General features: G+C 66.9%; 37 protein-coding genes and 2 pseudogenes. 11 read left to right on the forward strand and 28 right to left on the reverse strand.

Features of this window, described 5'->3' with window-relative positions:
- From GS4_RS14990 to GS4_RS15000, 3 genes are all read right to left on the reverse strand, one after another.
- Positions 1 to 1,054: ATP-binding cassette domain-containing protein (locus GS4_RS14990; protein ID WP_007621947.1), on the reverse strand; the 1,054-nt coding region annotated here is incomplete at its 3' end.
- The gene (locus tag GS4_RS14995) at positions 1,051 to 2,418 is read right to left on the reverse strand and encodes a sugar ABC transporter substrate-binding protein (protein ID WP_007621949.1); all 1,368 of its coding nucleotides are present in this window, start codon (positions 2,416 to 2,418) and stop codon (positions 1,051 to 1,053) included. The genes GS4_RS14990 and GS4_RS14995, both read right to left, overlap by 4 nt.
- Before the next feature lie 36 nt (positions 2,419 to 2,454).
- On the reverse strand, positions 2,455 to 3,651 hold the full coding sequence (locus GS4_RS15000; RefSeq protein ID WP_007621952.1) for an acyl-CoA dehydrogenase family protein: 1,197 nt from the start codon (positions 3,649 to 3,651) through the stop codon (positions 2,455 to 2,457).
- A gap of 373 nt (positions 3,652 to 4,024) precedes the next feature.
- On the opposite strand from GS4_RS15000, the gene GS4_RS15005 reads away from it, so the two are divergent.
- Positions 4,025 to 4,849, forward strand: coding sequence for an alpha/beta fold hydrolase (locus tag GS4_RS15005; protein WP_040510654.1), 825 nt, complete (start codon positions 4,025 to 4,027; stop codon positions 4,847 to 4,849).
- Positions 4,846 to 6,135: a hypothetical protein gene (locus GS4_RS15010; protein ID WP_007621960.1), complete on the forward strand. Its 1,290-nt coding sequence runs from the start codon at positions 4,846 to 4,848 to the stop codon at positions 6,133 to 6,135. Before GS4_RS15005 ends, GS4_RS15010 begins: the two co-directional genes overlap by 4 nt.
- Before the next feature lie 77 nt (positions 6,136 to 6,212).
- Here the strand turns inward: GS4_RS15010 and GS4_RS26490 are convergent, their stop codons facing one another.
- Positions 6,213 to 6,419: a hypothetical protein gene (locus GS4_RS26490; RefSeq protein ID WP_007621964.1), complete on the reverse strand. Its 207-nt coding sequence runs from the start codon at positions 6,417 to 6,419 to the stop codon at positions 6,213 to 6,215.
- Between the two features lie 15 nt (positions 6,420 to 6,434).
- Positions 6,435 to 6,641, reverse strand: a pseudogene (locus tag GS4_RS26495) (transporter); the annotation flags it as partial.
- A gap of 294 nt (positions 6,642 to 6,935) precedes the next feature.
- Here GS4_RS26495 and GS4_RS15025 point away from each other — a divergent pair.
- Positions 6,936 to 7,673: an SDR family oxidoreductase gene (locus tag GS4_RS15025; RefSeq protein ID WP_007621968.1), complete on the forward strand. Its 738-nt coding sequence runs from the start codon at positions 6,936 to 6,938 to the stop codon at positions 7,671 to 7,673.
- Positions 7,674 to 7,709: 36 nt separating this feature from the next.
- Here GS4_RS15025 and GS4_RS15030 read toward each other — a convergent pair whose 3' ends face one another.
- Positions 7,710 to 8,306, reverse strand: coding sequence for a hypothetical protein (locus GS4_RS15030; protein WP_007621970.1), 597 nt, complete (start codon positions 8,304 to 8,306; stop codon positions 7,710 to 7,712).
- 202 nt (positions 8,307 to 8,508) lie between these two features.
- Positions 8,509 to 11,832 carry an ATP-binding protein gene (locus GS4_RS15035; protein WP_007621972.1) on the reverse strand — a complete coding sequence of 1,108 codons (3,324 nt, stop codon included), beginning with the start codon at positions 11,830 to 11,832 and terminating at the stop codon, positions 8,509 to 8,511.
- A 193-nt stretch (positions 11,833 to 12,025) separates the two neighbouring features.
- Here GS4_RS15035 and GS4_RS15040 point away from each other — a divergent pair, with 193 nt between their 5' ends.
- Both GS4_RS15040 and GS4_RS15045 read left to right on the forward strand, forming a co-directional pair.
- Complete coding sequence (locus GS4_RS15040; RefSeq protein WP_007621974.1) at positions 12,026 to 13,138, forward strand: ferredoxin reductase; 1,113 nt, start codon at positions 12,026 to 12,028, stop codon at positions 13,136 to 13,138.
- 9 nt (positions 13,139 to 13,147) lie between these two features.
- Positions 13,148 to 14,389 carry a fatty acid desaturase family protein gene (locus GS4_RS15045; protein WP_007621976.1) on the forward strand — a complete coding sequence of 414 codons (1,242 nt, stop codon included), beginning with the start codon at positions 13,148 to 13,150 and terminating at the stop codon, positions 14,387 to 14,389.
- Here GS4_RS15045 and GS4_RS15050 read toward each other — a convergent pair.
- Both GS4_RS15050 and GS4_RS15055 read right to left on the reverse strand, forming a co-directional pair.
- Entirely contained in the window at positions 14,386 to 14,949 is a 564-nt protein-coding gene (locus GS4_RS15050; RefSeq protein WP_007621978.1) for a hypothetical protein, read from the reverse strand. The two genes, GS4_RS15045 and GS4_RS15050, sit on opposite strands and share 4 nt — an antisense overlap.
- Positions 14,950 to 14,990: 41 nt before the next feature.
- Positions 14,991 to 15,242 (reverse strand): DUF6480 family protein, encoded by a 252-nt coding sequence (locus tag GS4_RS15055; RefSeq protein ID WP_007621979.1) that lies wholly within the window; start codon positions 15,240 to 15,242, stop codon positions 14,991 to 14,993.
- Positions 15,243 to 15,343: 101 nt separating this feature from the next.
- Between GS4_RS15055 and GS4_RS15060 the strand changes: the two genes are divergently transcribed.
- Positions 15,344 to 16,720: an MFS transporter gene (locus GS4_RS15060; RefSeq protein ID WP_040510659.1), complete on the forward strand. Its 1,377-nt coding sequence runs from the start codon at positions 15,344 to 15,346 to the stop codon at positions 16,718 to 16,720.
- A gap of 246 nt (positions 16,721 to 16,966) precedes the next feature.
- On the opposite strand, the gene GS4_RS15065 is transcribed toward GS4_RS15060, so the two are convergent.
- The gene (locus tag GS4_RS15065; RefSeq protein WP_007621988.1) at positions 16,967 to 18,043 is read right to left on the reverse strand and encodes a class I SAM-dependent methyltransferase; all 1,077 of its coding nucleotides are present in this window, start codon (positions 18,041 to 18,043) and stop codon (positions 16,967 to 16,969) included.
- 55 nt (positions 18,044 to 18,098) lie between these two features.
- Between GS4_RS15065 and GS4_RS15070 the strand changes: the two genes are divergently transcribed.
- Positions 18,099 to 18,674, forward strand: coding sequence for a dTDP-4-dehydrorhamnose 3,5-epimerase family protein (locus tag GS4_RS15070; RefSeq protein ID WP_007621990.1), 576 nt, complete (start codon positions 18,099 to 18,101; stop codon positions 18,672 to 18,674).
- A 9-nt stretch (positions 18,675 to 18,683) separates the two neighbouring features.
- Here GS4_RS15070 and GS4_RS15075 read toward each other — a convergent pair whose 3' ends face one another.
- From GS4_RS15075 to GS4_RS15125, 12 genes and pseudogenes are all read right to left on the reverse strand, one after another.
- The gene (locus tag GS4_RS15075; protein ID WP_007621991.1) at positions 18,684 to 19,718 is read right to left on the reverse strand and encodes an NAD-dependent epimerase/dehydratase family protein; all 1,035 of its coding nucleotides are present in this window, start codon (positions 19,716 to 19,718) and stop codon (positions 18,684 to 18,686) included.
- A 30-nt stretch (positions 19,719 to 19,748) separates the two neighbouring features.
- Positions 19,749 to 20,390 carry a PIG-L deacetylase family protein gene (locus GS4_RS15080; protein ID WP_007621992.1) on the reverse strand — a complete coding sequence of 214 codons (642 nt, stop codon included), beginning with the start codon at positions 20,388 to 20,390 and terminating at the stop codon, positions 19,749 to 19,751.
- On the reverse strand, positions 20,390 to 21,163 hold the full coding sequence (locus GS4_RS15085) for a sugar phosphate nucleotidyltransferase (protein WP_007621993.1): 774 nt from the start codon (positions 21,161 to 21,163) through the stop codon (positions 20,390 to 20,392). Before GS4_RS15085 ends, GS4_RS15080 begins: the two co-directional genes overlap by 1 nt.
- A 40-nt stretch (positions 21,164 to 21,203) precedes the next feature.
- The gene (locus GS4_RS15090; protein ID WP_007621994.1) at positions 21,204 to 22,448 is read right to left on the reverse strand and encodes a class I SAM-dependent methyltransferase; all 1,245 of its coding nucleotides are present in this window, start codon (positions 22,446 to 22,448) and stop codon (positions 21,204 to 21,206) included.
- Positions 22,445 to 23,890 (reverse strand): glutamate-1-semialdehyde 2,1-aminomutase, encoded by a 1,446-nt coding sequence (locus GS4_RS26220; RefSeq protein ID WP_281169212.1) that lies wholly within the window; start codon positions 23,888 to 23,890, stop codon positions 22,445 to 22,447. The genes GS4_RS15090 and GS4_RS26220 overlap by 4 nt, the downstream gene beginning before the upstream one ends.
- A gap of 63 nt (positions 23,891 to 23,953) precedes the next feature.
- Positions 23,954 to 24,574 (reverse strand): annotated as a pseudogene (locus GS4_RS26225) (GNAT family N-acetyltransferase); the annotation flags it as partial.
- Complete coding sequence (locus GS4_RS15100; RefSeq protein ID WP_007621996.1) at positions 24,525 to 25,964, reverse strand: O-antigen ligase family protein; 1,440 nt, start codon at positions 25,962 to 25,964, stop codon at positions 24,525 to 24,527. The pseudogene GS4_RS26225 and the gene GS4_RS15100, both read right to left, overlap by 50 nt.
- 20 nt (positions 25,965 to 25,984) lie before the next feature.
- Positions 25,985 to 27,568, reverse strand: a complete 1,584-nt coding sequence (locus GS4_RS15105) for a hypothetical protein (protein ID WP_157226633.1) — start codon at positions 27,566 to 27,568, stop codon at positions 25,985 to 25,987.
- A gap of 219 nt (positions 27,569 to 27,787) precedes the next feature.
- Positions 27,788 to 28,855, reverse strand: coding sequence for a glycosyltransferase family 4 protein (locus tag GS4_RS15110; RefSeq protein WP_007621998.1), 1,068 nt, complete (start codon positions 28,853 to 28,855; stop codon positions 27,788 to 27,790).
- Positions 28,856 to 28,963: 108 nt separating this feature from the next.
- Positions 28,964 to 29,977, reverse strand: a complete 1,014-nt coding sequence (locus GS4_RS15115; protein WP_007621999.1) for a glycoside hydrolase family 6 protein — start codon at positions 29,975 to 29,977, stop codon at positions 28,964 to 28,966.
- Positions 29,978 to 30,442: 465 nt separating this feature from the next.
- Positions 30,443 to 31,285 carry an ABC transporter permease gene (locus GS4_RS15120; RefSeq protein WP_007622000.1) on the reverse strand — a complete coding sequence of 281 codons (843 nt, stop codon included), beginning with the start codon at positions 31,283 to 31,285 and terminating at the stop codon, positions 30,443 to 30,445.
- Positions 31,282 to 32,253, reverse strand: a complete 972-nt coding sequence (locus tag GS4_RS15125; protein WP_007622002.1) for a daunorubicin resistance protein DrrA family ABC transporter ATP-binding protein — start codon at positions 32,251 to 32,253, stop codon at positions 31,282 to 31,284. The genes GS4_RS15120 and GS4_RS15125 overlap by 4 nt, the downstream gene beginning before the upstream one ends.
- 102 nt (positions 32,254 to 32,355) lie before the next feature.
- Here GS4_RS15125 and GS4_RS15130 point away from each other — a divergent pair, with 102 nt between their 5' ends.
- Positions 32,356 to 33,159 (forward strand): TetR/AcrR family transcriptional regulator, encoded by an 804-nt coding sequence (locus tag GS4_RS15130; RefSeq protein ID WP_217997686.1) that lies wholly within the window; start codon positions 32,356 to 32,358, stop codon positions 33,157 to 33,159.
- A gap of 1,192 nt (positions 33,160 to 34,351) precedes the next feature.
- On the opposite strand, the gene GS4_RS15135 is transcribed toward GS4_RS15130, so the two are convergent.
- The gene (locus tag GS4_RS15135) at positions 34,352 to 34,714 is read right to left on the reverse strand and encodes a DoxX family protein (RefSeq protein ID WP_007622005.1); all 363 of its coding nucleotides are present in this window, start codon (positions 34,712 to 34,714) and stop codon (positions 34,352 to 34,354) included.
- 131 nt (positions 34,715 to 34,845) lie between these two features.
- Here GS4_RS15135 and GS4_RS15140 point away from each other — a divergent pair, with 131 nt between their 5' ends.
- Both GS4_RS15140 and GS4_RS15145 read left to right on the forward strand, forming a co-directional pair.
- Positions 34,846 to 35,730, forward strand: coding sequence for a sigma-70 family RNA polymerase sigma factor (locus GS4_RS15140; protein ID WP_157226634.1), 885 nt, complete (start codon positions 34,846 to 34,848; stop codon positions 35,728 to 35,730).
- 45 nt (positions 35,731 to 35,775) lie between these two features.
- Positions 35,776 to 36,729: an epimerase gene (locus tag GS4_RS15145; protein WP_007622009.1), complete on the forward strand. Its 954-nt coding sequence runs from the start codon at positions 35,776 to 35,778 to the stop codon at positions 36,727 to 36,729.
- 443 nt (positions 36,730 to 37,172) lie between these two features.
- Here the strand turns inward: GS4_RS15145 and GS4_RS15150 are convergent, their stop codons facing one another.
- The 5 genes from GS4_RS15150 to GS4_RS15170 all read right to left on the reverse strand — a co-directional run bounded on the left by GS4_RS15150 (position 37,173) and on the right by GS4_RS15170 (position 41,179).
- Positions 37,173 to 37,874: a PH domain-containing protein gene (locus tag GS4_RS15150; protein ID WP_007622011.1), complete on the reverse strand. Its 702-nt coding sequence runs from the start codon at positions 37,872 to 37,874 to the stop codon at positions 37,173 to 37,175.
- 66 nt (positions 37,875 to 37,940) lie between these two features.
- The gene (locus GS4_RS26340) at positions 37,941 to 38,582 is read right to left on the reverse strand and encodes a hypothetical protein (RefSeq protein WP_007622013.1); all 642 of its coding nucleotides are present in this window, start codon (positions 38,580 to 38,582) and stop codon (positions 37,941 to 37,943) included.
- 174 nt (positions 38,583 to 38,756) lie between these two features.
- Positions 38,757 to 39,338, reverse strand: a complete 582-nt coding sequence (locus GS4_RS15160; RefSeq protein WP_007622015.1) for a TetR/AcrR family transcriptional regulator — start codon at positions 39,336 to 39,338, stop codon at positions 38,757 to 38,759.
- Between the two features lie 56 nt (positions 39,339 to 39,394).
- Entirely contained in the window at positions 39,395 to 39,592 is a 198-nt protein-coding gene (locus tag GS4_RS25630) for a hypothetical protein (RefSeq protein ID WP_157226635.1), read from the reverse strand.
- A gap of 405 nt (positions 39,593 to 39,997) precedes the next feature.
- The gene (locus GS4_RS15170; protein ID WP_007622023.1) at positions 39,998 to 41,179 is read right to left on the reverse strand and encodes a TY-Chap domain-containing protein; all 1,182 of its coding nucleotides are present in this window, start codon (positions 41,177 to 41,179) and stop codon (positions 39,998 to 40,000) included.
- A 103-nt stretch (positions 41,180 to 41,282) separates the two neighbouring features.
- Here GS4_RS15170 and GS4_RS15175 point away from each other — a divergent pair, with 103 nt between their 5' ends.
- A complete protein-coding gene (locus tag GS4_RS15175; RefSeq protein WP_157226636.1) occupies positions 41,283 to 41,714 on the forward strand; it encodes a hypothetical protein in 432 nt (143 codons plus the stop codon).
- The last annotated feature ends 140 nt before the right edge of the window (positions 41,715 to 41,854 follow it).

Below are 41,854 nucleotides of genomic sequence, written 5' to 3' on the forward strand. Positions count from 1 at the left end.
CCGGCGGCACGTAGGCGATCCCGGCCTCGACATGGTCGGCGATGCCGCCGACCACCTCGCCACCGTTCACGGTCACCGACCCACCGGTGCGCGGGACGGCGCCGGCGATGATCTCGCCGAGAACACGTTTGCCCGACCCCTCGGTGCCGGCCAGACCCACGATCTCGCCGGGACGGACCTCGAAGGACGCGTCGCGCAGGATGCCCGCACCCGACAACCCCGACACGACGATCCGTGGCGGGAGCTCGTCGCCGACGACGGTCTGTGCGGCCTCGCGGTAGTAGTTCTCGGTGCGGACACGACCCACCATGAGCCGATGCAGCTCGGTCTCGTCGGTGCCCGCTGTCGGACGATCCGCGATGGACTCGCCGTCCTTGAACACCGTTATGCGATCGGTGGTCTCGAGGATCTCGGCCAACCGGTGAGAGACGAAGACGACCGCGGCCACCCCGTGCAGCCTGTGCAGCAGGTGGAGGAAGTTGTCCTCGTGCTCGTGGTCGAGTGCCGTGGTCGGCTCGTCGAACAACACCACCGGGCGCTCGATCTCCAGCCGCGCGGCCAACGCACCGACGCGCGCGATGTCCAGGCTCTGCTTCTGTCCGGGGGTGAGACGACCGGTAGGGGTGCCCGGATCGACGCCGTGCACGCCCGCCTCCGCCAGCGCCTCCTCGGTCGCCGTGATCAGCGCCCGACGGTTGAGGAATCCCCTCGACCGGAAGAGGTCTTCCCATCCGAAGAAGGTGTTCTCGTAGACGGTCAGCGAGTCGATCAGGTTGGCCTCCTGGAACACTCGGAAGATTCCGAGCCGGTTGGCCTCCTGATATGTCTTCGGTGCGATGTCCACGCCATCGAGCCGGAGCGTTCCCGAGTCGTGCGGCAACACACCGGACAGGATGTTGAGGACGGTGCTCTTGCCTGCGCCGTTCTCGCCGATGAGCCCGACCACCTCGCCGTCGCCGACCGTCAGGTCGACTCCCTTGAGTGCGCGGTTGGCGCCGAAGGACTTGACGATGCCGTGCGCCTCGAGTCGCGGCTCAGCGTTCTGTGCGGTCATGCCTGTGCCTTCCGATACGGTGACGGCCCGAGGACCGGCGACCGGTAGTGGTCCTTGTACAGCGCACGGACACGGTCGAATTCACCGCTGCGCTGTGCCTCGAGGTAGGCCTCCGGATAGACGAAGTCCTTCGGCTTCGGCACGCCGGGCCACACACCCTCGAGATCTTCGATCGGGTATCCGTCGAACTGCAGGTCGAAGTCGTCGGGATGCTCGGTGCGCGACAGCAGTTTCACGTCGAAGGACTCACCGATCGGACCGTCGACGTAGCGGGCTTTGAACGGCGCTGCGTTGGCCTTGGTGATGATCTCGGCGTGCCATCCGTAGGTGCGTTCGGCCGCAGTCGGTTTCCACCCGCGAAGCCGGTCGTGGAACTGGGCGACGGTGAAGAACGAGGGGTAGGCAGGAACGTTGCCGGTGGTCACCAGTTGCCTTCCGTCGAGGACCCGTTCGATCCCCGCGGTCGACCCGTTGGCGCCGACGACGAACACGTCCTTGCCTGGGACCTTGCCCGCCGCCTCGATACCGGCGACCACCCCGGTCGCCGCGTCGTCGTTGACGGCGACGATCCCGACAGTGTCCGGGAACCGGGCGAGCAGCGATGCCGCGGCCCGTTGGGATAGGTCCGCGTCGTACTTCGCGTGCAACTCTCCCGCGAACTTGATCTTCGGGTACTTCTTCAGGGTGTCGTGTACGGCCAGCCGTCGCTGCACCTCGGCACCGTCGATGGACGGGTAGTACCCGCCGACGCGCACGATCGTGCCCTGTTCACCGACATGCTTGGCCAGGACGTCGACCGCCTTGCTGACCGCGACGTACTCGTCGGGCATCAGGAAGGTGTTGAAGTTCTGACCGTCTGCGTCGCTGTGCCACGGCGTGTACCAGGACGGCGAGTTCCACGCCGCCTGGAACAGCACACCGCTGCGGTTGGAGTCCTGGGCCAGCGTCGGCAGCGCCCCGGGGTCGTTCAGGCCACAGAAGATCGCGGTCGTCTTCTGGGTGAGCAACTGGTTGAACTGATTTGACTGCACGGCGGCGTCGGTCTTGCCGTCCAACACCACCGACTTGTACCCGAGCTGGTCGGATGCGGCGCGGAAGGCGTTCGCCCACTGCACCTGATAGTCGCCGGTCGACGACCAGTTCAGCAGGGCGAACTTGCCATCGGTGTAGGCGACCGCGCCAGAACGGGCTGCCTCGCTACGTCCGACCGCCGCGAGTGTGCCACCCGCGGCCAGCACCGCTGCGCTGCCGGCGAGGAGCTTCACGAACTGTCGACGCCCCAGTCCGTAGGTGTCGAGTTTCTCGAGGACGGAGTCGATGGCCCGGCGGTTGTCCGGGTCACGTTCGTCGATCTCATGTGCCATGGTCGTTGCCTGTCGTGATCTCTGGTGACCGATTGATCAGAAGTAGCCGTTGGTGGGCAGCTGATGACCGAGCAGGATGTTGGCACCGACGGCCTGCGCCTTGAGCCGGGCCGGGTTGTGCAGGGTCGCGGTACGGATGTTCCGCCAGTGGCGGTCGAGCGCCTTGCTCCGGCCCGATGCGGAGGCGCCGCCTGCTTCGAACAAGACGGTGGCCGCCCGGGTGCCGAGATCGTCGAGGACGACCTTGACCTTCGATGCGGCGAGCGCGGCCGCCTGCGCGAGCTCCGGGTCCTGGACCCCGTTCACCGTCGAATCGGCTGCGGCATCCAGACTCTCGGCTGCGACGAGGACAGCGCTCTCGGCGACGAAGGCATAGGAGGCCAGCTCGCCGACCACCTGCTGCAGGAACGGATCCTCGGCCGGCACCGGCGACTGCGCGTGCGAGAAGCTGCGGACCCGGCCCTCGATGAGGCCCTTGGCGTCCTCGACCACCCGCCGCAGGATGCCCGCGACGATGGCGTGGAGGTAGAGCTGGACGAAGGCGAACTGCGATGACGGCGGATTCGCGGCGTCTAGTTCCACCTCGTGGAGGATCTCGTCGGCCTCGACGCGTGCGTCGGTGAACCGGGTGGTGCCCGAGCCTGTGCGGCGCTGGCCGAATCCCTCCCAGTCGTCGATGATCTCGACGCCCTCGCGATCGGTCGGGATGATCAGCTGGGACAGGGTGGTGCCCTTGAGCGCCTGCACGCCGACGTAGTCGGTGAACAAGGTGCCGGTGGTGTAGTACTTCTCGCCGTTGAGGCGGAAGTGGTCGTCCTGGGCGGCGAGGGTGGTGGTGAACTCGAAGTCGCCGGCTGCCTTCGTCGTTCGCTCGCTGGTGGCGTTGCCGAACAGCTTGCCCGCGGACGCCTCGTCGAGCAGCCGGGTGGCCAGCGGGGAGTCGGTGACGAGCAAGTCCTCGATGTACCAGTAGTGCGTGCGCAGGATGTGCGCCACGATCGGGTCGGCGGCGGCGAGGTCGATGACCGCACCGAAGAGCTGCCGCAGGGTGTATCCCTGGCCGCCCTTGTCCACGGGCAGACGCAGCTTGCCGTAACCGGAGTCGGCGACCAACCGCACCTGGTCGAAGGGATTCACGTTGTCGAGTTCGCGCTGGACGACGCCGTCGGCGACCTGCGCGAGCAGGGCGGTGAAATCGGTACCGGTTGCGGCCTGGGTGTTCGTATCGCTCATGGGTTTCTGGAGACTCTCTCATCGGGGTGTGGTGTGCGCCGGATGCGGGCAGCATCGATCGGACGTCGACTCGGACGACGTCAGGTTGTTCTTACGCACAACGGGTTACGGGAAGAAGCGGTACGGCACGGGGGAATGCCGAAGTGTTCCGCTGCAACCCGCTGAAAGCTACGGCGTCGGACCCGCAACGGGAATGAATCGGTTCAGACAGCGCAAAAGCACGCGCCCGTCATCGAATCCGGGTGCGTCATACGGTGGACGGCAGCGGTCGGTTCGCCGATGCTGATGGCACATCACACACGCGCGGAGGACAGCGTATCCCGCTAGCGGACTAATGGGCATCGTTGACAACCGACAGACGAGACGAGGTCCGATGCCGTTCTTCGACGGAGCCGGTGGTCGAGTGTATTTCCGCCACTTCGATACCCGAGACGAGCCGATTGCGGGTGTGATCTTCCTGCACGGGTTCGGCGAGCACAGCGGTCTCTACCATCGCTACGCCGCAGAACTCGCCGCCCACGGGGTGGCGGTCTGGGCACTCGACCAGATCGGCCACGGGCTGTCGGACGGTGAGCGGGGAGACTTCGGCAGTTTTGCGACGGTCGTCGACAACGCGGCCCGGCTGACCGCGCAGGCACACGCACAGTTCCCCGACCTGCCTTTGGTCATCGCCGGGCACTCGGTGGGCAGCGTCGGCGCGGTGCTCGCGGGCATCGACGCACCGGACCGCTACCGGGCGGTGGTGATCAGTGGTGCGCCGTTGTCGCCGCTGCCCTGGCTGCCGACCGGGGAGCGGCAGGGCGAGGCGGGTGAGGCCTTCGAACTGGATCCGGCGACGCTGTCGGCCGATCCGTTCTACCTCGACCAGCTGGAGAACGATCCGCTCGCGTTCACCGGTGCCGACGTCGAGCGATTGCTGGCCACCGCGTTCCCACCTGCGTGGGAGCGGCTCGACGCCGACCTCGCGGGGATCCGTCTGCCGATTCTCGCGGTCCACGGGCGCGACGATCAGGTGGCGCCACTGGACGGTGTGATCGCCTGGCAGGACCGAGTCTCCGGACTGCGCATCGAGGTGGTGGACGACGCCGGCCACGACGTGCTGAACGAGGTGGCGCACGCGCGGGTCGCCGACCTCATCGGGGAGTTCATCGCCGGCACGGTAGGTGCCCGGCCGGAGTCGTCGGAGGTGTCGGCGTGAGCTCGCTGACCGTCACCGACAGTGAGCGCGCGGCCATCGCCGAGCTCGCCCGGTTCCCGTTGCTGAACGCCATCAATGGTCGCCGCTCACGGCGTTTCCCCGTCGGCGGTTCGATCCCCACGGGCGAACTCGCGTTCACCAGTGAGCGACCGGTGCAACCGCTCAGTGAACTCGAGCGCGCGCTGGTGCTCGCGACCATCACCGGGGTCACCGGGCACAACTTCGGGATAACCCATCATCCGGGATATGCACCAGCACTACCGAACTACTCGGGCTCTGCGGGTGGGCGTGCCTTTCCGTCCGCGGCCGGTTTCCACACCACCGACTTCTTCTTCACCGACGATTCGGGCACCTACTTCCTGTCCAGCCGGGACGCCGCGCCCTCCGGTGAGGTGAGCGACGGGGAAACCGACGTCGATGCGTGGCTCGAGGCGACGGTGTCGCGGTATCGCAAGCTCTCCGACGACCGCATCCACCTGCCACGCTCGGAGCCCTACCTCGAAGGACACAACACCTGGATCGCGAACCATCCGGGATCCCTGCTGGTCGTACCCATCGCCGATCTCGCACAGCACTTCATCGCGAATCTGGCGTTCTTCCTCCAGAACGGCTACGGCGTCTACGACGACGTCAACGGTCGGGACATCCCGGGTGGCGACGACGCCTCGCTACGGCATGCGGGCGAACCGTTCCCGCTGTCCTTCGTCGAGCAATACACACTCGCCGAGGCCAGCGCCGAGTTGATCACCGCCGCGTACAACGGACATCTTCTGCTGGGTGCACTGGGACTGGGCGGGTGGACCTTCGACGGAATCGACCGGCTGTCGATCCTCGGTGCATCCGGAGAAGCCGACGTCCCCGGACTGGGATTCCACGTGCAGACCGATGATCGCTGGGCGCTGCCGAACCCGACCGGCCTCGACGGCGTGTTCGAGACGCTGTCGAGGCCGCACGTCGTCGACGCCGCAGAAGCCGTGCAGCGCTTCGCCGATCGCAAGTTCGGGCCCGGCGGGCCCTTCCATCCCGACACCCCTGGCCCATGGAGTGACTCGCCCGGAGTCCGGGGGTCGGCCGCTCCGTACGACGAGCGGTTCCTGCGTCTGCTCACCCAGCAGGTCGCCTACGTCGACGACACCTTCGGCAAGATCCCCGGCACCGTCCCGACCGTGCACATCCTCAACTACCTGCAGGCCCAGCACATCGACACCGACTTCTACGATCACCACTTCGCGCCCGGTGCCTACCTCGAGACGCATCGCCGGCACCAGGAGACCTGGCACGGTTGACCGCGCCGCGAGCCGGGCTCAGCGGTGGACGAGCAGCCGTCGCGTCGCGTAGGCCGCCGCGCCGACAGCGGTGACCGCTACACCGGCCACCACCGATTGCCGGGCAGGGTGAATGACATTGTGAGACAGCCGATGACGCCGACAACGGGGACCGCTCGCGCGGGACGGCCTTCGCTCACCGACAGCGTCCACGCCGAGGCATTCGCGATCGCGTAGTAGATCAGCACGCCGAACGACGAGAAGCCGATGACTCCGCGGAGGTCGGCGGAGACGGTGGCGATCACGACGACGAATGCTCAACCGGCGCAGTGGCCCCACAACTCGCCGAGGCGTTCGCGGCCGTAGACGTAGGTGCCGCCGGCGGTCGGATACTGCGCTGCCAATGCCGCCGACGACCGCGCGTTGCAGTAGGCGACGACCGCCGTCACGGCAAGCCCGATCACCAGTCCCGAACCCGCGGCCGCCGCGGCCGGCCCCAGCGACGCGAAGATGCCGGCGCCGATCATCGCACCCAACCCGACGACGACCGCATCGGTCGTGCCGAGTGTGCGATGTAGCAGGACGGGTTGATCCCCGGCGAAAGAAGGGGCGCCGCGGGGACGATTCACCGACGCTCCGGAATCCACGACCTCACCGTATCCGCGCGACGCCCACTTCTCCTGTCGCGGACCGCACACGATGATCGCCGAGGACCACGACTTCTCCTCACCCTGAACACAACCCGGTGACCTGCGTCGGTGCCGCGGGCGTGGCGTCGACCGTCGGGGACTTCCCGTGCAGCCGCCCTACGCTGTGTGCCCGTGACCTCGTATCTCTCCGACTCCGCATTCGCCGATCGCACCGTCGTGGTGATCGGCGGTGGCACCGGCATCGGTCTCGCCGTTGCGCGACACGTCGTCGGGGCCGGCGGATCGGTGGTGCTCGGTGGCCGGACCCATCAGACCCTGCGCGATGCCGCCGACGGCTTGGGGGCTCGTGCCCGATGGGCGACCGTCGACACCACCGACGACGCGAGTGTCGCGGCCTTCTTCGCAGATGTCGACGTGGTCCACGGACTGTTCACGACGGCGGCGTCCTATGTCACCGGGCCGATCGCCGATCTGTCCATCGCCGACGCCGCAACAGCTTTCGACACCAAGTTCTGGGGTCAGTACCGCGTGGTCAAGACAGCGCTGTCGTCGTTGGCCGACGATGCGTCGGTGGTGCTGATGTCCGGTGCCGCGGGGGCTCGTCCGGCAGGACCGGCTCCCGCCTACAGCGCGGCCAATTCGGCTGTCGAAGGCCTGGCCCGGGGTCTGGCTGTCGAGTTGGCACCGATCCGCGTCAACGCCGTCGCGCCGGGCACCGTCGACGGAAACCTCTGGCAGCAGCGTGATCCCGCGGTGCGGCGGCAGGCCTTCGATTCGTATTCGGCGGCCACGTTGCTCGGTCGGGTCAGCACCGAGGACGAGATCGCGACCGCGGTGCTGCACCTGTTCCTCAACACGACGACCACCGGGACGACGGTCTTCCCGGACGGTGGTTACACCTTGCGCTGACACCCATCGGCGACGCACAGACCAGTCGGCGACCGGTCAGAAGACCGACCCGAAGTTGGTGATCCCGATATCGATCGACCCGGTGGTCGACCGGCAGCCGGTGACGACCAGCTTCTGCGGTGTCGGCAGGCGGTCGGCGGTCTGCGGGCCGGTACGCAGGCGGAACCAGATGGTCTTGGTCCCGTTGGTCGGCGCGGGCGCGCCGACGGCTGTCTTCAGGTCGAGGGTCTTGGTGGTCGTGAAGCCCTCGGGTTGTGCACCGGTGCGGTAGGGGACTCCCGGGGTTCCCCAGACCGGTACGCCGTCGGCGACCCCGGATCGGAGTGCCGGATCGCCGACCCACCGTGCGATCGGCCACGGGATGCCGTTCACCTCACGCCACGGGGAGGGCATCGTCGCCGGGATCGTGGTGGCGTTGACCATCGCCGGATCGTTCTCCTGGTCGAACCACCAGTCGGGGACGTAATTGGTTGAGTTCGTGTGGTTGACCAGCGTGATCGTCGCCGTGCAGTTCGGCCTGGCCGCCCCGCTCAGTTCCAGTCCGGTGGTCGCGGCGGTTGCGGTGCCCGCGCCCATCGATACGAGCGCCATACCGACCGCGGCGGCGAGAGCGAAGAGTCCGGATCGGTTCATGGTCGTGCCTCCTGGAGAGCGTCGCGGCTGGTCAGGAGCACCGACCGCGTACGCGGTACAGACTAGGACGCGCAGCCGTACAGATGAGCGGTTTCGGTGATTAGGTCTGACCTGCTGAGATCGGCCCCCTGCGAACCCGCCGAGGGAAATATGCCCTCGGCACACGGCCAGGGGGCTGATCTCAGCAGCGCCGGCAGCGCCCTCAGCCGCCCGCGGCCATCGCGTCGACTGCGGCCAACCCCACCCGGACCCGTTCCTCCACCGCTCGCCCCGACGCTCGATGCCGCTCGGCGACTCCGGCGTTCCCGAGGAGATCGGCGAGCTCGGCCAGCACGACGTCGATCGGACTGAACGCCAGCGACCCCGAGTCGAGTCCCGCCACCCGTCCCGACCACGGCAGGAGCTCGTCGTACAGACCTTGTGCTCGCTCGACGAGCCCGAGTCGCACGACGGCACGGGCGTGGAACATCGCCATCGCCGACCAGTAGTAGTCCCGCGAGTCCGGGGGATCGACGGTCGCGACGAAGCGGGCCTCGTCCTCCCGCCCGGCGTCGAGGAGCGAGACGACGTAGACCCAGGCGATGGCGTGCGGTGACCGTTCGTAGACGGCGGCCACCTCGTCGACCATGTGTGCCAGCGACCCGCGGGCCCAGCCGATGACCACCTTGCCGACCACTCCCAGCTCGGCACCGCTCGGTGCGCCGACGGCCGTGAGCTGCCGCGCGAGCTCGGCGTACGCGAACTCGGCGGCCTCCAGGTTGCCTCGCAGGACGTCGAGTACGGCACCGAACGCCGACAACACGACCATCAGTTCACCGACCCGGCCGCTCGACGCGCACTGCAGACTTCGCTGGACCTCGGTGATCGCCCCAGGAAGGTCGATGTCGGCGGTGTGCACCAGGAACTGGAAGAAGTGCGCAGCTGCCTGGTACGCGAGCACGCCCGACTCGTCCACGGCACGGGAGAACTCCGCCACCGACTCGGCATACGTGCTGCGATGGTCGGGCCCCAGGGACACGTATACGAGCGCATTGAGTGCGGCGCAGCGCAACTCGATGTCGTCGGTGTCGAGCGTCGAGAGCAGGCCGACCGCCTCGAAGGCGCACTTCCGCGACAGCGGATCGTCGTTGCCCTCGAACTCGAAGGTCGCCGTCACCAGCAGTCGGATGCGATCCGGACCCACGGCGTCCGCGAGCTCTCGCAGGACCGCCGTCGTCATCACCGGGTCGGAGACGCCCTTCGACCGCGTCGTCCAGGTGACCGGGGTGCGCCAGCAGGTCAGCACCGAGCGCACCACCGCGCGGTTCCCGACGGCCTCGGCGAGCATCAGCGCCTCGTTACGACGCCGCCGGGCGACCTCGAAGTCACCCCGGTGGGCCAGCGCCGTCACCGACGCGCGCAGCGCGTCGATGAGTGCGATCCGATCGGTGACGTCCGCGGTCGGCTGATCGTGGCCGGCCATCCGGTGCAGGTCGATCGCGAACTGCCACAACTGGACGGAGTCGGCCTTGAAGTCGGTGGCGAACCGGGCGCGCGCAGCCGCCTCGACCAATTCGAGAGCTTCGGAGGCTGTGGCGGCTCCGGCTCCCAGAGCAGCGTGATGCGCCAGCTCGTCGGCGTCGGTATCAGGCCGCGAACGTAGGTGGCCGACCGCTTGCCAGTGCATGCGCCGACGTCGGAGCGCGGGGATTCCCTCGTACACGCTGTCGCGCACGAGCACATGGTTGAACCGAACCCGGTCGACGTCGGCGCTCAGCAGCCCGGCCACGACGGCGGTGTCCACCGAGTCGAGTACGGCATCCTCCACCGACTCGTCGTCTGCCCCGTCGGACAGCGCGACGATGGTGTCGATGTCGGCCTCGCGGCCCACCACCGCGAGCACGCGGAGCATCGACGCCACCGCCGGAGGCAGTCGATCGATCCGACGCAGCAAGACATCTCGGATTCCGGTGGGCACCGTGGTGTCGGCACCTCGTGGACCTCGGGACGCGACGAGTTTGGCCAACTCCCGCACGAACAGCGGGTTCCCGTCGGTCCGTGTCCGTAGCAGATCCAGGGTCGGCGCATCCAGCGGCTCGAGCCCGACAGATGCCGCCAGCTCGCGAATCCCCTCGTCGGACAGCCCCGACAGCGCGAGGAAGTCGGCGGTGATCGACACCAGCGACGCCCCCGACGCCATCAACTCGGTCCCGGCCTCCGACGGCCGGTACGTGGCGACGACGAGGACCGGACGTCCGGCGAGCCAGGTGACCACCTGACGCAACACCTGCAACGTCGCGCTGTCGGCGCGATGCACGTCGTCGAGTACCAGCAGCAGACCCGCACCCGACCGCTCGGAGCACTCCGCGGTCACCTCGCGGGCGACCTGGAACGGGTCGCCGACGTCGCCGGTCCCTCCCAGCGCGGTCAGGATCTCGCGCCAGGCCCAGGCCGCAGGTGCACCGTCCACCTCGGGGCAGTGTCCGACCGCGGCCGTCCATCCGAGACGCTGAAGGCGCTGCACCAACGACTGCGCGAGCGTCGACTTCCCGCCCCCGGCCTCGGCGGTGATCCAAACGATCCGCAACCCGGCCGACGACGCGGATTCGGCATGCGCGCTGAGCTTCTCGAGCTCTGCCTCGCGACCGGCGGGCTCGTCCACCACGCTGTCGCCGACGCGATCGGGCGCATCGGTGACCTGTGGTGGGACCACGGGTGCGGCGGCTGCCGTCGGGTGGGCCACCACCGGATCGGCGACGTGGCTCAACGCGGGGTCCTGGTTCAGGATCGCGGTCTCGGTCTCCCGGAGCGCCGGCCCGGGATCGACCCCGAGCTCGTCGGCGAGGTGATCGCGCAACCTTCGCAGCGTCTGCAGTGCGTCGGCCTGCCGTCCGAGTCGGTAGTACGCCACGGCCAGCAGACGGAACAGCTCCTCGCGGGTGGGATGTTCCTCGCATAGAGCAGGCAGGGCTGCGACGACCTCGCCCGCGCGTCCCAACTGCAGAGCAGCGTCGGCCCGGACCTCGGAAGCGGCCAGGTGTAGCTCGCGTAACCGCGCGACATCCGACTCGGCCCATCGTTCTCCCGCATGGGGGCCGTACGGTTCGCCGCGCCAGAGCGTCAGCGCTGAGCCGGTCCGCTCGTATCGGGTTGCGGGGTCAGAGCCGGGCTCGGTGACGAGGTCTTCGAAAAGCCACACGTCCACCGACTCGCGCAGCAGTCGCAGCGCATAGCCGGGCGGTTCACTGACCAGGAGCCGAGCCGGTGTGCGTGGTGGACGATCGGGTTCGAGGATGCGGCGCAGGTTCGACACGTGGACCTGCAGTCCGCCGAGCGCCTTGGGTGGGGGTTCGCCGTTCCAGAGGTCGTCGATGAGTCGGTCGGTCGACACGACGCGGCCGCCGGCGGCGGCCAGACGGGCGAGCACCGCCCTCTGTCGTCGGGCCCCCAACTCGACCGGCACCGAATCCTGTTCCAGCGCGATGGATCCCAACACCGTCAGCCAGAGTGAGCCGCCGGCGGCGTGGTCATCGGGACGTCCCGTCACCGCGCTCTCCCCTCAGTTCTCGACGGTCGCGGTCAGAATAACCAGGTACTGGTCGATCTGCGACGGGGAAGCCACATCCGGCAGTACTGTCGGCTACGAACGCATCTGTGACCGGCCTCACCAAGTATGTGTACAGTCGTTCACCGAGGGGTAGTACCCGTCGGTAACCCCGAGTCCGAGGGGAGGATCCAGCGTGAATCTTCTGAAGTGGAGCAAGCGTCCCGCCGCCGGCGTGGAGGCGAAGAACCCTGAGGTCAACATCTTGCGGGGGCTCGTGGCGCGTGCCACCACGCCATTGCTCCCCGACGATTACCTGCATCTGATCAACCCGCTCTGGTCCGCACGCGAACTCCGCGGTCAGATCGTGGACGTGGTCAAGGAGACCGAGGACACCGCCACGGTCACCATCCGGACCGGGTGGGGTTTCCCCGACTCGTACAAGCCCGGACAGTATGTCGGCATCGGCATCCAGATCGGCGGTCGCTGGCACTGGCGGTCGTACTCGCTGACCTCCATCGGCGCCACCCAGGACAAGGTCATCACCATCACGGTGAAGGCGAACCCGGACGGTTTCCTCTCGACCCACCTGGTCGACGGCCTGGAGCCGGGCACCATCATCCGGCTGCAGTCACCGAAGGGCGACTTCCACCTGCCGGAGCCGGTGCCGGGCAAGATCCTGTTCGTCACCGCCGGCAGCGGCATCACGCCGGTGATGGCGATGCTCCGACAGCTGAGTTCACACGGTCAGACACCCGACGTCGTGCACATCCACTCCGCGCCCACGCGTGACGACGTCATCTTCCTCGATGAACTCGAGGCGTTGTCCGGCGAGGAGAACCAGTACGACCTGAACCTCCAGCTGACCCAGGAGATGGGCAAGTTCGACATCGCCCGCATCGACGAATGGGCCCCGGACTGGCGCGAGCGCGAGTGCTGGGCATGTGGCCCGGTCGCACTGCTCGACAGCATGGAGAATCATTACGAGGACGGCGGTCTGCGTGATCGCCTCCACATCGAACGCTTCACCATCGCCCGCACCGATCACGGTGGCGAGGGCGGCACGGTGACGTTTTCGATCTCCGACAAGACGGCGGAGATCGATGGAGCCACAACGCTTCTCGAAGCAGGCGAGGAGCTCGGCGTACAGATGCCGTTCGGTTGCCGGATGGGTATCTGTCAGACCTGTGTCGTCCCACTGGCCGGGGGGTACGTGCGCGATCTGCGCACCGGTGAGGAGCGGCGAGAAGGAGAACGCATCCAGACATGCATCAGCAGCGTGTCGGGTGAATGCACGATCGACTTGTAGGAGGTCACCATGGCCATCACCGACATAGACGAATACGCACATCTCACCGAGAGTGACATCGAGACGCTCGGTGCCGAACTCGACGCCATCCGGCGTGACATCGAGGAGTCGCGCGGCGAGAAGGACGCGAAGTACATCCGACGCGCGATCACCCTGCAGCGCAGCCTCGCTGCGGGCGGTCGGTTGGCGTTGATGTTCAGCAACCGCAAGACGGCGTGGGCCGCCGGTACCGCGATGCTCTCGCTGGCGAAGATCATCGAGAACATGGAACTCGGCCACAACGTGATGCACGGGCAGTGGGACTGGATGAACGATCCGGAGGTCCACTCGTCGGCGTGGGAGTGGGACACCACGTGTCCCAGCGTGCAGTGGAAGCACTCGCACAACTTCGTTCATCACAAGTACACCAACGTCGTCGGGATGGATGACGATGTGGGCTACGGGATCCTACGCGTCACCCGCGACCAGCCGTGGGAGTGGTGGAACGTGGGAAACCCGTTCTACAACTTCACCCTCGGTACCTTCTTCGAGATCGGGGTGGCGCTGCACCACCTCGAGACCGAGAAGCTGCGCAACGGGGAGAAGACCTACCGGCAGGCGGCGAAGGATCTTCAGATCATCGGAACCAAGGTCGGCAAGCAGGCAGCCAAGGACTACATCATCTTCCCGGCGCTCGCGGGCCCGAACTGGAAGACGACGCTGACCGCGAACTTCACCTCGAACATCGTCCGCAACTACTGGGCGTACATGGTCATCTTCTGCGGTCACTTCCCCGACGGTGCCGAGAAGTTCACCGTCAAGGAGTTCGAGGAAGAAGATCAGCCGCGCTGGTACCTCCGACAGATGTTGGGATCGGCCAACTTCCGTGCCGGGCCGTTGATGCGCTTCATGAGCGGCAACCTCAGTCACCAGATCGAGCACCACCTGTTCCCGGACCTGCCGAGCAATCGGTACGAGGAGATCGGCGTACGTGTCCGTGAGCTGTGCGACAAGTACGACCTGCCGTACACGACCGGCTCGATCGTCCACCAGTACTGGCAGTCGTTCCGGACCATCGCCAAGCTGGCGCTGCCCAACGCAATGCTCAAGGCGACATCCGACGATGCCCCGGAGACGGCGTCGGAGTTGCGGTTCGCCATCCGCGAGGGTGCCAAGGAACATTTCGGTGTCGACCCCGAGACGGGCAAGCGTCGGGGACTGCGAACAGCGTTGCGGGAGCTGAAGAACTCACCGATCCGAGCCGCGAGCTAATGGTCGTCCCGGCCACCCGGCGCCTGCTGGGTGGCCAGGACGTACCGCGGCAGTTCGAGATTCAGGATCACTCCGGCCACGGCGATCATCAGCCCGAGGTCGAGGTAGTGGCAGTAGAGCGCGCCGAGATACGTCGGTCCGCCCCATGCGTTCGCGGTGAAGTGTGGGTCGAGTCCGCCGATGATCTGCTGCCCACCGCGAAACGTCGCGAACGCGATCACGAGCAGCATCATCGCGACGATGGCCATCCGCGCGGCATCGGTGCGCAGCGGTAGCCCGGCCAGAAGACGTATCCGGATGCCGATGGGTACGCCGACTGGATTGACCGGAGTCAGCCACCGCTGCCGTCCGCGCGTCGCGACACCCACCGCAATCCACGCGAGGGCCAGCACCGTGAGCACGATGTGTACCGGCCACGCGCTGGTCGACGGTTCATGCACCACCGGACCTTGATCGCGACCGGTGAACGTGACGACGCCCACCACCAGGCCGAGTGTGAAGACGACTCCGAGGCCGATGGCGACGGGACGAGCACGGAGCGTTGTCGATCGAGTGGGCACGGCACCCAGTGTGGTCTCGGCGGCGTACCGCTGTCGATGGGTCAGAACAGGTTGATCGCGCGACCGAACATGCCGATGGCCACGATCAGGATCACCAGAGCGCACACGCCGACGACGATGTATCCGCCGGCCCGGCTGCGGATCGGTGGTTCGTGATTCGGACCCCCGACATTGGTCGAGACGGGCGGCACGTCGCCCGGCTGGACACCGCCACCACGTTCGAGACCTGCGGTGTCGTCCGGTTCGGGGTTCTGCGGCTCGTACGCGGACGCGCTCCGATTCGGATCAGTCATGAGTGTCGGGTACCCGATCGACCGGAGCCCAACCGAGTGGCGACGGACACGGCGATCATCGAATGTCCGCGCCGGGGCGTTCCGTGCCGCACAGTGAAGGCATGAACGCCGTCGCTGGAGACTCCCGGGACCCGAACGTGGCCGCCTCGACGCCGGCCGCCACCCGCCGCGCCATCCTCAACACGATTCGAGGATCGTCGGGGAACCTGGTCGAGTGGTACGACGTCTACGTCTACACAGTGTTCGCGACCTACTTCGAGAACCAGTTCTTCGACTCCGCCGACAAGAACTCCACCGTGTACGTGTACGCGATCTTCGCGGTGACATTCGTGATGCGACCCGTCGGGTCGTGGTTCTTCGGCAGGTACGCGGACCGTCGGGGACGCCGCGCTGCTCTCACCTTCAGCGTCTCCTTGATGGCTGCGTGCTCGCTCGTGGTCGCATTGACGCCGGGGCGGGAGAGCATCGGTGTGTGGGCGGCGGTCGTCCTCGTGCTGGCCCGGCTGGTGCAGGGCTTCGCGACGGGTGGCGAGTACGGGACGTCGGCGACGTACATGTCGGAAGCAGCGACCAGGGAGCGCCGCGGCTTCTTCTCGTCGTTCCAGTACGTCACGCTGATCGGCGGCCACGTGCTGGCGCAGTTGACGCTGCTGGTGATGCAGTCCTTCCTCGACAAGGAACAGATCGCCGACTTCGGTTGGCGCATCGCCTTCTTCATCGGCGGTGTCGCCGCGGTGGTGGTGTTCTGGTTACGTCGCAGCATGGACGAGTCGCTGACTAGCGAACAACTCGAGGCGGTCCGTAGCGGCGAGGACCGCTCGTCGGGATCGCTGCGCGAACTGCTGGTGAACTACTGGCGGCCGCTGCTCGTGTGCTTCCTCGTGACCATCGGAGGCACGATCGCCTTCTACACCTACAGCGTCAACGCGCCGGCCATCGTCAAGACGGCCTACGAGGACCACGGCAAGACCGGAACGTGGATCAACCTGGTGGGACTCGTGTTCCTTATGCTGCTGCAACCACTAGGTGGACTGATCAGCGACAAGGTCGGGCGCAAACCGGTGCTGATCTTCTTCGGTGTCGGCGGCGTGATCTACACGTACTTCTTGATCACCTATCTGCCGAAGACGACGTCGATAGCTGCGTCGCTGACCCTCGTCTGCATCGGCTATGTGATCCTCACCGGCTACACGTCGATCAACGCGATCGTGAAGGCCGAACTCTTCCCGTCGCACATCCGCGCGCTGGGGGTCGGGATCGGTTATGCCGTCGCCAACTCGGCCTTCGGCGGCACCGCGCCTGTGATCTACCAGGCGGCAAAGAACGGTGGGCACGTCCCGCTGTTCATCGCGTACGTCACGGCTGTGATCGCGGTGTCGTTGCTGGTGTACATCTTTGTGCTGCGCAACAAGTCGGAGACCGCCCTCGACCGCGAGCAGGGTCGGGCCTACGCGGTGCAGGGAGGGCCGCGGGACTGATCGCTCGTGCCGGGATCTGACCCGCGTTGTCCCGAAAATCTGTACGTGGGAGGTCGGCTGTTGACGTTGTGTCGATGGCGGGGTTGGGGTGTACAGATTTTGTGGGTTCTGCGGGTGTGTTCCCCGGCGTGAAATCGAGACGAGTGCGGTCGGTCGGCGGTGATATGTCAGTGACACCGCGTCCAGGTGCAGATTTCGTACCGGGAACGGACGAGACCGGGAACCGACCAGATCGGAGCCACCCGATCAGTCCAGAACCACGAACCGATCCGCCAGCGTCGGATACGCCGCTGACACCTCGCTTCGGAGGTCGGGGAGCGTCAGCCACACCGACTCCGGGTCCGCGTCGACCAACTCCGATGGGGCGATGATCGGGATGTCGGTGCCTGGCATCCGCCTGCCCTGCTTGCCCGACGACGAGTCGGCTACGGCGGTGATGTCTTCGGCGGTCAGTCCGGCCAGCGTGAACACCGCCACCGCCCTCGACGCGGCGCCGTATGCATAGAGCCGACCACCGCGATCGCGGACCGCGTCGACCTGCGCGCGCACCCGATCGACCATCGCTCCCACCGACGCCTGCAATGCCTGCAGTCCGGAAGGCCCGTCGACACCGGCGGCGTGCTCGTCGTCCAGGATCCGACTGACCGTCGCCGACGGCTCGTGCCATCCATGTCGGGCCGCCACCAGGACGGTGCCGCCGTACAGATCGAATTCCCACGCCTCGACGACCGACATGCCGGCATCGGCCAGCAGTCGCCGCAGCGCCGACAACGAGTAGTACGCGTAATGACCGTGCCGCAACGACATCCATTGGTCGAGCCGCACGATGGTGGCCAACGAATGGAAGTGCAGGAAGAGTGTCCCGCCGGGCGCGGTCGCGGCCGCACGAGCGGTGAACGCGGCCCGTTGGTCGTGGTCGTGCATCACTCCGAGACTGTCGAGAACAGCGTCCGCGGGCGCCCCATCGGACGAGATGAGGCCGCGGTCGACGGCCACCGGCGTCCACGATCCACCGTGCGGACTGGTGAACTCGGCAACGGACTGTCCGGCGCGGATCCATCCACCGTCGACCAGCCGACCGATGGCATCCTCGGCGTGATCGCGCAGGGCCTGCGGTTCGACGCCCAGCGGCTGTTCGGTCGTGGTGTCGTCGGTGAGCAGTTGCGCCAGAGCGCAGTCGGCGCAGCATCCCATCACCAGGTCGTGCCCGGTCTCCGACGCCTCGACGGCCGACTCGGCGGGCGGGAACAGGTCGGCCGGTGCCACCCGACCGAGGTCGAGCACCACCGGGACATTCTCGGAATCACAGGCGCGGCAACGCATGCTGAACTCTCCCGCCGCGCCGACGACGCGTGACGACGTTTGTCATACTGGCCAGATGCAGGTCACGACCACCGAACTCGCCGGCGTCCTCGTCTTCACCCCGACGCCTCATCACGACGATCGCGGCTTCTTCACCAGGACCTTCGACGCCGAGATCTTCGATGCCACCATCGCCGACCTCGGGACGGCTGCCACCGCAGGCATCGACATCACGGGGCTCACCGCCGCCGACTTCCTGCAGGACTCCCAATCCCGTTCGGGCGCAGGCGTGGTGCGTGGCATGCACGGACGCTCGGGAGCCGGAGAGGCGAAGCTGGTGCGGTGTGCCCACGGCGCCGTCGACGACGTCATCGTCGACATCCGCCCCGACTCGCCGACCCGCGGTCAGCACATCCACGTCCGTCTCGACGACGTCGACTTTCGCCACGTCCTGATCCCGCCGGGCTTCCTGCACGGCTTCCAGGCGCTGACCGACGCCGACGTCTGCTACCGCATCAACCGGCCGCACGACCCGACCGAGGACATCGGTGTCTCGTACCTGGACGCCGACCTCGCCATCGAGTGGTCGCTGCCGGCGACGGTCGTGAGTCCCCGCGATGCCGCGGCCGGGCCGCTGAGCGCGATCTGGTGACGGCACCGCTCAGGCCGCGCCGCCGCCGAGGGGCCGCATGACATCGTCGATCCGGCCGGCCGACTGCAACGACTTCAGCCACGGCAGACGGGTGAATCGCTGCGCGAACGCTTCAGCGGTCAGCCCGCTGTCGACGTAGCCCCGATACAGTTCCTCGGCACCGCGCCGGACGTCCCACGCCACCTCGAGGTCGGGGAGCGCCTTGCGGATTCGGCTGAAGTCGACACGGTACGAACGCGGGTCGCCACCGAACTCACCGGTGATGCGCACCGTGGCACTCGGCACCACGTCGGCGACGATGTCGGCGATCTCGGCGACCGTGACGTTGTTCTCCTCGCTGCCGACGTTGAATGCCGCGTTGTGCACGACCTCCTGCGGCGCCTCGAGAACCGCCAAGAACGCGTTGGCGATGTCCTCGGCGTGCACCAGCGGTCGCCACGGCGTGCCGTCGGAGAGCACCAGCACCTCACCGGTGAGGACGGCGCTGCCCACCAGGTTGTTGACCACGATGTCGGCGCGCAGCCGCGGCGAGAAGCCGAAAGCCGTTGCGTTGCGTAGGAATGTCGGGCTGAACGACTCGTCGGCCAGCGCGGCCACGTCGGATTCCACCTGGACCTTCGACACCGCGTACGGCGTGAGCGGGTTGAGCACGGCTTCCTCGGTGACCAGCGACTCGCCTGCTGCACCGTAGACGGAACAGGTGGAGGCGTACAGGAATCGGCTGACCCCGGCCTCTTTCGCGAGTCGGGCGAGGCGCACCGACGCGTGATGGTTGATGTCGTGGGTGATCTCCGGGGCGAGCGCGCCGAGCGGGTCGTTCGACAGCGCGGCGAGGTGGATCACCGCGTCGAAACCGCGGAGCTGCTCGACGGTCACGTCCCGCAGGTCGACGGCGAGCGTCGGCGCATCGGTGGGTTGTGGTCCCAGAACGCATTCGGCGAACAGACCGCTGTCGAGGCCGTGGACATCGTGGCCCGCGGCGGTGACGATCGGCGACATCACGGTGCCGAGATATCCCTGGTTACCGGTGATCAGGACTTTCATGACGAACGCAGCTACTTCCGTTGGGGTCGGTCAGAGATCGATGGTGACGGCGGACGAGACGAAGGCCTCGGCGTACCGACTCTTTGACTGGATGCCGCGGATGCGGAGCAGGCCCAGGAAGGCCTCACGGTCGAACCAGTCGTGGTCGTGCTGAGACGGATAGTGCTCGAACAGTGCGTCGAGCTTGGCGTCGACCGCGGCTGGTGCGGCCGGCACATAGGCCGTCGGGGTCGGGAGGTCGTTCTCCCACTTGACGATCTCGTACCCGAGGGTGAGGTGGTCGCGGAACTCGGTGGGGATGATCTCGGCGAGCAGCCGATGGTCCTGATGGGCGTCGGCACGTTGTGGTCCGAAGACGAGATCGGCGTCGACACCCCTGGCGAACTCGCGGACGGTGGACTTCACGTCCAGCCACTGATCCGGCGTCCGACCATCGGGATGTCCGGCAACGGTGACCGTCAGGTCGGCTCCCGGCGTCAATGCCGACAACGCCTTGTGTTCTTCTGCCTCCCGATCCGTGCCGCCACCGGTCAGGACCAGCGCGTGCACACGGAGACCAGGGTTGGCGGTACTGAGACCGAAGAGCGTGGCGCCCATGCCGATCGCGATGTCGTCGCAGTGGGCGCCGAGTACCGCGATCCCGGTGGCGCCTGCCGTCTGCAATCCGAACATCAGTTGTCCCACACCATCCAGGGGCGATCACCCTTCGCGTAGCCGGCGTCCAGTTCCGCACGTTCCTTGAAGGTGTCCGCCGGCTTCCAGAAGCCCTCGTAGCGGTAGCCGAGGAGCTTGCCCTCCTTGAGGAGCGCCTCGCAGGCGTCGCCGACGAGGTCGCCACCTTCGGGAAGATGATCGAACACCTCGTCGGTGAGCACGAAGTAGCCGCCGTTCTCCCAGACCGGCCACTCGCTGACCGGCGTGATCGACTTGACGGTGCCGTCGTCCTCGACATCCACACAGTGGAAGGACGACTGCGGCGGGACGATCATCATCGACGCCGCGGCACCCGACTCCTGGAAGGTCAGGATCATCTTGTCCAGCGGCACATCCGAGAGCACATCAGCGTAGTTGGCCAGGAAGGGCTCACCCGGCGTCAGGTGATGGCGGACGAGGCGCAGGCGCTCACCGATCGCCGACTCGGTGCCGGTGTCGACGAAGGTGATCTGCCAGTCGCTGATGTCGGACGACAGCAACTCGACCTTCCCGCCACTCAGGACGAAGTCGTTCGAGTCCTCCTCGGAGTAGTTGAGGAAGAACTCCTTGATCCGGTTGGCGCCGTAGCCGAGGCACAGGATGAACTCGGTGTGACCGAAGTGCGCGTAGTAGCGCATGATGTGCCAGATCAACGGCCGTGGCCCGACCATCTGCAGCGGCTTCGGGATGGGATCGGAATCGGTGGAACGCATCCGCATCCCGTATCCCCCGCAGAACAATACGACCTTCATGGTGTCACTCCCCCCGCCACCGATCAGGTGGCGATCATGCCTACGCCGTTGCTGTCGACGTCGACGTCGATGGCTCCACCGATTCGATCGGCAGATATAGCTCGGCCCCCCACGCGGCCGTGTCGGCGAGTTGCGCCGTGATCTCGGTGGCCAGGTTCCACGGCAGGATCACGATCACGTCCGGCCGGTCGGCGTCGATGCGCTCCGGCTCGTGGATCGGGATACGTGTGCCCGGCGTGTACCGTCCGTGCTTGTACGGATTGCGATCGACGGTGTACTCCAACAGATCCGGCCGGATGCCGCAGTAGTTCAGCAGCGTGTTGCCCTTGCCGGGTGCCCCGTAGCCCACCACGCGTTTGCCAGCGGCCTGCGCATCGAGCAGGAACCGCAACAGCCGGGCCCGGACCTCGCGCGTGCGTTGTTCGACCTCGGCGTAGCCCTCCACCTCGTGGAGCCCGGTCGCGCGTTCGATCTCGAGGACCTCGGCGACCCTGGCCGACGGCTGGTCGACCACGCCATCGGGCCGTGCCCAGATCCGGATCGAGCCGCCGTGGGTGTCCAGCAGCTCCACATCCGCGATCGTGAGACCCGCAGTTGCCAAGGCATTCTGGGCACTGAGTACCGTGTAGTACTGGAAGTGCTCGTGATAGATCGTGTCGAACTGCGCGTGCCGCACCAGGTTCAGCGCGTGGTGCACCTCGATGCTCACCCATCCGTCGTCGGCGACCAGGCCGCGGAGGGCGGCGGTGAAACCGAGCAGATCGGGGATGTGGGCGTAGACGTTGTTGGCGACCACCAGCGACGCCGGGCCGTGCTCCGACCGCACCTGAGCGGCGAGCTCCTCGTCGAGGAATGCCGTGACGGTGGGCACGCCCTTCTCGCGCGCGGCCGCACCCACGTTCACCGACGGCTCGATGCCGACGCTCGGGATGCCGCGGGCGACGGCGTGTTGCAGTAGGTAACCGTCGTTGCTGGCCACCTCGACCACCAGCGAATCGCCTCGCAGGCCGAGGTTCTCGATCGCTTCGCTCACGAACTTCTCCGCGTGCGCGACCCAACTGTCGGAGTACGACGAGAAGTAGGCGTACTCGGTGAAGGTGTCTTCCGGCGTGATGAGCGCGGGGATCTGCAGCAGCATGCACTGGGGGCAGAGCCGCAGGTGCAGCGGAAAGGTTGGCTCCGGGTCGTCGAGCTGGTCGGCGCGCAGGAACAACTCGCACGGCGGTGTGGCGCCGAGGTCGACGACGCTGATGAGGTCGTCGTGGCCACAGAGTCGGCAGCTCATGATGCTCGTCCTTCGGGATGGTCGGTGTCGGGCGCGGCGCGGAACCGCAGATCGCGATCGGTGTTCAGGGTCAGGGCTGGCCGCGGGGCGGCGGTGGCACGCAACGCCGGAGCGACCGGGCGTCCGCGGAGGAGGCCGTTCGTCGATCCGTCCTCGATCGCGCGCCGGTAGATCGGCATGAGGTCGGCGAAGGCCTCGATGGTGCGGGTCACGTCGCGGGAGTCGTGCGCGGCGCTGTTCACCAGCGACTGTCCGAGCACCCCCCGCGCGATGAGTTCCTGCATCGCCAGGGTTCGGTACGACTGCGACGGTCGGCCGTCGGCGTCCTTGGTCACGAACACCAGGCACGACGGGCGGCCTGCGGCGTAAAAGTGGTCTACGACGCCGTGCTCCGCGGCCGCGGCGTTGATGCCGTCGGCAAGGGCCTGCCCGTGGGACTCCATCCGGCCCACCGGGTCCGCAAGTCCGTAGTGGTCGATCACCGCACGCATCGCGGCGAGCGATGTCGACTCGGGGCCGTGCGTCGTCGAGAGCAGGAACACCCGGTCGCCGCCGGCCCGCAGACCGCCGGCCTCCATCAGATCGCGCCGACCGGCCAGCGCCGAGATCGGGAACCCGTTGCCGAGCGCCTTGCCCCAGCACGATAGGTCCGGGGTGATGCCGTAGACCGACTGCGCTCCACCGGCTGCCCAGCGGAAGCCGGTGATCATCTCGTCGAAGACCAGCACGGTCCCGGTGGCGGTGCACAGGTCGCGGACCGCTTGCAGGAAACCGGGTTCCGGCTCGGCCATCGCGGTGGCGGCCTCCAGGAAGACCGCTGCCACGGAGCGGTCGGCGAGCACCGCTCGAAGCGAGTTGATGTCGTTGTAGCGGAAGCCGACGGTGTCGACGGCACGGGTGCCGCCGTTCATCGCGGTGGTTCCGATGAACCAGTCGTCGACCGAGAAGAACGGCTGGTCGCAGACGGCGATGGTGGTGCGCCCGGTCACCGAGCGTGCGAGGCGCACCGCGGCGGTGGTCGCGTCGGAGCCGTTCTTGGCGAACTTCACCATCTCGGCGGTCGGCACGCAGCGCAGGAAGTCCTCGGCCGCGGCCAGTTCGAGGCTCGTCGGCCGCGAGAAGTTGTTGCCCGTCCCGAGCACGGCGGCCACCGCGTCGGTGACCGGCGCGAATGCGTGACCGAGGGTGACCGATCGGAGCCCCGCGCCGTACTCGACGAACTCGTGTCCGTCGACATCCCAGACGTGGGAGCCCTTGCCACGAACCAGGATCGGAGCCATTCCGTCGGGGTACTGGTCTTCTCCGCGCGCGTAGGTGTGGGCGCCGCCGGGCACCAGGTCGTGCAGGCGCTGTTGGGCCGCGGTCGATGCCGGGAAGGCTCGAGGATCGGGGGCGGCTGCCGCGGCGTCGGCCCGACGTCGCGAGTGTTCGTCCCGGGTCAGAGCCCAGAGGTCGTGATCGGCACGGCCATCGGTGGTCGGGGCGTACCCGATCATCCGACCCTCGATGCGATAGCCGGACACAGCGGCCAACTGGTTGGCCGCCTCGTTCGCGGTGGCGATGGGGGCGGTGAGGCGCTGGAGTCCCAACACGTCGAAGGCGAAGTCGGTGATGTGTCGCCCGGCTTCTGTCGCGACGCCGTCCCGTGCGTGGGTGGTGTCGAGCCACACCCCGAACTCGGCTGTGCCGGTGGGCGGATGGATCCATTCGAGATTGAACTCGCCCGCCACGATGCCGTTGACGGTGAGGACGTTCAGCAGTGCGGTGCCGCGCCGTCGGCCTCGACGTGCTCGACGCACGACGTCGATCCAGTCGCCGCGCTGGTGCCGACTGTCCCAATCACGCTCCTGCCCTTCCCAGAACGGCTGGATCGCAGGCTGGCTGCGCAACCGTGCGGTGCGCCAGGAGTCGAAGTCGCCGTGCCGTGGCGTCCGCATCTGCCAGATGTCGGAGCCGTGTCGCCACTGCGCGACGACATCCGGGATCCCGGCGTCGGAGCGCAGACCACGGATGCGGTCGCGGGTCCGACGTGAGTGGTAGCGCGCCAGTCCGGCCGCGACGGCGAGAGAGCTGCGATCAGCGGACATGGCCGCCTCCCGGGATCGTGTTCGGCGCGAACGCGACATCGCCGACAGGCGTGATCTCGGGCGCTTCGGACGCGATACGCGCGAGACATACCGACAGCGGGACCAGCAGGGTGAGCATCGTCGAGATCTGGGCGAATCCGCCGATGTCGAGGACGATCGCGATGACGCCGATCGCGGCCACGGCACCGGCCACGCCGGCGCAGAGGTCGGTGAAGCCACGATCGTGTCCGCGCCGCGCGGTGAAGGTGGCACGCTGGCTGGCGACGACGCCGACCGCGATGAAGGTGATGAAGCCGAGTAGGCCGAGCACGCCGACCTCCATCAGGCGGGAGAGGTACTCGTTGTCCAGCACGGGTTGCTTGTTCAGGTCGTACGTCCCGGGTCCCTGACCGAGCCAGAAGAACTGGACGTAGTGTTCCGACACCCAGTTGGCCCCGAAGGAGCGCGACCCCAACGAGTTGTCGTTGGAGCCGGAGGTGAAGACCTCGTTGAGTCGGGTGAACAGCGGGAGCTGGACCACCCAGGCCCCGCCCACGACCACCCCGATGCTGGTGATGCCGACAACCGCGCGACGGATCGGCGAGTACAGCGCGAGAACGACTGCGGCGACGGCCATACCGACGATCGCCGAGCGCGAGACGGTGGTGAGAGCCCCGACTGCGAGGATCGTGCCCATCACCGCCCACGGCCACCATCGCTCTCGGCGGGAGTGGGCCTCGGAGGTGATGCCGACGGCGATCGGAACCAGCGCGGACAGCACGGCGCTGAGTTCCAGCGGATGACCGGCCGCACCCTGCGGCCGGACGGAACCGGCTCGCATCAGCCCTGATACGAGCGTCGACACATCGGCCTTGAGCAGCACCGGGATTCGCATGTGCGGCGCGATGTCGAAGCCGATCGCGGTCTGCAGCAGTGCGTACAGGGCGCTCAGCGTGCCGCCGATGACCAGACCGCGCAGGATCCAGATGACCGCGGTCCGGGTCCGGATCACGGTGACGAGCAGGAAGAATGCGCCGCAGCTGAGGACCTGCGTCGTCAGCGAGCGGTCGGCGCCGGCCTGCTGGGCCGCCGTCATACCGCGCGCAGCGGCCGCCGCGTACGACATCAGCACGATCATCAGGACGCCGATGACGAGCAGCGAAGGGATCAGTGGCGGTGCGGGTACGCGCTGACCGCCGAACACGATGCCCGCGATCAACAGCACCACGCCGAGCAGGATGGTCGCCTGCATCGGGGTGAGGCCTCGACTGCCGCGCAAGAGGAAGCTCTGGCGCATCGCGAGCAGCGCAACCGACATCACCGCCAGCGTCCCGGCCCACAGTCGGGGATCGCGATACCACCGAATCCACGCAGGCGTCGGACGTGCAGCCGAACCGGCCGGCCCTGCCTGGTCGGGCTGGGTCGGAGCCGGGGGGCGCAACGTCGTCATCGGGTCACCGCATCGTCGGGTCAGCGGGTCGATCGGCCGCTGGCGGGTACCGCGTGGTCGTGCTCGGAGCCGTCGTCCTCGACACCGTCGAACGATCCGTCGGCATCGTCGTCGGAGTCTTCCTCGGCGTCGTCGTGCTGGGAGTCGGGGTCCTGGGCGTCACCGTCCGCGACCTTGTCGTCCGCGACCTCGCCGGCACCGGACTCGTACTCGCCGGAGTCGAACTCGTCGGTGTCGCCGGACTCGTCGTCAGCTGACTCGACGACCTCGACATCCACCGGGTCATCGGACTCGTCGGACGACTCGTCATCGGTCACATCGGTCACCGGCTCGGCGACATCCGATTCGTCGGCTGCGGTGTCGGCGTCATCGAGATCGTCGGCGCCGATGTGGATCTCTTCCTCGACGAACGGCTCGTGGTAGGTGTCCGCTGCGTAGGTGAGCGTCGAGCGGATGTCGGTGGCCGACCAGCCCGGTGGCAGCAGGGTGGGCGGTGCGGGCGTCGTGGTCGAGCCGGTGCCGAACGCGCCGAATCCGGCGGCGTGCTCAGCGGCGCTGGCCAGCCAGCTGACCGGGATCTCGACGGTGGCCGGGTCGGCAGGCTTGGAGTCCCTGGCAGGAGACCAGCGCGCCGGACTCTCGGTGGTGCCGTTCCACTTCGGACGGTCCGCCCAGTCGGCTCGGCGCGTCACGTTGCTCGTGCGCGCGGGCTCAGGTGTCGGTGCGGCGGGTGGCGCCCCAGCGGGCGGCGTGCCGGGGTCACCGTGATGGGGACCCCAGTGCCCGCTGCCGTTGTAACCGCTGCCGTTGTAGCCGCTGCCGTTGTACCCGAAACCATTGTGTCCGTTGACGGTCGGCGGAAGGGTGTCGACGTCGATCGGTGGGTGTGCACCGGGGCGAGCGGCATTCGATGGCGGTGGTGGCGACATCGGGGCGGGGCCCGGGAGTGGGATGGCAGGCCGGAACGTGCTGGGCGTGACGCGCGGTCCGCGAGTGTGCGACGATCCGCGCCGGACCAGGGCGACCAGCGCGAGGAGCGCGAGGATGACCAGGGCGGTGGCGGCGAAGAACAGCGCCGCGTGCGCGGCCGCGGATCGGAGCGCAGATGCGGTGATCGGGACGGGCGCCGACGACGGCGACACGACCGCGCGGTCGGCGAAGGTCGCACCGCGGACGCCGGCCGACTCCTGGATTCGACGCAGGACAGTCGCGGAATAGTCCATGAGTCGCTGCACCGTCTGCGCGGCGATCGGGCCGTTGCTGCCGGTGACGGTGAACCGGACCTGCGGGGTGTCGCCGGTGCCGGGCGTGGCCAGCGAGGTCTTCACGGTCTCGATGTCGATCTGGGTCACCGACGGATCGGGCTGTCCCAGGTCGATCTCGGTCTGTGGCGAGTTAAGTGCCGTCGCCAGCGTCAGTGCCAGCTGGACCATGTTGTTGTCCAGGTTGACGAACGGATTGAGCTTGGCGTCGACATTGCCCGCGCCAGGCGGGATCACGACAACCACGCCGCTCGACTCATACAGAGTCTGGGCGCGTGCCTTGCCGACCAAGCCTCCTGCCAGCGCAGATGCCAGCAGGACAACGATGATGAAAGCCGCCACGATCGGATGACGGCGAATGTGCGCAGCGTTCAACGCGATCATTCCCCCCCAGGAACACTTCCGGACGCACCTCGTCCGAACAACTCACTTCCCCCGCACTCATGAGTCTGCCTGGCATTACATCCCAGTGCACCCTGGTAAAGCAAGAATGTGGCCGTCTGTGACCAATTCAATTCGCCGACGTGGGCCGACGCCGCGAGAACGCGGAGGCGGTGAGAGTCAGATCACCGAGCGGATGAGTTCGGCGAAGCGGCCGGCCATCGCGGCAGAGGTGAATCGTCGACGAGCTTCCGCGGCCGCCCGCGCGCCGATCTCGCGGGCACGATCGGGATCGTCGACCAGCGATCCGATCGCATCGGCGAACGATTCCGGATCACCTGGTCGTACCAGGATGCCGGTCTCGCCGTCGGTCACGTACTCGTCGATGCCCGGATTGGCGGTGACCACGATCGGACGACCGCTGGCCATCGCCTCGAGGACGACGGTGAGGCCGGAACCGGTGGCCGTCGGGGTGAGCGCGACCGCGACGACGCTGGCCTTCCGATAGAGGTCACGCATCCGGCCGTCGAGGCGCTCGGTGTAGAGCCGGCCCCATTCGGCTGGAAGGTCCACGGGCAGTCCGGTCGCCAGTTCGAGACGCAGATCGCGATGCCGGTCGCGGACCCGCCGCACCGCGTCGATCAGCAGCGCATGATCGCGAAACCGATCCTCACCTGCACTGACAACTGTCGGCGAAGCGTCTGTCGGCCAGGGCTGTTCGGCGTAGAAGTCGGTGTCGATGCCCAGCGGCACGTAGTGCATCCGGCCGGTCGGGACGCGCCACTCGTTGGAGATGATCGTTGCCATCGGCGCGCACTGGGTGAACAGCGCGGCCGCTCGGGGGAGTGCCCAGGCGGCCGCGAGACCGTGCAGCCGGGGAGCGTCGGATCGACGCTCGAGCCATGCGACGCCACTGACGACCGGGGCGGTTCCCGGGGTGATCGCGGCGGGGAATCCGGTCCGCTCGTCGTAGGAGAACACGGCGTCGGTGGCGTCGGGCCGGAGACGTGACCGGTGCTCGCCGACATGGACGAACTCGAGACCGTCCGTGCGGTGGTAGATCGATCCGGCGACTCGTGTGCGCAGTGGCGACCGCTCGGCGGGCGTCGAGAACTGCACGTCGATGCCGTGGTCGTTGAGGTGATGCAAGCCGTACGGCGTGGTGTCGGGAACCTCGTCGGCGGCATGGCGTCGCGACCAGTCGGAGACACGCAGCCCCTGGGTCAGGGCGACGTAGGCGCGCGGCATCGGACTCCCCCTCGCGGTCGACGGCACCACATGGCGTTGCCAGGACTGTAACCGGTCGTTCGTACGGGAGTCCCGTCGGCGGTCCGATCGGTCGGTCGGTTGCGGGTGTCAGCGACCGCCCGACCGTGCGATCATTCCGGCGGCGACGTCGGGGAGGAACTGTCCGCCGACGCTGAACGGTGCGGTGCCGCAGGGGCCGTCGGAGTCACCGGGACCCTTGACCCAGAGGTTGTAGTCACGCCCCGATGCTCCGCCGACAACTCTTGGTAGAGAACCGATCTGGCGCCCAGCAGGGTTGCACCAGGTGTAGTCCCAGCGCGGGTTGCCGTTTCGGCTCGTGTCGACCAGGTACCGCGGATTCGCGATGCGATGAGAGGTGCGCAACGCGTTGCGGATGCCCTGCGCGTAGTTCTCGATCTGCGTCGGCGGCCCGAACGAGCTGACGTTGACCGCGAACCCGACGTCGGCAGAGGCGCCCGCCGCGGCAAGCAGCTCGGCCATCCGCTTCGGAGTCACCGATCCGGAACTCGTCCCGGCCTCGATGTAGACGCGGGTGCGGTTCTGATGGCTCAGCCGATCGGTCACGTACTTGATGAGGTCGAGGCGTTCGGTTCGGCCACGCGGATCGCGCTTGTACTGGCGGTCGACGAACCAGAGGGCATCGGGCTCGACGACGACGATCGCCCGTCGGTTGCCGAGTTCGGCCGAGATGCGGTTGACCCACGACCGGTAGCCGGCGGCGACCACCGCGCGGTTCGGTGGTGCGATGGCGTCGTTGCGGCCTGGCAGGTTGTAGAGGACCAGCTGGATGGTGCCGTTCGTGCGGTCGGCGATCTGCGCCGCGGTGCGCAGGTGGTTGACATCGGCGTCGGTGTTACCGGTCAGCCAGAGCGCGGCCGGATGGTCGGCGATGGCGCGTCGGATCGCGGGCGTACGCGGATCGCGCGGGTTGCGGTCGGTCCAGATCCGCGCCGGACCCGGATAGTTGACCAGCCCGCCGGGGCCGAGGTCGGCCGCGGCGAACCCCGGGATGGACGGTGCCGCGGGGGCCCCGCACGCGACGATGGTGCTCCCGATGAGGGAGGTGACCAGCACGAGCAGCATGAGCAGTAGGCGACGCACGCTTTCAATCTAGCCAGAACCCGCTGGTCGGTGCGCGGTCGTTGGGTTCGGTATGCGGCTCGTCCTCCGCATCCGTCCGGCCCCGGCCCGCCCCGCCCCGCCGGCCTGGCCGCCCTATCCGCCCCGAAATCTGTACGTGGGCGGCTGGCTATCGACATATTGTCAGCGGTGGCTCGCTGTCGTACAGATTTTGTGCGGTGGTTGGGTGGTTTTCGGGGGAGTGCCCGTTCGCGGCCGGGCTCCCGAGATCTCTACCGCCGGCTGGGCCCTCCCGCCGAAATCTGTCCCGAATGCTAGGCCCGTTCACCGAAATCTGTACGAGAGCGGTTGACCATCGACATATCGCCAACGGCAGCCCTCCCTCGTACAGATTTCGTACAGCGCCCGGGCGGATTCCGGGACGCGCGACGCGCGACTGCCACTGTCTACCCCCGCGATACCCACCCGGGCACCCGACCCAAGAACTCAGCCCCGACCCGCCCGACCGAACTTCCATCCGGCTGCGATGCCGAAGACCGCGATGATCCCGGCGCACCAGAGCAGGGCCAGGCCGGCAGTCGACCCGAGGCCGGTGACCGGCGCGGCATCGGAACCCATCCCGACGAGCAGACCGCGGATGGTCTCGATGACCGGGGTGATCGGCTGGTGCTCGGCGAACCCGCGCATCCACGACGGCATCGTGCTCGGCGGCACGAATGCGCTCGACACGTACGGCAGGAACAGCATGAAGAACCCGAATCCGCTTGCTGCTGCCACACTCCGGACGCTGACCCCGATGAACGCAGCGACGCAGGTGATCGCGACGACATACGCGGTGATCATCCCGATAGCGCCGAGCCAGCCGAGCACGCCTGCGGTCGGACGGAAGCCGATGGCCACCGCGACCGCCAGCACGATCGCCGACGTGATCAGGTTCTTGAGCACGCTCGCGATGACGTGTCCGGCGATCACCGACCAGCTCAGGATCGGCAGCGATCGGAACCGGTCCATCGCGCCGCCGGTCATGTCCTGACAGATGGTGACGGCCGTGTTGGATGCCCCGTAGCCGGCACACAGGAGCAGGACTCCCGGTGTGGCATAGGTGATGTAGTCGACGCCGACCTGCACAGCCCCGCCGAAGACGTAGACGAAGAGCAGCATGATGCTGATCGGCAGGACCAGCGCCATGATCAGCTCGTCGGGGTCGCGTCGAACCAGTCGCAGCGATCGGCCGACCATCGTGCCGACGTCGGTGGCGGCGTCGCGGAGGCGACTGTGCTCCGAAACTGGTTGCGCGATAGATGTTGTGGATGCTGCGTAGGTGGTCATGCGGCTGTCTCTTCGGTCGCGTCGATGGTGGTGGTGCCGTGTCCGGTCAGGGCGAGGAACACGTCATCGAGTGTCGGGGCGCGCAGGTCCCAGCCGGCCGGGGTGGCACCGGTGGCTGCGACGGCATCGAGCAGCGTCCGCGAGTGGTCCAGTGAGCCGTCGGTCGGGATGCGGATGGTCCTCGACTCGATGATCGGGGAGTGGGCGGTGAGAGCGGCGCCCACGCGCTGCGCGTCGACTGCGGCGTCGAACACGAACTCGATGTTGGCCTCACCGACCTGCCGTTTGAGTTGCGCGGCAGTGCCTTCGGCAGCCACTCGGCCACCGTCGATGAGTGCGATGCGATCGGCGAGGAGGTCGGCTTCCTCGAGATACTGGGTGGTGAGGAAGAGGCTGGTGCCGTCGGCGACGATCGACCGGATGACCTCCCACATGGTCTGGCGACTCCGCGGATCGAGCCCCGTCGTCGGCTCGTCGAGAAACAGAACCTGTGGCCGGATGAGCAGACCGGCGGCGAGGTCGAGGCGTCGGCGCATGCCGCCGGAGTAGGTGTCCACCCGTCGGTCGGCGGCATCCACGAGATCGAAACCGCTGAGCAGGTCATCGACGCGCGTGGTCACCGTCCGATGCGGTAGGTGAGCCAGTCGGCCCATCATCGTGAGGTTCTCGCGACCGGTCTGCTTCTCGTCCACGGCAGCGTATTGGCCGGTGAGCGAGATGATCTCGCGCACTCGCCGTGCATCGCCGACCACGTCGTATCCTCCGATGGTCCCGGTGCCGCCGTCGGGCCGGAGCAGCGTCGTAAGGATGCGAACCGTCGTGGTCTTGCCGGCGCCGTTGGGGCCGAGCAGGGCCAGGACTTCACCTCGGTCGAGCGTCAGGTCGACGCCGGTCAGCACGTCGACACGATGACCGGACCGACCATACCACTTGCGGAGCCCCTCCGCCCGCACCAGTGGATCTTTCATGGGAGTGCCTTCCATCGAGATAACTGTTTACGCCAGAAACTAATTGTTTATGCTAGACACAGTTCTTGTCGCAGGGCAAGAGGATGAGCGAAGATGGACACGATGACTGAGCAGGAAGCCGATGTCCCGGAGGTGCTGAACCGCCTCTGGGGTGCGCAGACACCAGGTCGACGCGGGCCGAAGGCTGCCTTGAGTGTCGACGCGATCGTCCGCGGTGCGGTCGAGATCGCGGAGACGGATGGCCTCGACGCGGTGTCGATGGCCAGGGTCGGCAAGGCGCTCGGCTACTCGGCGATGGCGTTGTACCGACACGTCGCCGACAAGGACGAACTGCTGCTGCTCATGTCGGATGCCGTCGGCGGACTGATGGAACTACCCGACCTCGACGGCATGAGTTGGCGCGCCGCGATGGAACTCTGGACGCGCACGCAGATCGAGTGCATGGTCGCGCGACCCTGGATTCTCGACCTCCCGCTGTCGGCGACGGCTCCCGGTCCGCAACGGCTGCGGTGGGTCGATGCAGCGTTTGACGCGCTGGTCGAACTGGATCTGTCGTTCGCGCACAAGCTCGAGATCATCGGCATCCTCTCGCAGTACGTGCTCGGCGAGGCGCGCGTGGTGGCCGAGTCGCAACGGACCGCCGCCGACATCGTGCGACGCGAGGCGGGGCTCGACCCGGCGACGCCGATCGCGGACCTCGACCCTGACGCGCTCGCAGCGGCAGATCCCTACGCTGCCTTCGAGGTCGTCCTCACCAAACTGGCCGGGCCGGAACGCTTCCCGGCGATCACCGCGGCGCTCGCGGACGCTGATGACGATGATGCGTCCGACGATGACTCGTGGATCGGACTCAGCGTGATGCTCGACGGGATCGAGAAGTTCGTCGAGGGTCGGCGGCGCGGGTAGGGGATTGGTGTCTGTCGCCGCCCAGCTGAGGGATCCCTCACAAATAGAGATGAAAGAAGGGAATCGCAGCGACTGAAAGGTGAATATCTGTCGCTGAGGTCGCGTCCGTCGGCGCAGGTCCGCCGGTCAATTCAGATAGATTCTTTGCGAGTGAGGATCCAGGCATTCTGACGTAATACGATGACTGCGCATCGCGTGGGACAAAGTACTGCTTCGGCGACGTTCTTAACTGTTCTCGAATCGAATTCGAGACAGACGTCATCCGACTATAGTCGGGCAAATTGTGGCGAACTCCTTCCGGACCGATCACTGAGCGATCTACCAGTATGTCAGGGAGCCGCGCCCCTGAATTTGAATCGTCGACGCCTGTTAAGCCCCGTAGAGCGCGGGCGAGGGAATCGCGCAGGTCCTCCCGGGTGGTCCCGCCATCAGATGGGCCCTCTTGTCGTGGTGGCTGGGGCGGCTGAGGTGGCACGATGAAAGCGCTCGGCATGACATCAGAGCCGCAGCGTATTAGTTCAGTCCAGAAGTCAGGCCATTTCCAGTTGACCGGCGGTAGTGAGGTCAGCGTGACAGCTGACTGCGAAGGCCTAGGTCTAAGGTGTTCCAGTAGATCTCTCGCCGAGCACGCGTAGGTCCAATTGCCAAACCACAGATTTCCCGCGCGCCTGTAAGCGAGATCCGCGCGACGTTGAGGTCCTAACCAATCGCTATCGTGAAGTTTCCCAGACCACGGGGGAAGAGGAAAGATGTAGTAAACCGGGATCATGGAGCTCACGTAACGCCGTAGCTGACTCACATCGACCGAGATTCGGTGTGTGTCGTGGCCGATCTGCTCGGGAACTTTTGCCTCGATCAGCACGCATTTCCCTGGAAGCGTACCCATATCCTCAATGCGGATATCTTCCCCAACAGTTGGCCACCACAAGCCACCCAAAGGGAAACGGTGACCGATATACATGCTCGCCCAGTGTTCGAATGTCTTCTCGGGGATGGATCGGACCACGTCGTTAGCATATAGGCCTTGGTCGTTGCTCGCGAGAGCCAGCTCAAATTCAGATCAGGTTCGATGGTGGACAGCGGGTGTAGTAGATATGGCGGTTGGCGCGTACAACGCAACGCTGCTAGGCACCACCGGATTGGCGATGGTTACATGCTGCGCCACAGAGTTGCGAGTGAGCGAGTCATCAGGTCAGCTTGGACACTCCACCGCCGCCAGCACCAACACCGCCGCCGCGACCGCCAGGAATGCCCCGGGAAATCCAATGTTGTAGAACACCTTTGCGCGGACGTGGAACCCGACCGCGCCGAGGTAGAACAGCACCAGGCCGGTCGATGCCGCCACCGCGAGCATCGGCACGTCGCCGACGAGCGCCACTGCTATGCCGACGGCTCCCGCAGCTTTGCAGGCGGCAAGCCACGGCAACCACGGTTCGGGTACGTGGACTTCGGCCGAGTTGGCGAGGACGAACGGTGCGCGCGCGGAGTCGGCGATGGCGATGCCCAGGTTCATGGCGACGGCGATTGCACTGACGGTCAGATACGCGATGTGCATGGTGCGCCGCCTCCCTCGTGCAGGGGGTGCGGATGTGATGTCATGGGTTGTCCTTTCAGCCCGACGGTCAGCTCTGTGGTGGTTCACAGGGGTGACGCCGGAGGATGCGGAAAGGTGACAGGGTGGACGAGATGAGCGTGACGAGCGCGTTCGAGGTGGATCGACCTCGCCTGTGGTCGATCGCATATCGGATGACCGGGCGCGTGCACGATGCCGAGGACGTTCTCCAGGCGGCGTGGCTGAAAGCGGACGCGGCCGAGCGATCATCGACACCGATCGCCTCCCCGACGGGCTGGCTGTCGACGGTCGTTTCACGCGAGGCGATCGATGTGTTGCGGCGCCGACAGCGTCGCGCCGAGGTGTCATTGGACGCGGGTGACACTCCGGTCGAGAGCGTCGACGGACCCGAAACCGATTACATCCATGTCGAATCCGTCGGTCGAGCACTCCTGGTCGTGTTGAATCGCTTGACTCCCGAGCAGCGTGCCGCGTACGTCCTGCACGACATGTTCGACGTCCCGTTCGCGACGATCGCCGATCTGCTGACGGTCAGCACCGCCGCCGCGAAACAGTTGGCGTCGCGTGCACGACGCCGCGTCGCACCCCCGAACACACTGGAGCACGGCGCCGATCGCTCGATGGTCGAGGCCTACCTGGCAGCATCCCGCGACGGCGACATCGAGGGGCTTCTCGCCGTCCTCGCACCCGACGTCGTCCGCACCAGCGAGCCGACGCTGGTACCGGACGGACACCAGATGATCCGAGGCGCTCGCTCGGTGGCGGAGCAGACCCGACTGTTCGCCGATCGCGCTCAGGTGTCGGCCATCGCCCTGATCGATGGCCGACCCGCCGTCATCGTCGCGCCACATGGTCGGCTCCGCGCTGCGATGCTGTTCACGATCGACGCCGGCCGCATCGCGGCGATCCGAGTCGTCGGATCCGCAACGCTCGACGACAGTGAAATCGCCCCGGTGGAGGGCCCGCCCGGCCTGTCATCTGACCGAACCACACAGTGATCGGCGGCATATTGATCGATGGCGCAACAGGTCTAGTCTCCGAACATGGGTACCGATGCATCGTCTCGCACCCCGCCGACACGAGTGGTGATCGCCGGTGGCAGCGGCGCCCTCGGACGGCGCATCGCCGACGATCTGAGCGCCCGCGGCATCGAGGTCACGATCCTGACCAGGTCCGTCGACCCGCGGTCGGCGTACCGACAGGTGGAGTGGGACGGCCGCACGAGCGGCCCATGGACCGCCGTCCTCGACTCGGACGAACCGACCGCACTCATCAACCTCGCAGGCAAGCTGGTCGACTGTCGTCCAACGGCTGCGAACATCGATGAGCTTCGCCGGAGTCGTGTCGAGCCGACGCTGGCGCTGGTGGAGGCATCCGCGTCGACGAGAAGGCTGCTGACACACTGGATTCAGGCGAGCACCACCGCGATCTGGAGCGATGCCGGCGAGACCTGGTGTACCGAGGACACCCCGGTACCGCCCGGACTCCCGCAGATGACCGGTGTGGCGCAACCGTGGGAGCAGGCATCGACCGATGCGCGCGCAGACCACCGCATCGTGCTCCGAACCTCCATCGTTCTCGACGCCGATTCGCCTGCCCTGCAACGGCTCGTGATGCTGACCCGATTCGGGCTCGGTGGTCGGGTGAGCCACGGCCGGCAGTGGATCAGTTGGATCCACATCGATGACTGGCTCCGCATCGTCCGCGCCGGCCTCGATCTGGAGCCAAGCGTCGCGCTCCCATCGGGCGTGGTCATCGCGGCCACCGACAATCCGGTGCGCAACGTCGACCTGATGGCGACGCTCCGCAGGCACCTGCACCGACCTCCCGCCCCGCCGACGCCCGCACCCGTATTGCGGCTGGGTGCGATCTTGCTGCGAACCGACTCTGCACTCGGACTCACCGGCCGGCGGGCGAGGTCCCGGGTCCTGGCCGAGCAGGGATTCGAGTTCCGGTACCCGGAGCTCGACGGAGCGCTTGCTGATCTGATCGGTTGACAATCGCTGCGGCAAGGCCTAATTCGATGCTCAATTCTGAACTGCATCCGCCAGCGGTGTGAGTTGTCCGGGGGCAGAGGACCGATCTCGATGCTGCAAATCACCGATCGGCAAGTCATCCGCGCCAGATGAAGTCGACGCGTGGGGGCGTGCGGATGTCGTTTCGCTGAAACCACACCGGAGAGTTGGGCGGTTGGGAGACGAAGAGGCCGTGTGCTGCCGCGACGGTGCGGTCGTAGTGGCTCGGCCAGTTGATGGATGCCGCCAGCTCGTCGATCCGGGTTCATCCGGCGGAACAGCGCACGGATCCCATGCTCCCAAACCACACGGATTCGATTCTCAAGCCACGAATCCGGGCGCCACCCATCGGTGCGGGGTGGTTAGCACCGCATTCCACCAAATGCCGCGCGCCACTAGGAGTACTGTATGCCGGACTCAGTGGCTCAAAGTCCGAGAAGCTTTCGCTTTGCCGCAGCGAACTCCTCATCGTCGAGTACGCCCTGGTCTTTGAACGCGACCAATCTCGCCAGTTCGTTGTTGAGATCGACTTTCGGGGCCGCGTCGACGGACGGGGTGGAGTGGGCCGGACTCGTCGGCGTGGGATGGAAGCCGGAATAGTTGACGTGTTGGGTCTGCTGCTTGGTGCGAAGGCGTTCGCGCGCTTCATGCGACACCCGATTGAGGGCGCTCACGCCCTCGCGGAAGTTCTCGACATCGATGAGCTCGACGCGTTCGCGGGCACCTGTGCTTCGGATGGAGAACAGTACGATGGTGCCGACTCCGCGGGCCTTCTGTGTCATGGTCTGATTGGCGTCGACGTCATGGATCTCATGTGTGCGAATTTGCTGAGCCCGAGTCGAGAGGGTGCCCCTTTCGAAGTACAGGTACTCCTCGGTCAGCTTGTACCGCCCTCCACCGATACCGGTAACCGGCTTACCGACGGCTGACCAGAGTGCGCCAGGATCGGTGGACGGATCGTCCTTCTGGACGAGATTCCGAGCGAATTGTGACGCTGCGGTGGATGGGCGTGCCTTGTCGACTGTCTGTGGTACATGCGTGTGCTGCGTCCACTGAGCACCGTCCCACCATCGAAGAGTGCCAGTTCCGTCGTCGTGCCAGCCGGCGGGGGCGCTGCTGTTGCTCATGAGCGGAAGTCTAGCCAGCAGCGTGGTCGGTGAGCGCTGAACTCGCGCAGAGCAGTCGAGCGGTGCTCAGCCCAGTGCGATGAGCGGCAGAAACGCGAGGATGAAGATGAACAGCAGGGTGACGCCGAGGACGGCGACGAGCGGTCCGACGCCGTTGTACTGCTGAGGTGCGGGGCCGAGCGAGCCGCGGCTGAAGGCCCACAGGGGTGCCCGGTATTCGACCTCGGTGATGTGGCCGGGGTGTGCGACGAGCGTTGCGTCGGCGGGACCGACCTGCGACGGCAGGAAGTACGGCACGTGGACGCTGACGTGGTGCTGGCCGGGCGGGACGGAGTAGACGTTGCGGCCCCAGCCGGTTGGCGGCACGAGCTGGCCGTTGATGGCGACCTTGGGCTTGATGAAGAAGAACCAGGACAGCGGGAAGAACTTGGTGTCGACCGCGATTGCCGACTGTCCCTGCGGTCCGCCCTGCTGCTGGGGCGGTGCCGCGGGCGGCTGATGGGGGGCGGGCTGCTGGCCGCGGAACTGCGGTGCGCCCTGCCCCTGCTGCGGCGGGTACGGCTGGTTGGGGAACTGCGGACCTGCAGGCCACTGCTGGGGCGGTCCGGCCGGCGGGAACTGCGGGCCTCGTGGTGCTTGCGGGGGAGGTCCATAGCCTTGCGGATGGCGAGGCGGCTGCTGGCCAAACGGTGGCTGCGGTGCGTTCACGAATCCCCCGAACTGAGTGCGGCACGGCTGTCAGCGATCAATGTAACGCCCTTGTGCGATCGGGGCATCCGTCGGTCCCGGTGGGTCATCTGAACGGACCACGGTGGTTCTGAAGGTGGTCGTGGATGAGTTATCTGCGTGTGCGGCAGGGTGTCCGGGTTGTCGGGTTCTGGCTCAGGTTTCGGCCTGGGGGCGCGCCAGGATTGCCGAGGCAAGACCGCGCACCAGTTCGCTCTCTCGTCGACCGAGGGCCCGGCCGGCCTGGAGGTGACGTCGCACTGCCGCCAATGGCAGGTCGATCAATGCGAACGCGATCTGGTCAGGTGTTGCCACAGTCTGGTCGGCGAGAGTCGCTACGACGCTGCGGATCTCTCGCTCGATAACCTCGGTGTCGTAGCTGGATGTTCCGGCTCCTTCCACGTCGAAGGTTCGGGAGCCGGCCTGGAGGACCTGGGCTCGCGCGGGTTTCTCACGGCACCAGTCGACGATCCAGGCCGCGCTGTCGATCGCGTCGGCGATCGTCGGATTACCGCCGAGGACCTGACGGTAGTCGTCGTAGAAGCGCTCGGCGGAGCGTGACCACAGCGTTCGTAACAGCGTTTCACGGTCGGGGAACCGGTAGTAGATGGAACCGTTGGATGCTCCCAGTTCGTCGGCGACCGCACCCAGCGTCACGGCCCGGACGCCTCTAGCGGCGAAGATCGTCGCCGCCGCATCGATGAAGTCGTCGACGCCGTGTTTCGGTGGCCTTCCCATGGTTGTGGAGTCTATGCTCTACTTGATTGTAGAGCTGTCACTCTAAAAGGGGGCGATCATGCTGATGCGATCTTCGGCGTACGGGCACACCCCATGTCGTGTGGCGTGTGTGGCGGGTGCGTGGTGATCACCGAGCGCGAGTGGGCCGCGGCGCGGAGTGTCACCCGCAGGTCGGTTCGCGGAGCATTGCATTGCAGCATCGCGAGTACGAATGCCGATGGCTCGCCGCATGTCACACCGATCGGCTCGCTCATGTTGGGGAGTGTGGGCTGTGCGATCTATTTCGATGTCTTCAACGTGCGCTTGGCGGAGAACGTCGAGTCTCGTCCTGAGGTTGCAGTTCTCGCTGTCGATTCCGGCCGTTCGCTGTGGTTGCCGGCGCTTGTCCGCGGAGAGTTCGCCCGGCCGCCCGGGATCCGGCTGGTCGGAACGGTTGGGGGCCGACGACCGAGCACGGCTGAGGAGGTCGCGCGCTTCCATCGAGTGGTCGGACCGCTACTGCGGACCCGTGGCGGCGCGACGTTGTGGCGATCGCTTCCGGTGGTGCGCGATGTGACGGTGGAGAGCATCGACCACCTGAGGATGGGGTCGCTGACTCCCGGGGTGCGCACCTGACTGGTGGTGCGGGCGCGTAAGCGATCGCCAGGCCATTATCGGCGTCAGCCGCTCGGTCGACGATCGCGTTCGGCGGCCTCACCTCCCCGCAGCACGATGATGCGGAGCGCATCGCGGAGCTTGTCGGTCGTTGCCCGCCATGCTCGTTCTTCGTGTCGGCAGGCGGCGGCTTCGTCGTGATCGCCGGCCACGTCGGCCTCGACTGCTGACTTCATCCACGCCAGATACTGCTCCTGCGACGTGTGGATGTAGCGCAGGACGGCCGACTGGTCGTGGCGACAGATGGTCGCCACCTCCTGCGCGTCGAGCGAGGTGCCGTCTTCGTCGAGCACGATGAGCGTCTGTAGCGGGTCCGGTAGGCGCTCGTCGTCACCGTCGGTGCGGGGCAGTTCGCGTTCGACCTTGGTGAGCGCGGCGATGACATCCGGTGCGGACTCCGCCATGAACTCGAGCCAGCGGCCGAGTCCGGTGGTGAGGTTCTCCCGGTGGAAGGCGGTCATCCCGATCGTGCTGAACGCCATCAGCGACGTCTGGTGGAGCGTGAGCGTGATGCCTGGCCATCGAACCGACTCGGCCGCAATGTATGCGGACGCCGCTGCGGTGTCAGGGACCTCGCCGATCACCGTCGCGAAGAACTCCACCGCTGCTTGTTCGTCGAGCACTCGTAGCCAGGAGGGAACGGTCCGGGTCGGCAACGGCACGTCGCCGTCCTCATCGACGGTGATCCGCCCGCCTGCGATGTCTTCCAGTGCGGCGGCGATCAGGCTGAGGAGGTGATCACGGCTGTCCGGGATGACTCCGACCGCCACACTCGGCTCCGCGACGACTCCGCGTGCGCCGACCAGGAACGTCGGATGGACGACCTCCCAGATCTCGCGCAAGGCGGTAACCGCGATGTGGGCGAGCTCGTCGGCACGCCGTGCCCCGACCTCGAAGATGAGCCGGCTATCACGCAGGAGACGCCACCCGGCGTCGGTCAGGGTGTCGAGTTGCTGGAGCTTGAACTCGACTGTCGGGTGCAGGTCGAGGACATGCGCCGTACAGCGGAGTCGGCGAGCGCGCGTCCGAGTGAAGGTGAGGACGCCGTGCGGGCCGTCAGGAAACTCCCGTGCCTGCTCGACGACGTGCTCGTCACCGGGCTGCAGCGTGGCGAGCCGGTCGGCGAGCGCTACGGCGAACGCACGCCACGCTCCGTCGACCTCAGCGTCGAAATCGAACTGTCGCATCGCTTCTCCTTTCCGATCGGCTGCTCGGCGCGTGTTCTGCGCGTCCATTCACCTGAACGATAGGGGAGGGGGACGACAAGTTGGGTGGGTGAGAATGTCCGTCGTGACGACGTCTGGTGAGGCCGCCTCGCGGCCGCGAGGCGGCGCGATGTGGACCGCCTTCGCCGGAACGGTTCTGTGCGCACTCGGAGCGGTCGCGACGTGGGTGATCGGCAGTATGCAGGCCGATGCCTGGAACACTCACGCGCTTGACGTCGCCTGCCGCGACCTGCCTCCGTTGCCGCCATTCCGTTTGTACGGGATCGTCGGTCTGGTCCTCGACGGCGTGACCATCCTTGCTGCCGCCGCGTGGGTTGCCCTCTTCTTCAGGGAACGGCCGAGTCGTATCGGATTTGTCGTCGGCGCGCTGTGTGTCCTCGCGGTCGTGATCTTCGTGAACCTTCTCGGTACCGCGAGCATGTTCGTCCCGACGGATGACCCGTCCGCGACATCCCAGGGAACCGACGGGTCGGGGCTTCCGTGCGGGAGTGGATGAGTGGTTCGGCTTCACCGGAACCGAAGCGCCGTCCATCGCGTCCAACAACCGTGGCTGAACCGGGCCGGCGTGATCCCGCCGCTGACCTATATGTCCGATTTGCTAGCCTGATTAGCCGGGATGAATCGGTCGGGGAGGTC

The organism is Gordonia soli NBRC 108243 (assembly GCF_000334455.1).
In the GTDB taxonomy this organism is placed as follows: domain Bacteria; phylum Actinomycetota; class Actinomycetes; order Mycobacteriales; family Mycobacteriaceae; genus Gordonia; species Gordonia soli.

Excerpts from the sequence above, each read along its gene's own strand:
- GS4_RS14995 (WP_007621949.1), bottom strand. The coding sequence starts at position 2,418 with ATGGCACATGAGATCGACGAACGTGACCCGGACAACCGCCGGGCCATC.
- GS4_RS15000 (WP_007621952.1), bottom strand. The coding sequence starts at position 3,651 with ATGAGCGATACGAACACCCAGGCCGCAACCGGTACCGATTTCACCGCC.
- GS4_RS15005 (WP_040510654.1), top strand. The coding sequence starts at position 4,025 with ATGCCGTTCTTCGACGGAGCCGGTGGTCGAGTGTATTTCCGCCACTTC.
- GS4_RS15030 (WP_007621970.1), bottom strand. The coding sequence starts at position 8,306 with ATGAACCGATCCGGACTCTTCGCTCTCGCCGCCGCGGTCGGTATGGCG.
- GS4_RS15045 (WP_007621976.1), top strand. The coding sequence starts at position 13,148 with ATGGCCATCACCGACATAGACGAATACGCACATCTCACCGAGAGTGAC.
- GS4_RS15055 (WP_007621979.1), bottom strand. The coding sequence starts at position 15,242 with ATGACTGATCCGAATCGGAGCGCGTCCGCGTACGAGCCGCAGAACCCC.
- GS4_RS15060 (WP_040510659.1), top strand. The coding sequence starts at position 15,344 with ATGAACGCCGTCGCTGGAGACTCCCGGGACCCGAACGTGGCCGCCTCG.
- GS4_RS15065 (WP_007621988.1), bottom strand. The coding sequence starts at position 18,043 with ATGCGTTGCCGCGCCTGTGATTCCGAGAATGTCCCGGTGGTGCTCGAC.
- GS4_RS15070 (WP_007621990.1), top strand. The coding sequence starts at position 18,099 with ATGCAGGTCACGACCACCGAACTCGCCGGCGTCCTCGTCTTCACCCCG.
- GS4_RS15075 (WP_007621991.1), bottom strand. The coding sequence starts at position 19,718 with ATGAAAGTCCTGATCACCGGTAACCAGGGATATCTCGGCACCGTGATG.
- GS4_RS15080 (WP_007621992.1), bottom strand. The coding sequence starts at position 20,390 with ATGTTCGGATTGCAGACGGCAGGCGCCACCGGGATCGCGGTACTCGGC.
- GS4_RS15085 (WP_007621993.1), bottom strand. The coding sequence starts at position 21,163 with ATGAAGGTCGTATTGTTCTGCGGGGGATACGGGATGCGGATGCGTTCC.
- GS4_RS15090 (WP_007621994.1), bottom strand. The coding sequence starts at position 22,448 with ATGAGCTGCCGACTCTGTGGCCACGACGACCTCATCAGCGTCGTCGAC.
- GS4_RS15100 (WP_007621996.1), bottom strand. The coding sequence starts at position 25,964 with ATGACGACGTTGCGCCCCCCGGCTCCGACCCAGCCCGACCAGGCAGGG.
- GS4_RS15110 (WP_007621998.1), bottom strand. The coding sequence starts at position 28,855 with ATGCCGCGCGCCTACGTCGCCCTGACCCAGGGGCTGCGTGTCTCCGAC.
- GS4_RS15120 (WP_007622000.1), bottom strand. The coding sequence starts at position 31,285 with ATGACCACCTACGCAGCATCCACAACATCTATCGCGCAACCAGTTTCG.
- GS4_RS15125 (WP_007622002.1), bottom strand. The coding sequence starts at position 32,253 with ATGAAAGATCCACTGGTGCGGGCGGAGGGGCTCCGCAAGTGGTATGGT.
- GS4_RS15130 (WP_217997686.1), top strand. The coding sequence starts at position 32,356 with ATGACTGAGCAGGAAGCCGATGTCCCGGAGGTGCTGAACCGCCTCTGG.
- GS4_RS15135 (WP_007622005.1), bottom strand. The coding sequence starts at position 34,714 with ATGCACATCGCGTATCTGACCGTCAGTGCAATCGCCGTCGCCATGAAC.
- GS4_RS15140 (WP_157226634.1), top strand. The coding sequence starts at position 34,846 with ATGAGCGTGACGAGCGCGTTCGAGGTGGATCGACCTCGCCTGTGGTCG.
- GS4_RS15145 (WP_007622009.1), top strand. The coding sequence starts at position 35,776 with ATGGGTACCGATGCATCGTCTCGCACCCCGCCGACACGAGTGGTGATC.
- GS4_RS15150 (WP_007622011.1), bottom strand. The coding sequence starts at position 37,874 with ATGAGCAACAGCAGCGCCCCCGCCGGCTGGCACGACGACGGAACTGGC.
- GS4_RS15160 (WP_007622015.1), bottom strand. The coding sequence starts at position 39,338 with ATGGGAAGGCCACCGAAACACGGCGTCGACGACTTCATCGATGCGGCG.
- GS4_RS25630 (WP_157226635.1), bottom strand. The coding sequence starts at position 39,592 with ATGAGCGAGCCGATCGGTGTGACATGCGGCGAGCCATCGGCATTCGTA.
- GS4_RS15170 (WP_007622023.1), bottom strand. The coding sequence starts at position 41,179 with ATGCGACAGTTCGATTTCGACGCTGAGGTCGACGGAGCGTGGCGTGCG.